Raw genomic sequence first — 56,646 nt, 5'->3', positions numbered from 1 at the left:
CCGTCACCGACGCCAGCCAGACGTTCTTGATCAGCGACGCTGCCGCGTCGAAGGTCAAGAGCCTCATCGCAACCGAAGACGAGAGCGACGGGCTCGTGCTGCGCGTCGCGGTGCGCCCCGGGGGCTGCTCCGGCTTCAGCTACGAGATGTTCTTCGACACGGAGATCGCGGCCGACGACCTCGAGGTCGAGCATGGAGAAGTGAAGGTCGTGGTCGACCCCGCCAGCCTCCAGATGCTGAAGGGCGCGATGCTCGACTACAAGGACGGGCTCCAGGACGCCGGGTTCGCGATCAGCAACCCGAACGCCCAGAAGAGCTGCGGCTGCGGCCAGTCGTTCTCCTGACCGCCCCGCATTCCCCGCGCCTTCCCGCGTCGGAGGAATGCCGCCAATCGCGGTGCATTCGGGTTACGCTGAGCGCGCTTTCGCGGCATCTCGCGAACGTCACGCGCCGCGCTGGTTGAAGGGAGCGATGCATGTCATCCACCTGGCCGCCCAACCCACCCCTCGGGGGTGGGCCGTCGAGCCCGCCGACGCCACCGTCGCCGCGGCCCTGGGAGCCTTCGACGCCGTCGACACCTCCACCGCCGCCCGCCCCGCCGTCACCGTCGCCCGCACCCGCGGCGTCGAAGCCGGCGAAGCGGAAGGCGACCAAGAAGCGCACGGCCAAGAAGGCCGCCAAGAAGAAGAAGGCGCCCGCGCGTCGCAAGGCCGTGAAGCGCAAGGCGACCAAGAGGAAGGCGCCCGCGCGTCGCAAGGCCGTGAAGCGCAAGGCGACCAAGAGGAAGGCGCCCGCGCGTCGCAAAGCTGTGAAGCGCAAGGCGACCAAGAAGCGCACGGCCAAGCGTCGGCCCGCGAAGAAGCGGACCGCCAAGAAGACGGCGAAGCGCAAGGCGACCAAGAAGCGCACGGCCAAGCGTCGGCCCGCGAAGAAGCGGACCGCCAAGAAGACGGCGAAGCGGAAGGCGACCAAGCGGCGGACCACCCGCAAGCGTCGCTGACGTTCCAAAGATTCAGGGAGAGGCTCGCCGGGAACGGCGGGCCTCTTCGCGTCAGACGAGCGCGTCGAGCAGCTGGACCATCTCGCCGCGCCCGAAGGCACCGTCGATCGCACCCACGATCGTGCCGGTCTCGTCGACCGTGAAGAGCCACGGCTCGCTCAACAGACCCCATGCCTGCAAGGTCGGAGCGAGCTCCACAGTCTTGTTGTTCAGATAGATCTCCACGTGCACGAACGTGACGTCCTCGTGGCCATCCCGTACCGAGAGCAACGTGTCGAGCACCGGCCCGCAGTACTGCGACTGGCATCGGGCTGGCGTCGCGAAGAGCACTGCGACCGGCGTTCCCGCGCCGATCGCTTCGGAGAGCGAAACGGTGTGCAGCGGGCACCGCGGCTGGCGGGTGCAGATCGGCTTCACGCCGAGGGTGTCGGCCACGGTGGGTGATGGCGCGCGCGACGCGGCGGTTCCGGGTTGTGGCGCGTCGGGTGCCTCCTTCACCTCGATCGCGAGGTCGATCTTGCGATCCTTCACGAGCGCGACCCCCGGCCACACGCCGGGTATGTCGAGCACCGGTTCGGCGACATAGACACCGCGGCCCTTGGGAAGCCCCGCCTTGTAGAGACGGGTCGGGTCGAGCGTGACGTCCACCTTTCCGGTGGTTTCCGGTGGCACGAACCCGATGCTGACCGGCGGACCCGACACGTACCCGCGCTTGGAACCGAGCCCGAACACGAACCGCTGCGGTTCTGGTGACGCGTACAGATCGCTCGAGAGCACGAGCGCACCGAGCCCTTTGCCGAGTTTGTGCTCTTCGTGTGCCCCCGCGATCTCGGGCCACACCGTGGCTGCGATCGCCAGCCCACCCGAAGCGGCAAGGAACGCGCGTCGGGAGATCGCCGGTTGCACCATGCCCCTATCCTGCCCGTTCGACATGTCGAAGTCGGATCGGGTCACGTTCACCTGCAACGGCACGACGGTCGACGCCGACGTCAGCCCTGGAGAGTCTCTGCTCTCGGTGCTGCGCGAGCACCTCGGCCTGGTTTCGGTGAAGGACGGATGCGCGCCGCAGGGTCAATGCGGATGCTGCACCGTGCTCGTCGACGGCGCGCCGCGGGTGGCATGCGTCACGGCCGCGTCCAGAGTCGCCGGTCGCAGCGTCACCACGATCGAAGGTCTCGACGCACAGGTGCGTGATCGCCTGGTGGACGCCTTCGTCGCGTCGGGCGGCTCGCAATGCGGGTTCTGCACGCCGGGGATCGTCGTGCGGGCCGCCGCGGCCGCCACGAAGGGCCGCACGGATCGGGTGAGCATCGACCGCGCGCTCGCGGCTCATCTCTGTCGGTGCACCGGGTGGTGCACCGTCCAGCAGGCCATCGAGGACGCGGCGGCCCCGCGCCCCGAAGCGGCGCCGGCGCGTGACCTCGACGCCGCCTCTCGACGGGCCCAGCTCGAGGGGGGAGTCGCGCAACGCGTCGGACTCGACGTACCCGTGGGTGCAGCCGGCTTCGCGGATGACACCGCGCCGCGTGACGCGCTCGTGGCAGTACCGCGAGCGCCGGGATCGGCGGCGGGCTCGGTGGAGGCCGCCGGCATCGAATGGGTGGTGGGGGAGTCGCTCGAAGCGGCGCGCGAGCAAGCCGGGAAGGTGCAGGGCCGGCGCACGACGCTCGACCAGCGCGCGCCCATCCCACTGCCTGCTGCACGCCCCGGCGGTGTCCGGCTCGCGACGGGATGGGTCGAACCGGCCTACCTCGAGCCGGACGCGTCCTGGTGCACCCCCGGCGGCGCCCCCGAGACGCCACTCGCGAACGGCGGCGCGTTCGGCGGCAAGGCGACATCGCCCGTCACCACGGCCGCGCGCGAGCTCGCCGACCGGTTCGGTCGGCCCGTCCGGGCGATCTGGTCGCGCGAGGACGTCGTTCGCTGCGGACCCAAGCGGCCGCCGATGGCGGCGAGCGCGGTGCTGGAGGGCACCACGATCCGGATGGAAGGCACCGTCGCCGGTGCCCTCGACTCCTTCGAGAATCCCGCGGCGTGGCCGTATCGAATCGACGAGATGGGCGCGTGGTCCGCGGTATCGGTGCCGGGTCCCCCGGTAGGCGCGGCGGCACGCGGCACGGGTGTCGCCGAGCGGGTGGTGTTGCTCGAAGGCGCGCTTTCGGAAGCTGGTGCGTCACGATCGGACCTCGTGGTCGACGAGCGGGTTGCCGACGCGCTCCTCGACACGTGTGCGTTGGCACCGAGCGGCGCGGTCGCGGGGGCACGGGTGCACATGGACCCGGCCACGGGCACGCTCGAACGAGTCGAAGTGCGCGTCGCGGTCGGAGACCCCCTCGACGAGGTGGTGCTGCGGTCCTATTGCATCGGCGCCGCGCACATGGGGCTGGGTTGGGTGCTCAGCGAAAGCATCGCGGTGGATCCCGAGACCGGGGAGGTGCTCGATCTCACCATCCGGTCCTTCGGCGTGATCCGGGCCAAGGACACGCCGCCGATCGACGTGACGGTGCTCGACGATGCCGGCGAGCCGTTGGCGCGCGGGTCAGACGCTGTGTTCGCGGCGGTAGCAGCCGCGGCGTGGAACGCGGTGGCAGCCGCCGAGAGCGTGCGCCCCGAGAGCTTCCCGGCTCGCGGGACGCGCGCCGCCCGACGCCTGCGCGCGTGAGTTCGACGGCTATGCGTCCTTGCGGTAGAGCTGCACGCTGAGGACTGCGAGCCAGATCGACCAGGCGATGAACGCGACGAACCCGACGATCGCGATCGTGTCGTTCTCGGTGGCGACGCTCGCGGCGCCGATCAAGAAGGCGACCGCGATCGCTTCGCCGGCGTAGCCGAACCATTTCGGCAGCAGACCACTGCTCCAGATGAGGACGGACACGGCCGCCACGAACACCGCAATTGCGAAGCCGGTGAAGCCGTAGAACTGGTTCGCGAGCCGCCACAACCCGAAGCTCGGACGAAGTGCCGCATGCGCGGCGAGAGCGTTGCCAGCGAGGGCGACCGAGAGCCCAACGACCCCGCTCATCATCGCGACGCGCGAGAGACGACCGTTCCCACCTTCGCTGGCGCGGAGCCGGCCGTACAGGCTCCCGAGGAACCAGAGGAACGTCAGGGCCGCGAGACCGCCGAGATACGACGAGATCTTGAGCGCGTCCTGGTTGTCGATGATGTACTTCTGGATCTCCTTGTCAGTGTCGCTGACCATCGGCGGGCTCCCCGCGATGAACCCGCTGACGATGAACAGCACCGCGGTGGCCACTCCTGCAAGCAGGCCGTAGCGGGCGAATTTTTCCTCGTCGAAAGCCATTCCATCCCCCTTTTCTCGGTCGACGCCGAGATGGGGACCCTGCCCGTCGCGGGTGCCGTCCCGCAAGTGCCCGGCGGTAGCCTCGAGGCGTGGTCGGTGGGATCGTGTTCGTGCTGGCGATGGTGATCGCCGTTCCCGTGGGTGTGATGTTCGCTGGCGCGGCGTGGAGCACCGTGTTCGGGGAGCTGGCGTCAGCGCCCGACGAGGCCGCCGACGTGCAGACCGACGCCGACTGACGCGTCAAGCCGTCGAGAGGCTGCGTGTCTGTCCGAACCGGTAGCCCACCGAGCGCACGGTCTGGATCAGGCTGGCGTGCTCCTCGCCGAGCTTGGCGCGAAGCCGCCGCACGTGGACGTCCACCGTGCGCGCACCGCCGTAGTACTCGTAGCCCCACACGCGTGACAGGAGCTGCTCGCGTGTGAACACCTTCTGCGGGTGTGTGGCGAAGAACTTCAGCAGCTCGTACTCCATGAACGTGAGGTCGAGCGGCTTGCCGGACAGCGCCGCCTGATACGTCTCGAGGTTCAAAGCCAAGTCGCCGTACTCGACGATCTCGGGGTGCGTGCCGCGGCCCGTGCGCCACAGCAGATGACGCAAGCGCGCTTCGAGCTCCTTCGGGTGGAAGGGCGACAGGCAGAAGTCATCGAAGAGGTCTTCGCGGAGCTCGAGCTCACCCAGCTGCGCGCCGGTCACGAGGAGCAGCACGGGCGCCAGCGCACCGTCACGCTTGCGCAACGCGCGGCACATCGCGAACGCACCTTCGGGATCGTCGTCGGCGGTCACGACCGCGCCCGTCCAGCCGTCGGCGGGCTCTTGGCTCGCGGCAACCGACGCGTTCGCGACGGCCTTCCACGTGTGTCCGGAGAGATCGAGCGTCTGCGCAAGCAACGGTGCCGGCGGATCGGGGTAGACGAGGATCGGCTGGGAGGTCACGTTCGGCGCGCCTTTGCACTCACAGTGACCCCAGGTATCGCTCGATCTCCCACGGCGTCACCTGCGCGCGGTACTCGGCCCACTCGTCACGCTTGTTGCGGATGAAGTAGCCGAAGAGGTGCTCACCGAGCGCCTCGGCCACGAGCTCGGACTCCTCCATCACGTCGATCGCCTCGCCGAGCGACTGGGGAAGCTCCGTGATCCCTTCGGCGGCGCGCTCTTCGGGTGTGAGCTCGAAGATGTTGTTGGTGGCCTCTGGCGCGAGGTCGTATCCCTCTTCGACCCCCTTCAGGCCGGCGGCGAGGATCACCGAGAACGCCAGATACGGGTTGCACGCGGGGTCGGGAGAGCGGAACTCGATGCGGGTGGAGCTCTCCTTGCCCTTCTTGTGGACAGGCACGCGCACCAGCGCCGAACGGTTGTTGCGCGCCCAGCACACGTACACCGGAGCCTCGTACCGGACACTGAGGCGCTTGTACGAGTTGACCCACTGGTTGGTGACCGCGGTGATCTCGCGGGCGTGGGTGAGCAGCCCGGCGATGAAGCACTTGCCCACCTTCGAGAGCCCGTACTCGTCGCCCGGGTCGTGGAACGCGTTCACGTCACCCTCGAAGAGCGAGAGGTGGGTGTGCATGCCCGAACCGAAGTCGCCCGCGATCGGCTTGGGCATGAACGTGGCGTGCACACCGAGATCCTGCGCAACCTTGCGCACGACGTGCCGGAACGTCATCACGTTGTCGGCCATGGCGAGAGCATCGGTGTACCGCAGGTCGATCTCGTGCTGACTGGGCCCGAGCTCGTGGTGGCTGTACTCGACGGGGATGCCCATTGCCTCGAGGGCGAGGATCGTGTTCTTGCGCAGGTTCGACACCGTGTCCATCTGGGTCAGGTCGAAGAACCCGGCGTGGTCGAGTGGATCCGGCTCACTCGAGCTGCGGAAGTAAAAGAACTCCATCTCGGGGCCCGCGTAGAACGTGAAGCCGCGCTCACGGGCGCGCTCGAGGTTGCGCTTGAGCACGAAGCGCGGGTCGCCGTCGAAGGGCTCGGTCGATACGTGGTGCACGTCGCAGAAGATCCGTGCCGTCGGGGCTTCCTCGTCGTGCCACGGCACGATCTCGAAGGTGCCGGCGTCCGGCATCAGGAGCATGTCGGACTCCTGAACCCGGCTGTAGCCCTCGATCGCCGAGCCGTCGAACGTCATCCCCTCTTCGAGGGCGACGTCGATCTCGGCCGGGGTGATCTCGAAGCTCTTCAAGAACCCCAGGACGTCGGTGAACCACAGCCGAACGAAGCGCACGCCGCGCTCCTCGACCGTCCTCAGCACGTAGTCGGTCTGCGCTTGCATCGGCTCCATTGCTCTCTCGTTGCGGCGTCGGGGTACCCGCCGCCGCGGCCACTCATTTGAACAAGTCTGACAGGTGAGGTTGTGACCGACCCAAGCCCAAACCCGTAGACGTGGCGTTCCCTCGGCCAGTTCACACGCCGTTCACAGTGGGGCAACGGGAGTGAAACGCCTGATGTGACAGGCTCGCCGTTGCCCAGTTCACCAGGAACGAAAGAGGACGACCAGTGGAGGACCGCAACGCCAAGGAAGTGCTGGCGCTGGCGAAGGACAGCGGCGCGGAGATCGTCGACGTTCGCTTCTGCGACCTGCCCGGCATCATGCAGCACTTCTCGCTGCCGATCCACGAGCTGACCGAGGACGCGTTCGGGGAGGGCTACGGCTTCGACGGATCGTCGATCCGTGGCTTCCAGGAGATCCAGGAGTCCGACATGCTCCTGATCCCCGACCCGAACACCGCGATCCTCGACCCGTTCCGCGAGCACACCACGCTCAACATCAACTGCTTCGTACAGGATCCGGTGACGGGCGAGGCGTACACGCGCGACCCGCGGTACATCGCGAAGAAGGCCGAGGACTACGTCAAGGGCACCGGCATCGCCGACACCTCGTACTTCGGTCCCGAGGCGGAGTTCTACATCTTCGACGAAGCCCGCTACGACCAGAACCAGCACTCCGGGTACTACTTCCTCGACTCGTCCGAGGGCGTGTGGAACTCCGGACGCGCCACCGAGCTCGACGGCTCACCCAATCTCGGGTACAAGCCGCGGTACAAGGAGGGGTACTTCCCCGTCCCGCCGATGGACTCGTACCAGGACCTCCGCTCCGAGATGATCCTCACGCTCGAGCGGCTCGGCATCGACTCCGAGGTCCAGCACCACGAGGTCGGCACCGCGGGTCAGGCCGAGATCGACATGCGCTTCGACACGCTGCTGCGCATGGCCGACAAGCTCATGCTCTACAAGTACGTGATCAAGAACGTCGCGTGGCACCGCGGCAAGTCGGTGACGTTCATGCCCAAGCCTCTCTTCCAGGACAATGGCTCGGGCATGCACGTGCACCAGTCGCTGTGGAAGGGCGGCGAGCCGCTCTTCTTCGACGAGAAGAACTACGGCGGCATCTCCGACCTGTGCCGTTGGTACATCGGAGGGCTGCTCAAGCATGCGCCGTCGCTGCTCGCGTTCTGCGCGCCGACGACGAACTCGTACAAGCGTCTGGTGCCGGGCTACGAGGCGCCGGTGAACCTCGTGTACTCGCAGCGCAACCGCTCCGCGGCAGTGCGCATCCCGCTGTACTCGAAGAGCCCGAAGGCCAAGCGGCTCGAGTTCCGGTGCCCGGACCCGTCGGCGAACCCGTACCTCGCGTTCGCGGCGCTGGTCATGGCCGGGCTCGACGGCATCCAGAACAAGACCGAGCCACCCGACCCGGTGGACCGTGACCTGTACGACCTCCCGCCGGAGGAGCTGGCGAAGGTGCCACAGGTGCCGGGCTCGCTCGACCAGTCACTCGCGGCGCTCGAGGCCGACCACGACTACCTGCTCGCGGGTGGGGTGTTCACACCCGACGTCATCGAGACGTGGGTCGAGTACAAGCGCATCAACGAGATCGACGCGGTGCGTCTACGCCCCCACCCCTGGGAGTTCTACATGTACTACGACATTTGATTCACGGGGAGGGCAGGCCTCTCCCCGTGTGCCCCTCCCGGCGTCCAGCTGGGTCGTGGCTCGGTGGTTGAGGGGCGGCAAAGCCACCCCTCGGCGAGCCCAATGGTCCGCGATCGGCGAAGAGAGCAAGCGCTTATTGGGGGGCGCGTTGGACGATTTGCCTTGCCAGCTTTTCTAAGCGCTTTTGGTCTGCTCTTGGTAGTGGCGTTTCCTCTTCGGGGGGGCGCCACTCGACACTGAACATGAACTGCTTGGTTGCCTGGACCACGAGTGAGCCGGTGTCGAGGTTCACGTAGGCCTGACGTCCCACCTTGAACACGTCGGCGAGCGCGAACTCGCTCACGACGTCGAACGCGTGCTGATCCTGGAATGCCGCCTTCGCGTTGGTGGTCGTCTGCGCGAAGTGCGGGAAGAGCTGGACGACCCGCACGGTGCCCAACGGCGCGGCCGGGTTGTCACCCACGACGAAGTCGCACAAGAGATAGGGCAGGTTCAGCTTGGGCTCGCTCACATCCGCCCCGTAGACCTTGGCGATCTTGCCGGTGGTCACGTACGTGCAGGGGTCGTCGAGTGTGCCCTTGGCGGCGCCGGCCGGAGTCGCGAAGGCTGGCAACGCGAGCACCAACGCGGTGAGCGCGGCCAAGGCACGCACTGAGGAACCACGAAGCACGGTGACCTCCATCGGAAGGCCGCCAGCGTACGGCTCGGGCTCAGCCCACCGCGGGCGCCCCCGTCGCAAACGACAACGGCAGGATCCGAAGGGTCCTCATGCCGCCGTTGCCGTAGCCAACCGTCGGAGCGGCCCAGGCATGGAACGCCAAGTACCAGTTCCCTGCGGCGTCGGCGAAGAGGCTCTGGCCGCCTGGTCCCCACATCTTCGAGCGCGACGCGAGGACCGGGGTGCGATAGACGCGTCGACACGGACCCACAACCGAGTCGCAGCGCGCGACGCCGACCTTGTAGCCGTTCGTCTCCCAGTGGTAGGCCGAATAGAAGAGGAAGAGGCCGGCTGGCGTCCGCGCCAGCGACGGGCCCTCCACGATCGGGTTCTCCCAGCTTCCGGCCGCCCGATCCACCTCGAGGAGCAGCCGCTCGCTGCCGGCCACCACGCTGCGACCGTCGGGCGCGAGCTTCGAGGTCCAGATGCGTGTCGGCACCACGGGTGCGGAGCCGCGACCTTCAGTCTTGTACTGGAGGTACGCCGTGCCGTCACTGTCGACGAAGAAGCTCGGGTCGATCGAACCACCTTGGTTCGTCTGGCAGTACGCCGGTGCCGTCGAGTCGTCGATGAACGGCCCGCCGGGAGAATCAGCGACCGCGACGCCGAGGCAGTGATAGCCGGCCGTTGGCGCGACGTTCGACACCGCCGAGTACCACATCACGAATCGACCGGTCGGGTTGCTCGGCCGCTCAAGGACAGACGGCGCCCAGTGCCCGATGAACTCGGCCCATGACGCGATTCCGCTGCGCGCCGCGCCGTTGGGCAGCGCGTCGGCGTCGTCCGGGCTGTCGTAGCCACCGAGCTGCCAATCGACGAGATCGGTCGATCGGTACACCGGCGTGAGGTTGAACTTGACCTGCGTCGAGTACGCGTAGAAGCACGCGGGCGGCGTTCCGGCGCCGGTGTCACACCATGCCGGGTCGACGCTGAACACGAACGGGTCAGGTGCATCGCGCTGTTGCAGGTTGGCGACAGCCGGATCCGGGTCGAGGTCGATCGAGATCGGGTTGGCCGCGACGCCGACCGGTGCCGTTGGCAGGGGTGGCGGTGCCGGTGCGAGACGGCGGCAGGCGCCCAGCACGAGCACGGCGATGACGAGGAGCGCGAAGGCGCGGCGAGTGTGCATCGTGTGAGGGGCTTCGGTCGAGGCGGGCCCTCACCTTAGGAGGGTGACCCCACCCGCCACAAGGGTCACAGCGGCCCACATGGACCCCAATATCAGCGGGGGTCACCGCCGTAGAAGATCCGTTCGACCACCCGGCGGGCTCGCCGGGTCACGCGCCGGTAGTCCTCTCGCAGCTCCGTCTCGGGGCGGTGTCCATAGCCGAGCAGCCGCGCGATCCGGCCCGCGGGCGGGCCGGTGGGGAGCGCGTCGCCGGGCTGGCCGGTCACGAGGTAGCGAGCGTTCCGAGCGCGCTCGCAGAACCGATACGCGTCGCCGAGAACCGTCGCGCTCTCGGCGTCGAGCACGCCGGCATCACGGAGACGGAGCAGCGCTTCCATGGTCGCGGGTTCGCGCACCTCGGGATGCCGTGCACCGTGCTCGAGCTGGAGCAGCTGGACGGTGAACTCGACATCGGTCAGCGCGCCGCGACCGAGCTTGAGATGGAACTCGGGGTCCTCGCCGGGGGGGATGCGCTCTCGCTCGATGCGCGCCTTGATGCGCCGAACCTCGCGCGCGGCGTCGCGCGGGAACGGATCGCGGTACACGAACGGCTCGACCAGCTCCAGGAACCGCGCCGCGACATCGCGGTCGCCCGCCACCGGGCGGGCGCGCAGCAAGGACTGGAGCTCCCAGGTGAGCGCCCACCGTTCGTAGTACTGGCGGTACCCGTCGAGTGACCGCGCCAGCGGTCCTTGCTTTCCCTCGGGACGCAGATTGGCGTCGATGCGAAACGTTTGGCCCTCGGCAGTGGTCGCGCCGATCTCGGTCATCAATGCGGTTGCGGTGGCCTCCGCGGCCGCGAAGTCAGCCGGGCTCGTTCCGTCGTACACGAACACCACATCGATGTCGGAGGCATATGACAGCTCGCGACCTCCGAGTCGACCCATCCCGATCACGGCGAACGGCACGGCGGGTTCGAGCGCTCGTACTGCCGCTTCGACGCACGCGTCGGCCAGGTCGGCCAGCTCTCGTGCGGTGGTCGCGATGGACGCGAGGCCCACGAGATCGCGGGCGGCAACCCGGAGCAGCTCCCTGCGCTTGAAGCGGCGCAGGCCGGCGCGGCGCGCGTCGGTGTCGGCGCGCCAGCGGAGTGTCTCGAGCGCGGCGTCGATCAGCTCCTGCGGTTCGTGCGATCGACCCAACCAGTCGTCGTCACCCAGCAGCTCTACGACTTCCGGCTGACGCAGGAGCGCGTCGCCGATCAGGCGGCTCGAGCCGAGGATTCGGCACACGCGGGCGGCGGCTCCAGGGTTCTCGCGAAACGTCGCTGCGAGCGCGGTCGCGCGGGTCGTGCCTTCGGCCAGGCGGCGCAGCTGGAGCAAGCCGAGATCCGGATCCGGGGTGTCGGAGAGCCAGTCGAGCACCACCGGCAAGAGCTGCTGCATCACCCGCGACCGGCGCGTGAGCCCGCGCGTGAGCTCGCTGAGGGCCGCGCGGGTATGGTCGGCATCGGCGAACCCGAACGCGGCCAGTCGTTCCTCCACTGCCTCCGGTGGAAGCGACCCCGCGCCGGCGAGTGCGTCGAGGATCGGCGCGAAGAACAGCCGCTCGTGGATCGAACGCACGGCGGTCTGCTGTTCCGTGTGCTCGATCTCGAACAGCTCGAGTGCGGTCGTACGCGGCGTGTCGCGATAGCCGAGCACTCGTGCGAGTCGCGCTCGGCTGGTCTGGTCGACGGGCAGGGTGTGCGTCTGCTGCTCGTCCCACAGTTGGAGCCGGTGCTCGACGGTCCGGAGGAATCGATACGCATCGCTCAGTCGTCGCGAGTCCGCACTCTCTACATATCCAGCGTTCGCGAGCTGCGCGAGCGCGTCGAGGGTGGTTGCCGACCGAATCGACGTGTCGTGTCGGCCATGAACGCGCTGGAGGAGCTGCACGGCGAACTCGATGTCGCGGATGCCGCCCGGGCCGCGCTTGAGCTCGCGTTCGCCCAGACCCTTTCGTCGGAGTTCGGCCTCGGCGCGCGCCTTCATCGATCGGGCTTCACGGATCGCGTCGGGATCGAGGATCTCCGGCCACACGAACGGCTGGACCATTTCGAGCATCCGGTCACCCAGGTCCGCGTCGCCCGCAACCGGGCGCGCCTTGATCAGTGCTTGGAACTCCCAAGGTCGCGCCCAACGCTCGTACCACGTCTTGTAGCCCTCGAGGTTTCGGGACAGCGCGCCCGCTCGACCTTCGGGCCTGAGGTCGGCGTCGGTGCGGAACACGATGCCGTCGGGCGTCGGCGTCGTCATCGCCGCGAGCATTGCGCGCGCCACACGGTCGGCTTCGGACGCATCCCCGTCGTGCACGAAGAGCACGTCCACGTCGCTGGCGTAGTTGAGCTCGCTGCCGCCGAGCTTGCCCATGCCGATCACGGCGAATGGCTGCGAGGGTGTGGCGATCTCGAGTGCAACGCCTAGGCACACCCCGGCCAAAGCCGCGAGCTCGCGACCGACCGCGGGCATGTCTGCCAGTCCGAGCAGGTCGCGCACCGCGATGCGCAGGTACTCGCGGCGCTTCCAGCGCCTGAGCCGGCGGTTGGGATCCGAGTCTTCGGGCACGCCGGTGACCGACGCCGCGAACGCGGCAACGTCGTGCTCCACCCGCATCGACTCGTCGTCGCGCAGCGGATCGAGCAGCGTCTCGTCGTTGACGATCGCGGCGGTCAACGAGCGCGATGCACATCCGATCGCGATCAGGCCGTCACGGAGGACCGTGCTCTCAACGAGCCCGTCGGCAATCGCTGGATGCGCTTCTATGATCCGTTCGAGCGCCGCCCTCGCTCTCAACGCGTCCGCCGACCGCTCGAACGCGCGACGAACCGCCGGAGTGTCGAGGACCGCGGCGATCTTCAAGGTGGTCCAGTGTCGCGCCCCGTATCCTTGGGGTGTGCCCCGACTGCGTGTTGCCGCCGCGCAGCTGAACCTCGTCGTCGGTGACCTCGAGGGGAACGTGGCGCGGGTGCTCGAGACGCACGAGCGGGCCGAGCAAGAGGGTTGCGACCTCGTCGCGTTCCCCGAGCTGGCCGTCAGCGGCTACCCGCCGGAGGATCTCCTGCTGCGCCCGGCATTCGTGGCGCAGTCGGTCGAAGCGCTCGAGAAGGTCGCTGCTCGCACCGGACGCGCTGCCGCCGTGGTTGGCTTCCCCGAACAAGACGGTGACCGGCTGTACAACGCGGCCGCGGTGTGCGCGGGCGGCAGCGTGCTCGGCGTGTATCGCAAGCACCTCCTTCCGAACTACGCGGTGTTCGACGAGGAGCGGTACTTCGAGCCGTGGGCGGCAGACGGGCCGCTGTTCGTCGTCGGCGGCGTGCGGGTGGCCGTGACGATCTGCGAGGACGCGTGGAGCCCGTCGGGGCCGATCCTCACGCAAGCCGCGGCCGGTGCAGAGGTCGTGGTGAACATCAATGCATCGCCGTACTACGCCGGGCGTGTGCGCGAGCGAGCATCGATGCTGGCGACGAGGGCGGCCGATGCATCGGTCCCGCTCGTGTACGTGAACCTCGTCGGCGGTCAGGACGAGCTGGTCTTCGACGGGGCGTCCATGGTGTTCGACGAGAGTGGTCAGCTCGTTGCGCGGGCGAAGCAGTTCGCCGAAGACCTGCTCGTGGTCGACCTGGACGTCCCGCCCTCGTCTCGTCGCCGCGCGCTCGGTTCCCGAAGTCGCTTGCGCACCGCCCGCCTCCCGGAGGTCGCGGTCAGCGATGCCGAGATCTCCGACCGTGCGACAGCGCCGCGCGTGGAAACTGTGCTCGAGCCGGTGCGCGAGGTCTACGAGGCCCTCGTGCTCGGCACGCGTGACTACGTGGCCAAGAACGGGTTCCATAACGTGCTCATCGGTCTGTCAGGTGGCATCGACTCGTCAATCGTCGCGGCAATCGCGGCCGATGCGCTCGAACCGGAGCACGTGACGGGCGTGCTCATGCCGTCGCGGTTCTCGAGTGAAGGCAGCGTGACCGACGCGCAAGCGCTGGCGTCCAACCTCGGGATCCCCACGCTCACGATCCCGATCGAGCCCGCGCACGAAGCGTTCCTCGACATGCTCGCCGAACCATTTGCGGGATCCGACCCCGGGTTGGCGGAGGAGAACCTCCAGGCGCGCATCCGCGGGACCATCCTCATGACGCTGTCCAACAAGCTCGGGTCGATGGTGCTCACGACCGGCAACAAGAGCGAGCTCGCTACCGGCTATTCCACGCTCTACGGCGACATGGCCGGCGGATTCTCGGTGATCAAGGACGTGCCCAAGACGCTCGTGTACGCGCTCGCTCGTGACCGCAATGAGCGCGCCAGCCGCGTGGTGATCCCCGAGGCCGTGCTCGACAAGCCGCCGAGCGCAGAGCTGCGGCCCGACCAGCGCGACTCCGACTCGCTTCCGCCGTATGACGTGCTCGACAAGATCATCGAGGGCTACGTGGAGAACGACAGGTCGGTGGGAGACCTGCTCGCCGACGGTCACGACCCCGAGACCGTGCGCCGAGTGGCGTGGCTCGTCGACCGTAACGAGTACAAGCGCCGCCAGGCCCCGCCCGGCGTGCGCGTCTCGCCCAAGGCGTTCGGCAAGGACCGCAGGCTCCCCATCACCAACCGCTGGTCGGGTTAGTGGCGCAGTCGCGCAGGCCGCACGGAAAGCGGCGAGCGAAGCGAGCTCGCCCAGGGAGCGCACGGCCGCGGGCCGGGTATCCCGGCCCGCAGTAAGCGACCGAGTGTGAAGAGATATGCGCCCGAGGGCGCGCTCGTCCTCGCGGCGTTCTTCTTCGGCGTCACGTTCCCGCTGGTGCACAACGCGCTCGCCGACATCGAGCCGTTCGCATACCTGCTGCTGCGGTTCACGATCGCCGTGATCGTGCTCGGTCCGTTTGCCGTTGTGACGGCGCGGCGAGGTACGCCGGAGGAACGACGACTCCTCACCCGCGCGGGCCTGCTCGCCGGTGTGCTGCTCGCCGGCGGATACGTGACCCAGACCGTCGGACTCCAGACCGCGTCACCCTCGACGTCGGCGTTCATCACCGGCTTGTACGTGGTGTTCACGCCGCTCGTGGAGGGCGCGCTGCACCGCAAGCTCCCGCCGGTCGGTGTGCTGGTCGGCATCGCGCTCGCGACCGTCGGTCTCTACCTCCTCACGGGCGCCGATCTCGCGCTTGGCGTCGGTGAGCTGTGGACGCTGCTGTGCGCGGTCATCTTCGCGGCCTGGATCGTCTTCCAAGGCGAGTACGCGCGGCGTGTGCACGCGATCCCGTTCACCACGGTGCAGATGATCGTGGTCTTGGTGCTGTGCGTGCCCGGCACGGCGGCACAGGGGGTCGGTGAGCTCACCGGAGTTGCCGTGTTCGCGGCTGCGTTCACCGGGATCGCCTGCTCGTCGGTGGCGCTGTCGCTTCAGGTGTGGGGACAACGGCACATCGCCGCGAGCCGCGCCGCGCTCATCCTGCTCATGGAGCCGGTCTTCGCCGCCGCCGCGGGGTACGTCGACGGCGAACGCCTCGGCGCCGTGGAGCTCGCGGGTGCGGGCGTGATCCTGGTGGGCATCACCATCGCCGAGCTCGGCCCGGGGCGCACGCAAGTCCCTCACCCCGAGCTCGTCGAGCCGCATCCGTTCTGACCCGTCGCGTACCCTCCATGGGTGTCCCCCGGCCTGACCATCGACGACTTGGCGCGGTTCCTCAGTCACGCGACGTGGTTGGAGCGACGGCTCTTCGAGGTGCTCGGGCGTTGGGTCACCACGACCCCGGAGCCGGGCATCAAGCTCGCGCTCGGGCGGCACTCCCGTCATCACGCGTGGCACGCCCAGCTCCTCGAGCCGCTGCGCCCTGACACACGCGACCACCACGTCGAGCAGCGAGCCCCGTTGGACAAGGAGTGGCGTACACGGGTCTCCCGGATGCTGGCGGCCGCAACGACGTCGACCCGGCTCGAACGTGCGCTCGACGTCCTCGTGGGCACGATCGCCTGCTACGAGCAGCACCTCGCTGCGATGCGGCCGGTGCGTGACGGTCCTGCCCGCCGGGCGGTCGGGCTCGTGCTCGAGCACGAGCGGGCCGAGCTCGCCGAGCTCGAGGCGCTGCGCAGAATCGATGCAGGAACAGGCTCGATCGGCCGATAACATGGCAGGCCCCCAAGGGGCGCACCGCCTCTTCAGGACCTGTGGAAAGCCTCGCTTGACGAGGTCGTTATGGTACGGAGGGCGGCCGCCCCCCGACCGCCGTGACCAGGGAACATCCACCGCCTCCCGGCGGTTTTCCACAAGCTCGAAGAGACCGCAAGCACCTCGAAAGGCATCCGTGGCCAAGGAGCGTGTCGAGCGGGACGAGGAGGATCTCGTCCGGCTCTATCTCACTGACATCGGGCAGTACCCATTGCTCACCAAGGACGACGAGGTTCGCCTCGCCCAGCAGATCGAACGGGGGAATGCCGGGCGCGACGAGTTCGAGCGCACACCGATCAAGAAGCTGACCCCGGCCAAGAAGCGTGAGCTGCGCAAGATCGCCCGAGAGGGCGAGCAGGCCCAGCGCACCTTCGTGCAGTCCAACCTCCGGCTCGTGGTCTCGATCGCCAAGAAGTACCAGGCCTCCGGCCTCCCCCTCCTCGACCTCATCCAGGAGGGCAACCTCGGCCTGATGCACGCGGTCGAGAAGTTCGACTGGCGCAAGGGCTTCAAGTTCTCCACGTATGCGACGTGGTGGATCCGCCAGGCCATCACCCGCGGCATCGCCAACACCGGCCGCACGATCCGCCTCCCGGTGCACGCCGGCGACACGTTGGCCCGGCTCCAGAAGGCGCGTTCGCGTCTCGAGCTCAAGCTCGGACGCCCGGCCACGCTCGCGGAGCTCGCGATCGAAGTGGAGATGCCCGAGGACAAGGTCACGGAGGCACTGCGCTTCGCGGCCGAGCCGCTCTCGCTGTCGGAGCCGTTGCGCGAAGACGGCGACGCCGAGCTCGGCGACATCGTCGAGGATCGCTCGGCCGAGTCGCCGTTCGAGGTTGCTGCCACCGCGCTGCTGCCCGACGAGATCGAGAAGCTCCTCGCACCGCTCGACGAGCGCGAGCGTCAGATCCTGGCGCTGCGCTTCGGGCTCGACCGCGGTGAGCCGCGCACGCTCGAAGAGGTTGGCGAGTACTTCAACCTCACGCGCGAGCGCATCCGCCAGATCGAGGCCCGAGCGATGAGCAAGCTGCGTCACCCGTCCGCGGACACCGGCGCCCGCGACCTGCTCGCCGTCTGACCGCACGTTCACGGTGGGCTCGCATGGCGAGGCCTCGTCTCGTGTTCCTCCATGTGCCCAAGACCGCGGGCACGACGCTGGTCGGGGTGATCGAGCGCGAGTACGGGGTCGAGCGGATCGCGCGCGTGTACGGCGGGGAGTTCGGTATCCCGGTCGAGGAGCTCCTCGGTTGGCCCGCTCGTCGGCGCCGCGCCGTTCGCGCGGTCGTCGGCCACCTGCCCTACGGCGTCGCTGAGCACCTGCCCGGGCGATCGGTGTACGCAACCTTGCTGCGGGATCCGGTCGATCGGATTGTGTCGCACTTCTCCTACGCGTTGACGCAGCCGTCACTCGTGTCCCTCCACGACATCGACCCGGCGCATCCCTCACTCGAGCAGCACGTGACCGGCTCGCCGCTTCGTCACCTCGTGAACGACGCCCAGACCGGCCTCATCGGTGGTGACGTGTCCCTCCGCGCGGTGGAGCCGGGTGAGCGAGAGCTCGAGCGGGCGATGGAACGCTTGGATCGTCACGTCGTGTTCGGCGTCCAGGAGCGGTTCGACGAGTCACTTCTTCATCTTGCGCGCACGTTCGGCTGGGATCTGCCCGTGTACACCACAGTCAACGTGACCAGCCCGCGGCCGGCGATCGAGGCCGTCGCCCCGGCAACCCGAGCCGTGATCGAAGAGCACAACGCGCTCGACCGGCGGCTCTACGACCACGCCAAGGCCCGCTTCGACGAGCTCCTGGAACGGCGGCCCATCCCGGTGCAACGCCTGGCCGACCTCCGTGCCGCATTGCCAAAGCCCGGCTGACCACGGGCTGGCGGTGGCAGCTCACCCCGTCGGTCAACGTTCGCGTCGCCGAGTGCGTCTGTACGGTCGGGATGACCGTCGTCGAGTGGTGGGGGGCCGAGGCGTTGGCGGACGACCGACGCGTCACCTCGGTCGATGCCGACGTGGTGCTCGCCCTGGTGTTCCGGGCTGACGGACCCGCACTCGCCACGTGACCACGGTCCCGTCCTTGGTCAACCAAAACGCTGCCCACGCGTCTGTACAGGCGTGATCATGGTCGAGGTGGGGACCGAGCATTCGGGGGGCGCGGGCGAGACCATGAGGCCCGGAAACGCCGACGCCGTGCTGGGCGGGCTGTTCCGGGCGCAGTACGAGCCGCTCGTGGGGCTGGCCCGGCTGCTCGTTGACGACCGGGGCCACGCAGAAGAGGTCGTGCAGGAAGCGTTCGCCCGGGCGTACGCGTCGTGGCCGCGCCTGCGCGACCAAGACGATCCGCTGCCGTACGTTCGCCGCGCGGTTGTGAACCTCGCTCGAGGCGGCCTTCGGCGCCGGCGCACCGTGCGAAGAACGCGCCTGACACCCGTGCCGGACATCGCGTCGGCGGAGAGCGCCGCCGTCGCGCGCGAGCGAGTGCGAACCGTCGCCAGTGCCGTCCGCGCGCTGCCGCGCCGTCAGCGTGAGTGCGTTGTGCTCCGTTACTACCTCGACTGCTCGACCATCGAGGCGGCAACCACGCTCGGTATCAGCGAGGGCTCCGTGAAGCAGCACCTCCATCGCGCGCTCGCCGCGCTCGGACTCGTACTCGAAAAAGAGGAACACGCATGAGCACCAACGACCACGACGACCTGCTGCGGGGCGCGCTCCGCGACGACGCCGGGGCTGGCGGTGCGCCGACCGATGCCTGGGGTCGCGTGCGCGCCCGCGCCAACAGCATTCGTCGCCGCCGACAGATGACGCAGCGAGTCGCCGCGGCGGTCACCGCAGTTGGGATGGTCGCCGTGATCGTCGTCGCGACGGGCGTGCTCAAGAGTGACGAGCACACGATTGCCACCCCCTCGGTGACGGGCGATCAAATCGTTGCGGTCCAAGGTCCGAACAACGGCGGCGACCGATTGGTTGTGCTCTCGGCCGACGACGGCCGCGTGATCCGCACACTCACCGAGGACGTCGGCATCACGTTCGGTGGCATCTCCGCGACACCCGACGGCGAGACGGTGTACTTCAGCCGTCGCCGCGCCGCGCTGCCGTGCGACCGCATCGAGGTCGCGAAGGTGCCGAGCGCGGGTGGTGACGTCGAGGTCGTCGCGACGGGCACGAATCCGCTCGTGAGTCCGGACGGGCGCACGCTCGAGTACGTGCGATCGCCGGCCGCGGACCCTTGTGGACGACGCACGGAAGTCATCTCCCGCAACCTGGAGACGGGCGAGGAGACGGTCTGGGTCGCGAGTGAGGCGTGCGAGGGCTGCGCCACGCTCTCGCCGGTCGCTTGGTCGCCAGACAGCGCGCGCTGGATTGTGGCCGGCTGCTGCGCGAACGAGTGGTGGTCGAGTGTGTCAGTCGTGCCCGTCGGATCCCCGGGGGACACGAGGTTCCTCAACCTGCCGACGCCTGCCGACGGCGCGACGTACCTTCCCGACGGGCGCGTGCTCGTGGCGCTCGAGGACAGCGCGCCACCGGACGGCGCGCAGCTCCACAAGCTCGTGGTGTTCGAAAGCGTCCCTGGGCCTGCCCAGAACGATCCACCGACCGGCGACGACCTTTTGCTCGAGCCCGTCGAGACCATCTTCGAAACTCGCCAAGGTGGTGTGCTGCACATCTCGGCGAATTCGTCAGGTGACGTGCTCATGCACTTCGGCGGCAGTCTGCTCCAGCGTTGGCACCCCGGCGACACGGAGCCAACGACGATCACCGACGACGTTCGCGAGGCCGCCTGGCTGCCACGATCGATCGAGCCGCCGCCCGATCCGGTCACGACGACGACCGCACCCCTGACCGTTACCGCGCCGGCGTCGCTGGTGGTCGCGCGCACGGACCGACGCCTCGAGGTGATCAACGCCGATGGATCGGTCGTACGCGTGATCGGCACCGCCTCGCTCGACTACCACCGCCTCGAGCTCGCGCCGGATGGCCGGACCCTGTATTACGAGCAGGGCGGCACCGATCGTTGTGGCACTTCCGGCGAGATCGGTCGCGTGCGCATCGACGAGGAGACGCTCGCCTTCGAGCACCTGGCGATGGGCTCGTTCATGTCGCTCAACTCCGATGGCACGAAGCTCGCGTACCGAAGTGGGGTGTGTGGACCGGGCCCGCTCATGGTGCGGGACCTCGAGACGGATGCGGAGCGGTCGTTCACGCTCGCGCAGCCGAACGATGGCGGCCCCGGCGCGGAACTCGTCGGAGCCGTCGGCTGGGACGCCGACAACCGGCACGTCATGGTGCGCGTCAACCGTGAGCCCACCACCGAGTTCTGGTACGTCGACACCGCGACGACCGGCGAATTGAGCGGCCCGACGTTCCGCGCACTGGGCGAGCAAGGTGCCGAACAGGGTCCGACCAACTTCGCACCGCTCGGCACGACGGGACGGTGGGCTGCGGTCTACGAAGCGGTAGGTGGTTCGAGCCTCGTCGAGTACGACCTCGCCGGGAACTCGATCGTGCGTCCGCTCGCCGAGCTGCCGACACGGGGCGTGACCATCGTCGGCTCCGATCCGACCGGGCAGCAGGTGTTGCTGCTCGTCCCGAGTGAGAGCGGCTTCGAGCTGTGGCGCCGGAGCGCGGGTGACGCAGTGGCGACGCTCGTCGCCGCGGGAGTGGTCGCCGCCGACTGGTAGCGCCCTCCATCCCCATTCCGAGCAAGTGACGCAGAGGTTCCGTATTTGACCCTGAGCGTCACTTGCTCGGGGAAACTTGGCGGAGGTGGCAGGAATCGAACCCACCAGGCAGGGATCACCCGCCCCACTCGTTTTGAAGACGAGGGAGGCCACCAGGCCCCATTCACCTCCGTGGCGAGTCTCGCACGGTCGTCGTTACGCGGGCGCGGGCGCGACCGGGAACGAGGGCGCCGCTTCACGCCGTCGGTCCTGCGCGCGCCACCACAGCCCGACGAGCGCGCCGAACGCGAACCCACCCACGTGCGCGGCCCATGCCACGCCCGAGTTACCGCCGACGAGGAGGAAGTTCTGGCCGAGCCACGCGACGAGCAGCCAGAGCGCCATGACCTTCCGGAGGAACACGGGCAGGATCACGATCACTGTCTTGATGCGCGCCGAAGGCCACAGCACGAAGTACGCGCCAACAACCGCAGCGATCGCGCCCGATGCCCCGATGATCGGAATCGTCGAGTTGGGGCTGACAGCGACGTGCGCCGCAGTGGCGACCGCGCCACCCACGAGATACAGCAGCAGGTACCGCCACCAACCGGCGCGTTCCTCCACGTTGTTGCCGAACACCCAGAGGAACAGCATGTTGCCGAACAGGTGCGCCACGCTCCCGTGCAGGAACATCGACGTCAGGATGGCGAGGAACACGGATTTGCCCGGTGCGTGCGAGCGACCACCCTCGTCACTGCACGTGCCACTGTGAAACTCCTGCTCTGTGAGCGGGCGGCCCTTCACCAGCTCGCACGGGATGGCCGCGTTGTCGACGACGAACCGGAGATCCTCCTCGTCGAGGCGCTCGACGACCTCGTTCCATTGGATCTTCGGGGCGCCCGTCGGCTGGACGGTGAAGTACAAGACCACGCAGGCCGCGATCAGCAGCAGCGTGACGACGGGGATGCGCCGGACCGGGTTCTGATCTGCGATCGGGATCATGGCTGTGCCGGCCCCGTGCCGGACGGTGGTCTGGCACCGGCGGCCGGCACGGTCCAACCGGTCCACTGCGCGCCGTCCCACCACCGGAGCTGCGTCGTCGGATCCCAAGGGTCGGGGTGCCAACCGGCCGGTGGCAGCCGCTGGACCGTCGGCGACCAGGTGCCTTGCTCTTCGGCGCGCGCACGCGCCGGCGGAATGGCCTGGTTCAGCACGTCCACGAGCTCGCCGCGGCGATTGGTGCCGACCGCAACCCAGTAGCGCTTGCCCGCGTCCATCCCGCGCATGCCGACCGAGTCGTTGGACCAGAAGGGGTTGGCGCCGAGATACCGACGGTTGAGTGCCCGCCACGGCCAGGTGTTTCCCGCCTGCCCGAGCGTAGACAGCTCGAGCGCGCAGAGCCGGACCACTCGACGTCCGACCCGCAAATCGTCGCGCTCTACGACGATCCGGGCATTCCGGAAGCGCACCACGTTCACCAACCATGCGAGCGCGGCGACGCCCCCGAGGATCGGGCTGGCGGCGAGGAAGGTGACCACGAAGACGATCGGCAGCCATCGCCAGTCGCGGCGCGTGGCACTGAGGCGCTCTTCGAAGAGCACCTCCCCTGGTGCGGCCACCTCAGCTGGCGTCGCCGTCATGGTCGCGCTCGCTCGGCGCTCGGCACCGAACGCCGCCCCTTGGGTCGCTCGGCCGCTCCACAAGCCGTACGGTACGCTCTCGCCAACATCTCGCCGACTCCAGGGAGTGTCATGAAGAAGCTGCTGTTCCTGCTCGTCCTGGTTGTGATCGGTGTCGCGGTGGCTCGAAAGTTCCGCGAAGCCTGACACTCCAGTGCGTACTACCGTCCGGGCCCGCCGAGTGCGGGCCCGTGGCGCGCCCTGGCTCTCACGCGCTGAACATGCCGGCGTAGCGGGTGGCGAACAACGCCGGCGCGCCACCCGTGTGCCAGAACACCACGGTGTCCTGTGACGTGACGCGTCCTTCGCGCACCGCCGCGATCAGTCCGGCCATCGCCTTGCCGGTGTAGACCGGATCGAGCACGAGTCCTTCGAGCCGGGCCGCGAGCCGGATCGCTTCGAGCGCGCCATCGGTGGGCTCGCCGTATCCCGCGCCGAAGCGGTCGTGATCGATGACCGCGTTCTCGGGCGGTACGCCGCGACCGGTTCGGCTCGCGGCTTTGGCGGCGAGCCGCGGAACGACCTCGTCGAGATCGGGACGTGTGCCGACATCGACCCCGAGCACCTGCACGTCGTGACCGAATCCCGCGAGCAGACCGGCGTGCGTACCGCCCGATCCGTCCGCCACCACTGCCCAGCTGACGGCAGTGCCGTCGAGCTGCACGCGCAGCTCGACGGTGGCGTCGGCGTATGCGGCGACTCCGGTCACCGACGCACCACCGACGGGCATCGCGAACGGTCGGTGACCGGCGCGCGTCAGCTCGGCCGCGAGCGCCTCGATCGCGCTTTCGAGTGCGTAGTAGTCGCACGGCCCGACGAAGTGCAGGTGCGCGCCGAGCACGTTGTCGAGCAGGAGGTTTCCACCGGGGCCCCGTTCGGGATCGGTGGGCGGGTCGGTCGACAACGCGACGTGGCACTCGAGGGCAAGGCGGTTCGCGGCGGCTGCCGTCATGCGAACGTGATTGCTCTGCGCGCCCCCGCCGGTGACGAGCATGTCGCAACCGGCGGCGAGCGCCTCGGCGCAGAGGTGCTGGAGCTTGCGGGCCTTGTTGCCGCCGAGCGCGAGCCCGGTGCAGTCGTCGCGCTTCACGAGGAGCCGTGGCCCACCGAGTGCGTCGCTGAGCCGATCCATCGGCTCGAGTGGGGTGGGCAGATGCGCGAGCAGGACCGTCACGCGGCGGTCCGCTCCTTCCGGCGCAGGAGCCACCACACCACGACGCCGGCGCCGGCCGCGGCAACGGCGCCCGTGACGGCGAGCGCGGGAGCCGGGGGTACTGGCATGCGGTCGCGCAACCGCACGGGACGTGTGAAGTTGAGGATCGGCCACTCCTCATCTCGTGCGATGCGCGCGAGCTCGCGGTCGGGGTTCACCACCACGGGGTTCCCGACCGCGCGCAACATCGGCTCGTCGGTCACCGAGTCGCTGTATGCGTACGAGGCGGCCAGGTCGATCCCCTCGCGTGCCGCGAGCGCATGGATCGCTTCGGCCTTGTGCGGTCCGTAGCCGTAGTACGACAGCTCACCCGTGTATAAGCCGTCGACACCGACCTCGGCCCGGGTGGCGATCACCTCGTCGACACCGAGGTACTCGCCCAGCGGCGCGACTACCTCTTCGGGTGCTGACGACACGATCACGACCTTGCGTCCTTCGGCTTGGTGCTCGGCGATCAGGTCAAGCGCCTCGGCGAAGATGATCGGGGTCACGACCTCTTCGAGCGTCTCGCGCACGATGTTGGCGACGTGGTCGCGGTTCCAACCCTGGATCATGTCGAGCATGGCGACGCGCAGCTTCTCCATCTTCCCCTCGTCGGCACCGACGAGCATGAAGATCACCTGCGCATACGCGCTGCGCACGATGGCCCGCTTCGACAGCAGGCCCTCTCGATAGAACGGTCGGCCGAACGCGAGCACCGAGCTCTTGGCGATGATCGTCTTGTCGAGGTCGAAGAACGCGGCCGTCGCCATGCGCGCCAGGCTACGCGCACCTCTTGACACCTCCGATCGCCGGCCGTACGGTCGCCCCGCTCTTCCCGCGCCTTCCTCGTGCATCCCGGTCGCGTCTGCGGCTGGTCGATCCGAGGAGGGTGAGGCCCCGTGCTCTTCGCGCTCTGGTCCCCCAAGGGCGGCTCCGGCACGTCGGTGATCGCCGCTGCCTGTGCCCTGGTGCTTGCTCGCGACGCAGAAGGAGCTCGGCTCGCCGACGTCGCCGGCGACCAGCCCGCCATCTTCGGCTTGGCCTCCGACCCCGAGACTGGGATCGTCGACTGGCTCGCCACGGGTCCCGAGGCACCGGCCGACGCGCTCGAGCGCCTCGCCGTCACCGTCGCGCCCGGAGTCTCACTCATCCCGCGTGGCAGCACCGATCGTTCGCTCGCGCCGCTCCCCGCGGCCGAGTCTGGAGCTGCGTTGGCGGTCGCGCTTCGTGATGGCCCGGTGCCGACCATCGTCGACGCGGGCGCCGCGAGCGCACCGGCCGCTCGTGCGCTGGTGGAAGTGGCCGACGTGTCCGTGGTCGTGCTTCGCGGCTGCTATCTCGCGCTGCGCCGAGCGGTGCACTCTCCTCTCCTCGAGCGCGCCGCTGGCATCGTGCTCGTGGAGGAAGCCGGAAGATCCCTCGGTCCCTCCGAGGTGCGCGATGTCGTCGACCGCCCGGTGCTCGCCCGTGTGCCGGTCCGATCGCCGATCGCTCGCGCGGTCGACGCCGGCGTGCTCGCCGCGCGCCTACCGGATGCGCTCGCCCGGCCGACGGCCCGCCTGTTGGCACGCGTCGGGCTGTGCACGGAGCAACGGGGCGAAGCCGCGTGAGCGCCGACCTGAAGCAGCGGGTCCACGAGCGCCTGCTCCGCGCCCCAGGCCTCGGCGAGCTGGCGCAGCCCGACGCCCAGCGCGTCGTTCGCGAGCGGCTGGCTGAGCTGTTGCGCGACGAGGATCCGCTTCTTCCCTTGCCGCGATTCGAGCGACTCCTGTCGGAGCTCACCGACGAAGTCGCGGGGCTCGGGCCGCTCGAGCCGCTGCTGGCTGCACCCGACGTCACCGAGGTCATGGTGAATGGTCCGGGGCGCGCCTACGTCGAACGGGCGGGTCGTCTCGAGCGGATCGACCTCGACCTCGACGCGGCGGGGATCGTGCGCCTCGTCGAGCGCGTGGTCGCGCCATTGGGGCTCCGACTCGACCGGTCGTCGCCGATGGTCGACGCGCGCCTTCCCGACGGCTCGCGCCTCCACGCCGTGCTTCCCCCGCTTGCGATCGACGGGCCCTGCGTGACGATTCGCCGCTTCGGCACGCGGTCGGTCCCGCTGGACGCATTCGGGCTCGATCGGCACGCCAGCGCGTTCTTGCGCTGGAGCGTCGAGGTCGGGTGGAACCTCGTCGTCGCCGGCGGCACGAGCGCCGGGAAGACGACGCTGCTGAACGCGCTCTCGAGTGCCGTTCCTCACGACGAGCGCGTCGTGACGATCGAGGAGACCGCGGAGCTGCGGCTCCTGCAGCCGCATGTCGTTCGCCTCGAGGCCCGCCCGGCGAACGCCGAGGGGGTGGGTGCCATCCCGGTGCGCGCCCTCGTGCGCGCGGCCTTGCGCATGCGGCCCGATCGGGTGGTGGTCGGAGAGGTGCGCGGCGGCGAGGCATTCGACATGCTCCAAGCCCTCAACACCGGACACGACGGCTCGCTCTCAACGGTGCACGCCAACAGCGCGGCCGACGCGCTGACCCGCCTCGAGACGCTCGTCCTGCTCGCAGAAACGGGCTTGCCTCTCTTCGCGGTCCGAGCCCAGCTCGGGGCCGCGCTCGACGGTATTGTCTTCGTTGCTCGTCGCCCCGGCGGGACCCGGCGGGTGGAACAGATCGCCGAGCTCGTCACCGCGGTCGATGGCCCGGGCGTTCGCTCGCTGTTCTCGTGGCGGGAGGGTCGGCTTCGGCCGGTCTCCGCGCCGACTCGCGCGCCTCGCCGTCCCGACGCCCGCACCCCCGACGTGGAATGGTTCGCGTGCTGACCCTGGTGGCGGCGACCACCGGGGCGCTCTCGGCGACGTTCCTCATGCGCGCGGCCCGTCGCGCCGATGCCGGTGAGCAGGCGCGTCGCCTGGGTGAAGCGCGCCGGTGGCGACTTCAACGCCGAGCTCGAGCGTGGCTCGCACGCGCGCTCGAAGACGCCGCGATCGGGCTCGAGCCGGAGGCGGCGTTCGAGCTGTGGATCGCAACGGTCGTCGCGGTCGCGATCCCCTCAGCTGTGCTCGCGCCGACCCTCGGTCTCCTGAGTGCGCTCGCCGCGCTGATCGGAGGCCCGACCGCGTTGCACTTCGCTCGTGATCGTGCCCGGCGGCGGCTCATCGCAGGGTTGCCAGGAGCGCTCGAGCAGATCGCAGCCGGACTCCGCGGCGGTGCAACCGTCGGTGAGGCAATGGGCGCGGTCGCCGACGGCGGCGGACCGCTGGCGTCTGACCTCGCGCGGGTCCGCGCGCGCTCGACCCTCGGTCCCGGACTGGTCGGCGCGCTCTCGGCGTGGTCCGCAGAGCGCCGCATCGCTGCAGTGCGTGCTACGTGCGGCGCGCTCGCAGTCGCGTCGTCCGTCGGTGGTCCTTCGGCAGGAGCCATCGAAGGTCTCGCGGGCTCGTTGCGCGACCGCTTGAGTGCTGTGGCCGAGGCGCGTGCGCTGTCGGCACAAGCGCGGGTTTCGGCCATCGTCGTGGGCGCCGCGCCGATCGCGTACCTCGGGTTCTCGGCCATCGCTGATCCTGCGTCGCTCGGCGTGCTCGTCAACACCGGAGCCGGACGCTTCTGCCTCGCCCTCGGCGTGACGTTCGAGATCCTGGGCGTGCTCGTCATGCGGCGCATCGTGCGTGCGGAAGATTCCGGATGACCGGCGTCCTCCCGATCATCCTCGGTCTCGGCTGGGGCGCACTGGTCGCGATGCCGCTCTTGCGCGGTGCAGAGCGCGTCGCAGTGGTTTCGCGTCTCGAAGTCGTGGAGTCGGCGCCGCGCCCCGTCCGCTTCGCAGGCCCATTGCGTGGTGATCTCGTGCAGCGGTGGATGGGCCCCGCGGGACGCGTCCTCAGCGGCATGACCGAGCGACGCGCCTGTCGGCGCCGCGAAGCCGAGATGGCTCGTGAGCTGCCGGTGGTGATCGACCTGCTCGCCGTGGGCGTGGGTGCGGGTTGCACTCCGTACCTCTCGGTCGAGGTGGCGTCGCAGTGGGCACCGGCACCGCTCGCAGCCCGACTCGAGGAGGTGCGGCGCGACTGTTCCCTGGGAGTCGGCTTCGCGGACGCGCTCGAGCGCATGGGCTCCGAGCACGCACCACTGCGCACGCTCGTCGACGCGTTGCTGGCGTCCGAGCGCTACGGCGCGCCAGTGGGCGACGCGCTCAGTCGACTCGCCGTCGAGGAGCGCTCGTCGCTCCGCCGGCGAGCCGAGGCGCGTGCGCGAACTGTTCCCGTGCGGCTGCTCTTCCCTCTCGTCTTCCTCGTCCTGCCGGCGTTCGCTCTGTTGTCCGTCGTGCCCGTGCTGCTCGCCGGCCTGAAGGGCACATGAACACGAGGAGATCCCATGAAGCTGATCAAGTGCATTCGTCGCGCATTGCACCCGTTCGCAGAGGCGGGGCAGACGACTGCCGAGTACGCCCTCGTGATCCTGGGGGTCGCCGTCGTCGCCGGTGGCCTTGCGATCTGGGCCAAGGGCGGTGCGATCAAGGACCTGTTCGACGACATCATCGGCAAGATCCTCTAGTGGGCGTTCCGCGGGGTCGTGAACGCGGCCAGGCCACGGTCGAGTTCGCCCTCGTCCTGCCGATCCTGGTGCTCGCGCTCCTCGCGGTGCTCCAGGTCGCACTGGTGGTGCGCGATCACATCGCGGTCGTTCACGCAGCCCGCGAGGCCGCGCGGGCCGCCAGCGTCGATCCGGATCCGAGTCGAGCAGTGCGGGCCGCGCGACGCACGCTTCCTGGCGCCCGGGTGCATGTGGGGCGTCGGGGTCGAGTCGGCGAGCCCATCACCGTGGTCGTGACGTACCGCTCGAGCACGGAGCTACCGCTCGTCGGACCGCTCTTCCCCGACCCCACGCTGCGATCACGGGTCGTGATGCGGGTGGAGAAGTGAGACGCGAACGGGGGAGCACGTCGATCGTCATGGTCGGTGTGCTCGCCGTCGCGGTTGCTGCCGCCGTCGCGGCCGGACGAATGGGCGTTGCGGCGATCGCGAGTGCCCGTGCCGACGCCGCCGCGGATGCGGCCGCCCTCGCGGCGGCCGATATGCTCGCCCTCGGCCGCGGCCCGGGTGCCGCGGCGGCCGCCGCGCGCGCGACCGCTCGTTCCAACGACGCCCACCTCGAACGGTGCTCGTGCGCGGGCCGGATCGTGACCGTTCGCGTGTGGATCAGCATCGTCGGCCTCGCCGATGCTCATGCCACCGCGCGGGCGGAGATCGGCGGCCGTGCTGCGCGATCAGCCCTGGACGATCCCGTCGCCCGCGAAGTCGGCGAACAGCGCCTGCGCGCCGCCGCTGACCGTGAGGTTCGAGCCTGAGCCGCTGCCGACGGGGATCGTGATGTTCTTGATCGTCGTCGGGTCGATCGAGAGTGCAAGGCGGCCGAGGCGCCAGAGGCCGGCCACGCTGATGTTCATCATCTGCACGTGGCGCCCCAGGACGGCAACGAGGCGCAACGCCCCGGCGTCACCGGGGTTCTGCGCGCGCAATGTGGCGAGCGCGGAGATGATGATGTGCGCCTGGTTGGCGGTGCGCGTGATGTCGCCGTCCACCCAGTCTTTGCGGTCACGCGAGTAGCGCAGCACTTCATCACCGGTCAGATGCCGCACGCCGGGCTCGAAGAAGGCGCCCGAGTCGTCGTCGGCGAACTGATACGGCACGTTCACGTCGATGCCGCCGATCTCGTCCACCATCGCGTGGAGATTGAAGAAGTTCGTGCTGATCGCGTACTTGATCTCGATGCCCATCATTTGGTTGAGCTGATCCACGATTCCTTCGAGTCCCTGGAGCGAGTGGTACGCGTTGATCTTGTCGCCGCTCGGTGCGGTGGTGTCACGCGGGACGTTCAGGATCGTGGCCTGGTGCGCGGCCGGGTTCACGCCGATCACATGGATCGCATCACCGAGCCCACGGTCGGAGCTCGAGCGGGCGTCGGTGCCGAGCGCGAGGAAGAAGAAGGGTTCGCTCGGCGCGGCGCTGTACTCCGTGTCGCCGAACTGCGTGAGCTCGAACCAGACCGCGCCCTTGGCCGGCGTCGGACTTCCGACCACCAACCAAGCGGCAGAGAGCAGCCCGGCGACGAGCACGCCGCACAGCGGGATCACGATGAGGAGACGGGTGAGGGGTCGCAGCATCAGGGCACCGTGGTTGCGGTCGGGGGGGCAGCGGTGGGGGACGCGGCGACGCCCGGGCCGCCCCGCTCGACGTGCAGTGTCCAGCCGGTGATCTTCCACGAGCCGTCGGACTGTGGGGTGAGCACCAGGGTTCCGGTGCGCTGCACGGTGATCACACCGCGCTGCGCCCGCGCCTTGACCGCGAAGTCCACTTCTGCGCTCACCAGGAGCACCTCGCCGTTCGCATCGGACAATGCGATCAGCGCGACCGGTGGCGAGGTCACCGTCACCTTGCCAACCACCTTCGGCAACCCCTCATCCAGCAGGAGCGACCGGTCGGTTCCGGCGAGCCGTACTACTGCCGCCTGGTCGAAGATCTCGGCGAGCTTGGTTTCATCGGCCTTGCGCTTGCGCAAGGGCACGGCGGTTCCCTCGTCGACGTACTGGCCGATCGTCGCGAGCACCGCCTGGCGCGCTTCCGGCGGGAAGTCGGTTTCCTTCAAGGTCGCGACGCTCTCCACGCCGATCTCACCGAGCTCGAGCTCGACCGTGGTCGACGTGTCGAGCTCCTTGCCTCCGCCTCCGAGGGCAACGACGAGACCGCCAACGATCATCGCCACGACGGCAACGCTCGCGACGATCCACAACGCGGTGCGACGACGGCTCGATCCGCCCTCCTCGGCCCGGCGCGCGGCACGCGCGTCGGGATCAACCGGCGGAGGGGCGGGAACGGAAGTCGGCGAAGTGGCGCCGGGCGCGTTTCGCCGCGGCGGCGGAGGGGGGAACGACATCGCGCAGCCAGCCTATGACACGTCATCGTCGTACCCGATACGTTGCCGGGCGCCTACGGTGGTGGACATGGAGCTCAAGCGCGCCGTTCGGCGGCTGAGAACACCGGTGCAGGAGCTCGATCGCGAGCAGTTGACCGGGTTCTGCGACGGCTGCGGCCTCACGCCGATGACCGACATCGTGGTCAGGACCCAGGTGCGGGTGGGCGGAGAGGTCCGGTCGGTGCGCGTGGTTCCGCGAGCCGGCGCGCCGGCACTCGAGGTGGCGATCACCGACGGTCGCGGCACGACCACTGCGGTCTTCCTCGGCCGACGCAAGATCCCCGGCATCGCCCCCGGTCGCAAAGTGGCAATCGAAGGCGTCGTCGGTCAGAACGGCAAGCGCTACCTGATCTTCAATCCCCTCTACACGCTGTTCCCGTAGGGAGAGCTAGCCGCCCTCGAGGATTCGGCGGACTTCCTCTTCGGAGGTGGGCGTCACCATCGCGAGCACCTCGTCGCCGGCCTGGAACACGGTGTCGCCGCGGGGCATCACCACGTGCTCGTCGCGCACCACCGCTACGAAGGTTGCATCGCGGGGAACGTCGATCTCGGAGATGGCCTTGCCGACGACGGGCGAATCCTCGGCCAGGGTCGCCTCGACGAGCCGGGCCTGGCCGCCCTCGAACTGGAGGATCCGGACCAGTCGACCGACGGTCACCGCCTCCTCCACGAGCGCGGTGATGAGGTGGGGGGTCGACACCGACATGTCCACGCCCCAGTTCTCGTTGAACAACCACTCGTTCTTGGGATGGTTGACCCGTGCGATGACGCGCGGCACCGCGAACTCGGTCTTGGCGAGCAGCGAGACGACGAGGTTGTCCTCGTCGTCGCCGGTCGCCGCGACCACGACGTCACATCGCTCGAGCCCCGCGTCGCGGAGAGAGGACACCTCGCAGGCGTCGGCGATCACCCACTCGACGCCCTCGGCCGTGACCGAGCGTTCTCGCACGGCGGGCTGCTGCTCGATGATCAGGACCTCGTGCCCGTTCGAAAGGAGATCATCAGCGATGTAGAGGCCGACGGCGCCGGCTCCTGCGATCGCGACCCGCATGGCTACGCCCCCGGACCTTCATCGAAACGAGCACGCAACGCCACGAGCTCGGTCACCGCGATCACGAAATGAAGCACGTCGCCTTCCTGGCCGACCAAGTTCGTATCGACCACCTCGGCATTGCCGAAGCGCGTGACGGCCGTCAACCAGAACCGGCCCGGTTCGTTGAGCCCGGCGAGCTTCTTGCCGCACCACTTCGTCGGGATCTCGAAGTCAGCCAGGCACACCTTGCCGCTCGGGTCCATCCACTCGTGGGTCTGCTCGTCTTCCGGGAGCAGGCGCCGCATCACCTGGTCGGTCGTCCAGCGGACGGTTGCAACGGTGGGGATCCCGAGCCGTTGGTAGATGAGCGCACGCCGTGGGTCGTAGATGCGGGCGACCACGTGGTCGATCCCGAAGTTCTCGCGCGCGATGCGAGCCGAGAGGATGTTGGAGTTGTCTCCGCTCGTCACCGCGGCGACGGCGTCAGCGCGCTCAATGCCTGCCTCGAGCAGGTGGTCGCGGTCGAACCCGAAGCCGACGATCTTCTGCCCGGCAAAGGTGGAGGGGAGACGCCGGAACGCGGTGGCGTTCTTGTCGATGATGGCGACGGAGTGACCGGCCTTCTCGAGGTTGCCAGCCAGCTCACTGCCAACCCGACCGCAGCCGACCACCACGACGTGCACGTTCGCCTCCTGCTCGGACCTGTCTGCGATGCTATCGACGCTCGGCGAGCGAAGCGGATTGAGCGGACTCGATCAGCGCGCGTCCTGGAGGGCGGATTCCTTGGCATTGGTGAAGAGGCTGCTGGTCGGACGGCCGATCTCGACCGCGCAGCAAGAGGAACAGCGCATTCCCAAGATCATTGCGCTCGCGGTCTTCTCCTCCGACGCCATCTCGTCCACCGCGTACGCGACGGAGGAGATCCTGTTCGTCGTCGCCATCGCCGGGTCGAGCCTGCTCCTCGGCCTCAACACGCTGATCCCGATCGCGATCGCCGTCGCGCTGCTCCTTGCCATCGTCGCGTTCTCGTACCGCCAGACGATCTTCGCCTACCCGAGTGGTGGCGGGAGCTATGTCGTCAGCCGCGAGAACCTGGGCGAGAACCCGTCACTCCTCGCGGGCGCGTCGCTCTTGGTGGACTACATCCTCACGGTCGCCGTCTCCATCTCGGCCGGAGTCGCGGCCATCATCTCGATCCCCGAGTTCCACGACCTCGCGGACAAGCGCGTCGAGCTCGGACTCGGGCTGATCCTCTTCATCACCCTGATGAACCTGCGCGGGATCAAGGAGTCGGGCCGGCTCTTCGCCGCTCCGACGTACCTCTACATCCTGACGCTCGCCGGGCTCATCGTGTACGGGCTGTATCGCGTCTTCGTCGAGAACGACATCGGACATGTGCCGTTCGACCGGCACGCGTTCGAGGCGGTCGACGGCACGGCGCGTGCGGGTGGGACGCTCGGGATCTTCCTGATCCTCAAGGGCTTCTCGTCGGGCGCGGTCGCGCTTTCTGGTGTCGAAGCCATCTCGAACGGCGTCCCCGCGTTCCGGAGGCCCGAGTCGAAGAATGCGGCAGCCACGCTCACCTGGATGGCGATCATCCTCGGCACCCTCTTCATGGGGGTGTCGGTGCTCGCGCACGAGCTGCGCCCATACCCGAGCCACGAGAAGACCGTCCTTGCGCAGTTGGGCCTCCAGGTGTTCGGCAACGGCGCGATCTTCTTCGTGCTCCAGATCGCAACGGCGGTGATCCTCGTCCTCGCCGCGAACACCGCCTACGCCGACTTCCCTCGGTTGTCGTCGATCATCGCCCGCGACGGCTACCTGCCCCGCCAGCTCGCCAATCGGGGCGACCGTCTCGTGTTCTCCAACGGCGTCATCGTGCTCGCCGGCGCCGCGGCCGTGCTCCTCGTCGCGTTCGGGGGAACGACCAACGCATTGATCCCTCTCTATGCCGTCGGCGTGTTCACGTCGTTCACGCTCTCCCAAGCCGGGATGGTCCGGCACCACCAGAAGGAACGAGAAGAAGGCTGGAAGCGCCACATCGTCATCAACGGCGTGGGTTCCGTCGCGACCGGCGTCGTGACGCTGATCATCGGTATCACCAAGTTCGCGAGCGGCGCTTGGGTCTCGATCCTCGTGATGGCGCTCATCATCCTCCTCTTCAAGGGGATCAAGGGTCACTACCGGAAGGTCGGCGCCGCCTTGAAGGTCGAGCCCGGGTATCGACCTCGCCCGTGGAACAACACGGTGGTGGTGCTCGTCGGTCGCGTGCACAAGGGCGTGCTCAACGCGATCTCTTACGCCAAGGCCTTGAACCCGAGCCACCTCATCGCGGTCAGCGTGGTCAGCGATGAAGAAGAGGATGAAGCGATCCGGGAGCAGTGGGCGGAGTTCGGCATCGATGTCCCGCTCGAGACCGTCTACAACCCTTATCGGGAGATGAGCCGCCCGATCCTGGACTTCATCGACGAGCTCGACGCTCAGTGGAGCAACGACGTGATCACCATCGTGATCCCGGAGTTCGTCGTCCGCCGCTGGTGGGAGCATCTCCTCCACAACCAGAGCGCGCTCTTCCTCAAGGGGCGCCTGCTCTTCCGGAAGGGCACGGTCGTGACCTCCGTCCCATACCACGTGGAGTAGGTCGCGGCGCCTGAAGCGAAGCGGAAGGGCGCTCGCCCAGGGAGGGACCGGCCATGGGCCGGGTACCCCGGCCCATAGGGAGCGACCGAAGCAGGTTGGACTAGTTTCCAGCGGCCGAAAAGTTCGCCGGAGAGGGAGTCCCCGCCGAAATGCAGATCGTCGTCCTCGCGAGCGAAGGCGGTTACCAGCAGTTCCATCTGGGCGACACCGAGTGGGCGTTCCTCGTCTTCTCCGCGGTCACCGCCTTGCTCGCGATCGTGGTGGGTCTCGTGCTCGTGCGAGGAGTCCTCGCCGCCGATCAGGGCACGCCGAAGATGATCGAGATCGCCAAGGCCATCCAGGAAGGCGCGATGGCCTACTTGCGCCGCCAGTTCCGCACGATCGCGCTCATCCTCATCCCGGTCGCGGGGCTGGTCTTCCTCTCCTCGACCGAGGTGCTGCGCCCGAACGGCGTGGAGGAGCTCTCCTTCGGGCAATCGGGGCTGTTCCGCACGCTCGCGTTCGTTGCCGGTGCGTTCCTGTCCGGTCTCACGGGCTTCATCGGGATGAGCCTCGCGGTGCGCGGCAACGTGCGCACCGCAGCCGCGGCTCGTACCGGTTCGTTGCCCGCGGCATTGAAGGTCGCATTCCGCACCGGCGGCGTGGCCGGTATGTACACCGTGGGCCTCGGCTTGCTCGGCGCGACCGCGATCATCATGGCGTTCCAGAACACGTCGACCGCGATTCTCATCGGCTTCGGCTTCGGTGGCTCGCTCATCGCGCTGTTCATGCGCGTCGGCGGCGGCATCTTCACGAAGGCAGCCGACGTCGGTGCCGACCTCGTCGGCAAGGTGGAGCAGGGCATCCCTGAAGACGACCCGCGCAACCCAGCGACGATCGCCGACAACGTCGGTGACAACGTGGGCGACTGCGCCGGGATGGCCGCTGACCTCTTCGAGTCCTACGAAGTCACATTGGTCGCGGCGATCATCCTCGGCGTCCCCGCCTTCGCCGCAGTAGGCGCCAACCCCGCACTCGGTCTCGTCTTCCCGCTCATCGCCCGTGCCGTCGGAGTGCTCGCGTCGATCGTCGGTGTGTTCATGGTGCGCGCAACGGACCGTGACAAGAGCGCGATGGCGCCCATCAACCGCGGGTTCCTCACGGCCGGCATCCTCACGATCATCGGTACCGGCGCCGTCGCCGCGTTCTACGTCGGCCAGGACAACAACGTTGGCTGGGGCGACTTCGGTCCGGGCTGGCGCGCCTTCCTTGCGGTTGTCACTGGGCTCGTGCTCGCGCAGGTGATCAGCCGGCTCACCGAGTACTTCACGTCCACCGAGACGCAGCCCGTGCGCGAGATCGCGGAAGCCACCAAGACCGGCCCCGCCACCACGATCCTGTCGGGCATCGCGAGCGGCCTCGAGTCCACGGTGTGGTCGATCATCTCGATCGCCATGGCCATCGGCGTCGGCATCCTGCTCGGCGGTGGCGAGCTCCAGTTCTCGCTGTACCTCGTTGCACTCACGGGCATGGGCATGCTCGCCACCACCGGTGTCGTCGTCTCCGAGGACACGTTCGGACCGGTGGCCGACAACGCGGCCGGCATCGCCGAGATGTCGGGCGAGTTCGACGGCGAGCCGGAGCGGATCATGGTGAGCCTCGACGCGGTGGGCAACACCACGAAGGCCGTCACGAAGGGCTTCGCCATCGGCTCAGCGGTGATCGCTGCGGTCGCATTGTTCGCGTCGTACATCGAGACCATCGGAGGCGAGCTCCCGCGCTTGAAGAACGTCACCGGCGACGCGCTGTTCCGGAACCCGCTCACACAAATCAACGTCGCCGACCCCAAGACGTTTATCGGCCTCCTCGTCGGTGGCTCTATCGCCTTCCTCTTCTCGGCGCTCGCCATCCGTGCGGTCTCACGCACAGCCGGCACTGTCGTGGAGGAGGTCCGGCGCCAGTTTCGCGAGCTCAAGATCATGGAGGGCATCGACAAGCCCGAGCACGGCAAGGTCATCGACATCTGCACCAGTGCCGCGCTGCGCGAGCTCACCACGCCCGCGCTGCTGGCCGTGCTCACCCCGGTGATCATCGGCTTCGGTATCGGCTACCTCGCACTCGGTGCCTTCCTCGCGGCGGTGATCCTGACCGGGCAGCTCATGGCGGTGTTCCTCAGCAACTCCGGTGGCGCATGGGACAACGCCAAGAAGTACATCGAGGACGGGCATCTCGGCGGCAAGGGCTCGGAATCGCACCAAGCGGCTGTGATCGGCGACACCGTCGGCGATCCGTTCAAGGACACCGCCGGCCCCGCGCTCAACCCGCTCATCAAGGTGATGAACCTGGTCGCGCTGCTGATCCTGCCGGCTGTGATCTCGCTGCGGAACGACACCGCACCCCGGCTCGGCATCGCACTCGGCGCGCTGGTCGTGCTGCTCGCCGCGATTGCATTCTCGAAGCGCAAGGCCGACACGTTCGGCGAGCGCGCCGACGCGCCGGTTCCGAGCTCGACCAGCAGCTGAACCGCAGCGAGCGACCGAGATCAGTCGTCGGGGTCCAGGATCTCCGACAGCTCTTCGACTTCGGCCTCCGCCGCCGCGGCGCCCAAGGGGTGGGCCTTTGTACGCCGCGACCTCCGCCACTCATGCGCGAGAGGTAACACCGAGACCACCACGACGACGGCGACCAGCGGAAGCAGATAGGTGTCGATGTCGTCACCGATCACATCGCCGAGCGCGTAGCCGAGCATCGTGATGCCGACCGCCCATAACAACGCGCCGACGAGGTTGTACTTGAGGAACACGCGGCGCGGCATCTCACCGACGCCGGCCAGCGTGGGCGCGAACGTGCGCACGATGGGCATGAAGCGAGCCAGCACGACCGTCTTGGGCCCGTGCCTCTCGAAGAAGACTTTGGTGCGCTCTACGTACTCCTGCTTGAAGATCCTCGACTCCGGCTTGCTGAACAGCCTCGGACCCAGTCGTTGCCCGATCGTGTAGCCCGTCTGGTCGCCCGCGACAGCCGCGACGAAGCAACCGATGACGAGCATGACGACGTCGAGCTTGCCTTGACCGGCGAGGATCCCCGCGGTGAACAACAGAGAGTCGCCGGGGAGGAAGAACCCGATGAGCAGCCCGGTCTCGGCGAACACGATGACCCACAAGGCCACCTCGCCGTAGGGGCTCAGCGAGTCGATCAACTGCTCGACATCGAGGCCAAAGATGCCGAGAACACCGGGGAACACGTGGCGCACTGTAGACGCCGCGCCATGTTGCGAAACGGAGCGCGTTTGACTCGCGCTACCGCCGTCTGCACACAGTCTCCACCCGGATACGCGGTATTGCCGGTCTCAGCGGCCACACTTGACCGCCGTGCGCGCTCGCGCGGACGCAACAGGAGGAACGAGAGCACAACGTGCCGAAGCCACTCGTGATCGTCGAGTCGCCAGCGAAGGCGAAGACCATCGAGGGTTTCCTTGGTCGCGACGCAGTACGCGTCATCGCGAGCTACGGCCATGTGCGCGATCTCCCGAGCAGTGCCAAAGAAGTCCCGAAGAGCGTCACTGACAAGGACGTGCGGCGACTCGGCATCGACGTCGAGGATCACTTCCGCCCCGTGTACGTCGTCCCCGATCAGAAGAAGGAGCGGGTGAAGGCGCTGAAGGCCGCACTCGCCGACGCGAGCGAGGTGTACCTCGCCACCGACGAGGACCGCGAGGGCGAGGCGATCTCATGGCACGTCCTCGAGGTCCTCAAGCCATCTGTCCCGGTCAAGCGCATGGTGTTCCACGAGATCACTGCGCCGGCGATCGAGGCCGCGCTGGCCGACTGGCGCGAGCTCGACATGAAGCTCGTCGAGGCCCAGGAAGGCCGCCGGATCCTCGACCGCCTCTTTGGCTACGAGATGTCCCTCGTCGCTCGGCGGCGGGCGGGCGGCGCCGTTTCCGCCGGGCGGGTGCAGAGCGTCGCGTCCTGCCTCGTGGTGGATCGCGAGCGCGCCCGCATGGCGTTCCGGGTCGCGACCTACTGGGACCTGGCGGGAACCTTCCGCGCGGCCGGAACCGACGGCGCTGACTTCCCGGCCACCCTCGCGAGCGTCGACGGCAACCGCCTCGCGAGTGGCAAGGACTTCGATCCGGCCACCGGACAGCTCGCCGAAGGATCCGGTGTCACCCTGCTCGACGAGGCCCAGGCGACCGCTCTGGCGGAGCAGCTTCATGGTGCTGCGTTCCGGGTTGGGTCGGTCGAGACGAAGGCAGTCACGGAGCGACCGAAGCCGCCGTTCACCACGTCGACGCTCCAGCAAGAGGCGGCGCGCAAGCTCGGCTTCAGCGCGGCTCGGGCCATGTCGGTGGCCCAGGCGCTGTACGAGAACGGTTACATCACCTATATGCGCACCGACTCGACGAACCTTTCGGGGGAGGCAATCACGGCGGCGCGCTCGCGCATCGACTCGCTGTACGGCAAGGAGTACCTGCCGGCCGAAGCCCGTACCTACCGGGGCAAGGTGAAGAACGCGCAGGAGGCCCACGAAGCCATCCGCCCGGCCGGCGATGCCATGAAGCCCCTCGATGACGTGGGTGCGAACATCGATCGCGACCCGGAGATCAAGGTCTCGAAGACCGACGCCAAGCGCTTGTACGACCTGGTGTGGAAGCGGACGGTCGCGTCCCAGATGCAGGACGCGCGCGTGCAGCGGGTCACGGCGCGTCTCGAGGCCGAAGCTGGGCCCACCAACGGAACCGGAGGGTCGCACGCAATCGTGTTCAACGCCACGGGTCGCACCATCGAGTTCCCCGGCTACCTACGTGCGTACGTGGAGGGTGCCGACGATCCTGACGCCGAGCTCGAAGACCGCGAGTCAATTCTCCCGCCACTCACCGAGGGCGACGCGATCGAGTGTCAGGAGCTGAACGCGGCCGGTCACACCACGCAGCCGCCGGCTCGCTACACCGAGGCGAGCCTCGTGAAGGAGCTCGAGGAGCGTGGCATCGGCCGACCGTCCACGTACGCGGCGGTCATCGACACGCTGCTGCGACGCGACTATGTCTGGAAGAAGGGCACCGCACTCGTTCCGTCATGGACTGCGTTCGCGAAGCAGCAGCTGTTCGAACGCCACTTCCCGCACCTCATCGACTACGAGTTCACCGCCACGATGGAGGAAGCGCTCGACGCGATCGCTCGCGGCGAGGCCGAGGCCGAGAAGTGGTTGCACACGTTCTGGTTCGGGAACGGGCAGGCCGGGCTTCGGGAGCTGGTAGACGACGAGCACCTCGCCACGATCGACCCGGCGGAAGTGAACGCCATCCCCATCGGTCACGACGCGCAGGGGCGCGAGATCATCGTCCGCGTCTGGAACAACGGCGCGAGCATCGTGCGCGGCGACGACAAGGCACCAGTCCCTGTCGATCTGCCTCCGGACGAACTGACGATCGCCTGTGCCGAAGAGCTCATCGAACGGGGCTCGGGTGGGCCCAGGGTCCTCGGCAACGACCCCGACACCGGGCTCCCCGTGCTTGCGCTCACCGGTCGATATGGCCCGTTCGTGCAGCTGGGCGAGATGGAGGACGGCTCCAAGGACAAGCCGAAGCGGGCATCACTGTTCGCCAGCATGCAGCCCGACTCCGTCACGCTCGACGAGGCGGTGGCGCTGCTCGCGCTGCCGCGCGTCGTTGGTGTCTCCTCTGGCGAGGAGGTCAGCGCGTTGAACGGGCGCTACGGCCCATACCTCAAGAAGGGCGACGACAGTCGGAGCCTCGACGCCGAGGAGCAGCTCTTCACGGTCACGCTCGAGCAAGCGGAGGTGCTCTTCGCCCAGCCGAAGCGGCGGCGCGGCCGCGCGGCCAAGCCTCCCATCGCCGACCTCGGGCCGCATCCGGAGAGCGGCGCGTCGGTGCGCGTGCTCGACGGCCGCTTCGGCCCCTACGTCACGGACGGGTCGATCAACGCCACCGTCCCTCGCGGGGTCGAGCCGGCATCGATCGATCTCGACCAGGCCGTCGAGCTGCTGCGTGAGCGCGAAGCCCGCGGACCAGCCACCAAGCGTCCGGCGAAGCGCTCAGGTCCGCCGAAGACGACCAAGAGAGTGGTGAAGAAGGGCACGTCGAAGGCCGCCAAGAAGCGCGCCAAGAAGAAGTCACCGGCGAAGAAGGCCGCGGTGCCGGTCCTCGCAGATCCGCCGGTTCCACTGGCGCCACCTCCCACCGACGAAGATCAGCCAGAGAGCACCCTCTAGCCTGACCCGCGCGTGAGCGAAGACCCGCCGGCGCCGTTCGTTCCGGCACACACCAAGGACGAACCGCCTCTCTCGAACTTCCTGCGGATCTTCGGGACGCGCGAGTACTTCCGCTTGTGGTTGGCGCAAGTGGCGTCCAGCACCGGCGACTGGCTCGGGCTGTTCGCCGTCCTCGCGATCGCAACTCGCATCTCCGACAACTCGGGCGCGGCGGTCAGCCTCGTCATGGTGGCGCGGGTCGTGCCGGGGTTCTTCCTCGCCACGGTCGGCGGCGTGATCATCGACCGCCTCGACCGGCGCAAGGTGATGGTCTTCTGCGACATCGGTCGCGCGTCGCTGCTCGCCGCGCTCCCCTTCGTCGAGAACCTGCTCGGACTGGTGCTGATCTCCTTCGGGCTGGAGATCCTCACCTTGTTGTGGGGTCCCGCGAAGGACGCCTCTGTGCCCAACCTCGTCGACCGCGAGCACCTGACGTCGGTCAACACCGTCACGCTCGTGGCGTCGTTCGGGACGTTCCCGTTCGCCTCGATCATCTTCGTGCTCCTCGCTTCCCTGGCCGGATGGCTCGCCGACTTCGACGCGCTCTCCGGCCTGCGGCTCGATCAGGAGGTGCTCGCGCTGATCTTCGACGCGTTCACCTTCCTCGTGTCGGCGGCGATCGTGTGGAGGCTTCCCATCCCGCACGAACGCGAGAAGCGCGAGCGGCGCCCCGATTGGATGCAGACGGTTCGTGACATCCGAGAGGGTCTTGCCTACATCGCCACGCATCCGAGAGTGCGCGGTGTGATCATCGGGTTGGGGACCGGGCTGATCGGGGCGGGAGCGATGATCCCCCTCGGTCCGGTGTTCGCGCGTCAAGGCTTGGGTGGCGACAGTGCGACCTTCGGCGTGTTGCAGACCGCGCTCGGCTTCGGCGCGGCTGTCGGCGTGGTCTCGCTGCTGGCGTTCCAACGTCGGGTCAAGCGCGAGCTCGTGTTCGAGCTCTCGGTCATGGCAACGGGTGTATTCCTCGTTGTGGGTGCGACGTTCTCGTGGCTGTTCCTCTCCGCTCTGGCCATAGCGCTGGTCGGCGCGTGCGCCGGCATGTCGTATGTCACCGGCTTCACGACGCTCCAAGAGAGTGTCGAAGACGAGCTACGGGGCCGCACCTTTGCAACGCTCTACACGGTGATCCGGCTCTGCCTCTTGCTGACGCTGGTGGTCTCCCCACTCTGGGCAGACTTCTGGGAGTGGTTCGTCGGACTGTTCGCCGACAGCCACACCATCTCGATCGGTGGAGCCAGCTATGCACTTCCGGGTGTGCGTGTCGCGCTGTGGGTTGGAGGACTGATGACGATCGCCGCGGGACTGTGGGCACGGCACTCCGTCCTGCGCGCCGAGCGGGCCGACCGGCAAGCGAGCGAGAGTGATGACGGGCCGGAGCCCGCGCCGGACGCGGAGACATCGTGAGTGCCGACCCGCGCTTCGTCGTGCTCGAAGGCCTTGACGGCACCGGGAAGAGTACGCAGGCCGACCTTCTTGCAGCTCGACTTCGTGAGCGCGGGCTCGAGGTGGTCGTCACGTTCGAGCCTGGCGCGACCGCACTCGGAGCGAAGGTGCGCGCACTTCTCCTCGATGGCACTGATCCTGTCGATCCGACGGCCGAGGCGCTGATGATGGCAGCAGACCGCGCGCAACACGTGACCGAGGTCGTGCAGCCGGCGCTGGCGCGCGGAGAATGGGTCGTCAGCGAGCGCTACGTGCCGTCCTCCCTCGCGTACCAGGGCGTCGGGCGTGGGTTGGGCGTCGCCGAGATCGAGCGGGTCAACGCACTCGCGACCGCTGGCGTCGAGCCCGATCTCGTGGTCGTTCTCGACCTCGAGTCTCCTGTCGCTGGCCGTCGCCTCGGAATTCGTCGCGACCGACTTGAACGCGAAGACGACGCCTTCGTGGTTGCTGTCCACGAGGCATACCGCGACCTCGCGCAGAGCCATGGCTGGGTGCTGGTCAATGCCGACGACACCGCCGACGAAGTCGCCGAAGCGATCTGGTCAATCGTGTGCGATCGTTGCGCACTGTGATCGACACCGGTGCGAACCCCTGGAGCCGTCTGATCGGTCAAGAGCGAGCGGTCGCCCTCATGCAGCGCGCGTCCGAGCGTCCGGTGCACTCGTACCTGCTCGTTGGTTCCAAAGGCGCCGACCTCCTCACCGCGGCACGCTGCTTCGCTGGCGCGCTGGTGTCGCCAGACCGTGACCCGCGAACGTTCGAGCTGGTGCTCAAGGGCGCGCACCCGGATGTGGTCGAGGTCGAACCAGAGTCGACGGTGATCTCGGTGGCACAAGCGCGCGAGGAGATCGTGCCCGAAGCGTGGGCGAGTCCGATCGAGAAATCGTCGGCGCGCAAGGTGCTGCTCGTGCTCGAAGCCGAGCGCCTCCAGCTCGAGGCCGAGAACGCGCTGCTCAAGACGTTCGAGGAACCTCCGGCGAGCACGGTCATCGTGCTCGTCACCTCGGCGCCCGACGACCTGGTCGACACAACCAGGTCCCGATGTCAGCGCATCGATCTCGCGCCGCTCGACGAGACGGCAATCGCCGGCGCGCTCACGGCCGAGGGGCATGACGCCGACGCCGCGGCGTTGGCGGCCCGACTCGCCGGCGGTCAGCTCAGTCGGGCGCGCGCGTTGATCGGCGACCGTCGAGCACTGCGCGACTCGTTCGTCGCCGCATCGGAACAGGTGGATGGCACCGGCGGCACCGCCTCCCGGCTCGCCGAGGAGCTCGGAGCGGCTGTGCGCGACGCGATCGCGGCGAGGAAGGCCCGCAACGAAGAAGAGGTTGCAGTCTTCGACGCGGCGACCTCCGAAGCCGGATACCTGCCCCGTGAGGTCACCCGGCAACGCCGGCGCATGGTGATCCGACACCAGCGCCATGAGCGAATGGCGCGCCGGGAGGCGATCGTCGAGGGCATCACCTCGCTCGAGACGATCTACCGGGACGCGCTGGCCGGGCCCGGCGCGCCGCTGCGGAACGTGGATCGCGCGCCCATGCGCGTGGAGCCACGCGCCTGCGACCGCGCGCTGGAGGCGTGTCGGGAGTCGCGAGCGGCGCTCGAGCGCAACCCGAACGAGGGGCTGCTCCTCGAACGGCTCGTGCTGCAGCTTCCCCCGGGTGTGAGCACAGACCCTTTGTAGACTCCCTGGTCCCGCCGGGGTAGCTCAGTCGGTAGAGCAGCTCACTCGTAATGAGCAGGCCAGGGGTTCGAGTCCCCTCCCCGGCTCGACGGGTCGGCGGCGCTGGCGTCGAGGGTCACGCGCGGATTGCGGCGAAGTGACCGGCGGAGTTAGCGTCCTTGGCTCGACGGGGAGGTCGGTCATGCGCTACCTGCGGGTTGGTTTCGTGCTCGTGGTCACCCTTGGCTGCTTGTCGTTCGTCCTGCCGGGTCCGGCGTCGGGGCACGCTGCCACGGTTACCGGCACGGTCGACTGCGCGCCGTCAGGCGCCTTCCTCATCACTTGGACCATCACCAACGACTTCCCCCTGACGATGACCGCCGACGTGTCATCGCCTTCGCTCGGGCTCTCCACCTCGTCGGTGAGTGTCGCGGCGGCGACGCCGCCGCCGCTGACCAGCAGTACCGTCACACAGACGGTGCCGGTCGGCGCCGCCGGTCAGACGGTGACGCTCAACGTGACAGCGAGGTGGCCCGACCCGTTCGTGCAGCAGCTCTCGGCGAGCGCGCTACTCGATCCCCCGTGCCAGCAACCGTCCACCGAGGTTGGTGGCATCAGCGTGACTCAGCCGGTGATCGCCGGACCCCAACTCACCGGCTGAGCGCCGACAACCCCCGCGGTGAACATCAACCGATAGCGGTGCGCGTGAATGGTGGGAACATTGGCGCGGCAGGTTCCCCCACGGCCCGCAATGCCACGATGGCTGCCGCGACGTCTGGGAGCGAGACGGCCCCGACGCCCGAGGGCTAGCATCCCGGGACCAGCGATACTGCGGAGGGGTCACGTGCAGGTACCACGTCAGCGCCGCCATCACTTCACAAGCGCTCTTGCCACTGCGGTCGCGTCGGCTGTCGTCTTCGCGTTTTCTCTCGGGAGCGCGGCGTCGGCCGCGCTCCCGGACGCACCTGGCTCCGCCGCCGCCCAGTCGGCGAAGAGGGCCGTCGCCACGCTGGTCATCATCGAGCCTGGCGTGTCGGTGAAGCGCAAGAACAAGGACGAGTTCAAGCCGGCCACGGACGGTCAGAATCTTCGGGTCGGTGACGCGGTCCAGACCGACGCAACCGGCTTCGCGCAGATCGATTACGCGGAGGACTCGTTCACGCGCCTCGACGTGAACACGACGTTCACGATCGTGAGCCTGACCGACGATGAGGGCAACCGGAAGATCAACGGGAGCCTGGAGTCGGGTCAGACGTGGAACCGCACGAGCGCGCTGACCGAGAGCGAGTCGTTCGAGCAAGAGGGCGCGGGCGCCACGGCCGCGGTGGTCGGCACGGCCTTCATGGTGTCGTGCACGACGCCGGGGAACTGCACGTTCACGTCGGTGGTGGACGGGGTCCAACTCACGACGGTGGACGGTGAACTCCAGCAGCTCGACCCGCTCGAGGAGTGCGACTCCACCGAGATCGACGAGACCGACGCCGAGCTGTGCGGCGCGCCGTCGCAGGTGACGCTCGACGCGATCATCGCCAACCAGTGGATCGTCGAGAACCTGTTCTTCGACGGGCTCGCCGGGTTCGAGGGGATCGTCCTGGTCGAGGACGGCGAGGTCGTCTCGGTCACTCCTATCCTGCCGGCCGACGAACCGGCCGAGGAGCCAGCTCCGGAGGGTCCGACGGCCGACCCGCCGGTCGTCGACGCCAACCCGGTGCTCGTTCCTGACCCCGGAAGTAGCGATCCGACCCAGCCGACCCCCGGCCCGTACCCGGGCGTAGCGTCGCAGGACGAACGCCGCGACGTCACGTTTGTGCTCCAGGTCACAAACCCGGGCCACACCTTCTACATCGTGTTCACCGCGCTCCCCGACGCGAACTTCGGCCGGCTGCTGGACGGCGACAACGTCGCCGTGAACACCGTCATGCAGTACCAGGTCACCGAGGTGTTCACCTTCGATCCGGTGCAGATCGAGCCGGTGTGCACGTCGGAGCCGGAGGAGTTGGCCGACTGCTTCACCAATGGCATTGCCGAGACGCAGTCGAGCCCCGACGACCCGACCCAGACCGGAGGCCCCACCACGTATCCGACCGGGGCGAACCAGCCCGTCGACAACCTCGACGGCACCGTGTCGTGGTTCGGCTCCTTCACCTTCAAGGCCGTGAACGAGCAGGGCGATGAGTCGGCCGAGGTAACCGTGCAGCTCGAGGCGGTCGATGACATCTGCAACCCCGGCGACGAGGGGCCACGCGAAGCCGACGCCGTCGTGACGGGTTGCGGCGGCAGCGAGTAGGCGCGAACGTCGGGGAGGCGTACGACGCCTCGAACGTCACGTTCCGGGTGCTGCGGTCGTACAGCTGGGGCCCGATGCTCAACCTCGGGTGGTTCCCGTTTCGCCGTCCGTTCACGTTCCTGAACCTCGTCGCGACGCCGCTGGTGTTCGCGCCGCGCTTCCGGCTCCCGGCGGCGCAGCTCAAGCTCGTCCGCCGCACCATACGGCTGTTGGGTGCGGAACCCGAGCACTCGGTCCTCGACCTCGCCTGCGGTCGGGGGGCGAGCTCGTTCGTGCTCGCTGGCGAGCACCCGAGCACACACGTGACCGGTGTCGACGTGCTGCCAGGCAACATTGAGGTCGCGCGCACGTTCTACGCCAACGTGGCCAACCTCGACTTCGTCGAGGGCGACGCGCAACGGCTCGATCTGCCAGATGCGTCGTTCGACCGCGTGCTGTGCCTCGAGGCGGCCTTCCACTTCCCTGACCGTGGTCGCTTCCTCAGCGAAGCGCGGCGGGTCGTGCGTTCCGATGGGCGGGTGGTGGTCATGGACTTCATGGCGAAGGACGACGCCGACCCAGGTCTGTGGGACACCGACGAGGTCGGCGTCGTCCGGCGCACGTGGCAGTTCGAGCGCTTCGACACGGTTGCCGATTACCGCGCCAACGCCCACGCCCAGGGATTCGACGTGATCGCGCTCCAGGATTGGTCGGCGCACGTGACCAACCCGATCCAGTCGATCTTCGACATGGTGGCCTGGCTCGGGAAGCGAGGATGGGGTCGCCGACTCCTCGTGCAGCACAACCGGATGCTGGGTTCCCTCAGTGGCGAGGACTGGGAGGCATTCGATGCATCGGCGCGCGCACATCGGCTCGTGCGCAAGAGCTCGCGCTACATGGCGCTCGTGCTCTCACCTGCCGCATCGTGACGACGCTCCTCACTGGGGCGACGGGCTTCCTCGGACGCCACGTCCTGTGGGATCTCCTCCGCCGCGACGCAACGGAGACCGTGCACTGCCTCATGCGGCCCAGCCGCCGCGCCACCCCTGAGCGGCGTCTCGACCAGCTCCTCGGTCCCGCCGGCGGGAATCTTTCGCCTGAGGCGCGGGCTCGGTGTCACGCAGTCACGGGCGACATCACCGACGACGCTCTGATCGCCGACTCCGCCGACCGGGCGCGCCTGATCGGCGAGATCGACCGGGTCATCCACTGCGCGGCCACGGTGATGCTCGATACGCCGCTGACCGACGCGCGCCGGATCAACGTCGGCGGCACTCAGAACGTCCTGCGGTTCGCGACCGATGCGCAGACGCACGGGGACCTCCGCCGGGTCGATCACTTCAGCACCGCGTTCGTGGCTGGCAAGGCTGCCGGTGTCGCGCGGGAGGACGAGCTCGTCCCCGGTGGCTTCAACAACACCTACGAGCGCACGAAGTGGGAATCCGAGCAGATCGTGCGCGAGCTCCAGCAGGACCTGCCGATCAGCATCTTCCGGCCGAGCATCATCGTCGGCGACTCGCGCACCGGGTACACGTCGAACTTCCGCGTGCTCTATTGGCCGCTCAAGGTCCTCTCGACGGGGCTCGCCGTGGTCGTGCCGCTCGACGCCGATGGGATCGTCGATCTCGTCCCGATCGACCACGTCGTCGACACCTTCGGCGCGCTCACGGGAACCGACGCGTCGTTGGGGCGCTGTTACCACCTCGCGGCCGGGCCGAAGGGGCAGAGCACGTGCGGGGAGCTTTTGGACACGGCGACGAAGTTCTTCGACGTTCGGCGCCCGTTCCTCATCTCGCCGCGGATCTCGTACCGAATCGTGCGCCCGCTCCTGTACGCGACGATCTGGGGCCGGCGTCGCCCACTGCTCCGACAGAGCGAGCAGTTCTTTCCCTACTTCGCATCCAAGGTCTCGTTCGACACCGCCAACCTCGAGGCGGACCTGGCCGGCCACGACATCGTCCGTCCCGCGGTCGACGAGTACTTCCACACGATCCTGCAGTACTGCGTCGATACGAACTGGGGGACGAAGCGCAACCCCCGTTCGCCGAGCCCCGACGACGTCTAGGCCTACCGCTTGGCCTCGAACGCGCGGTCGAGCAGCTTGATCGGCTCGTTCTCCCAGATCCCGAAGCGCAGGTGCCAGCGCCGCAGGAAGCGCGGCGCCCACCAGTTCACCCGCCCGGCCAAACGCATGAATGCCGGTACGAGCGTGGCCCGGATCAGGAACGCGTCCACGAGCACCGCAAGCAGCAGCCCGATCCCGAACAGCTTGACCTGGAGAACCTCTGACGTCGCGAGCCCGAGGAACACGATCGTGAGCAGCAGCGCGGCGGCCGTGACGATGCGACCGGTCTTGGCGAGACCGACCGCGACCGCCCGCTCGTTGTCGTGGTCGTAGTCGTACTCCTCCTTGATGCGACTGAGGAGGAACACCTCGTAGTCCATCGAGAGCCCGAACGCGATGCAGAACATCAGCAGCGGCGTGAAGGTGTCGATGCGGCCAGTGGGGGTGTAGCCGAGGAGGTCGGCGAAACGTCCGTCTTGGAAGATGAAGACCATCGCACCGAACGTGGCCGTGAGGCTGAGCACGTTCAGCACGAGCGCTTTGAGTGGCACGAGCACGCTGCCCGTCATCAGGAACAGCAGGAGAAATGTCACGAGCGCGATGAAACCGATGGCGAGCGGGAGCTGGCTCTGGATGGCGTCCTTCGAGTCGACCAGGCGCGCCGTCGGCCCCGCGATCGAGAACTCGAACGGTGCCTCGGTGGCGCGCACCCGATCGAGGAGGCGCTCGCCCGGAGTCGAGAGCGGCTCGATGTCCGGCACGACGTTCAGCCATGTGGCGTCAGGGAACCGATCGCTCGAGAACCGCTCCGAGAGCTTGGTTGCCGCCGCGGCCGGGACCACCTCGCCGGGCCCGAAGGGTGGGATCGCCTGATCGAGCGCAGGGTAGAACCCGGTTGCCGCGTCGACGCGTGCGACGCCGGGGATGCGGCGTAGGCGACGCGCGAACGCGTCGATCGTCTCGGCATCGTCGGCCGGGCTCACACCAGGAGCGAACAACCGCATGGCAGAGCTCTCCCGTGTGGGGAAGCTCTCGCGGATGTCGTCGGTCACGCGCCGCGCGCTCGAGACCTCCGGTTGCACCACTCGGTCGTCGATCTGCCCGAGCTCGAGACTGAGGAAGGGAATGGCGAGCACCACAAGCACCGCGCTCACGCCCAGCGCGTACGGCCACGGGCGCCGCATGACCCGCTCGGCCTGGCGCTGCCAGAAGCCGCCGGCCTCGTCGGTGCGCGGCTTGAAGATGCGCCCGATCTCCACCTTGGAGCCGAGCACGGCGAGCAGCGCAGGGAGCAGCACGACGGCGCTGATCCCGGCGATGGCGACCACAGCCACTCCCGCGTAGGCGAATGACCGCACGTATGCCTGCGGGAACAAGAGCAGCGCGGTGAGCGAGATCATGACGGTGAGCGCGCTGAAGGCGATCGTTCGACCGGCGGTCTGCATTGTCCGCCCGACCGCGACGCTCGTGGAAGCGCCCTTGCCGAGCTCCTCCCGGTACCGCGACACGACGAACAGCCCGTAGTCGACCGAGAGGCCCAAGCCGAGCCCGGAAGTCAGGTTGAGCGAGAACACCGACACCTCGCTCACCGACGCGATCGCCAGGAGGGCGAGCAGCGTGCCGATCACCGCAACGATGCCGATCGCCAGAGGGAGTGCGGCCGCGACGACGCCTCCGAACACCAGCACGAGCGCGATGCCGGTCAGCGGCGCGGCGATGAGCTCCGAACGCTCGAGGTCCTGCTCCGAGCGCTCACTCACCTGGCGCGCGACCTCAGTGAGGCCGGTGACGCCGAGGACGAGCGGCCCGCGCCGGCCGGTGTACTTCGGCGACAGCTCCTCTGCGGTCTCGACCCGCTCGCCAAGCTCGCCGTGCAGCTCGACGATGACCAGTGCCTGCGTCCCGTCTGTGCTCTTCAACGGGGGCGGCCGGTCGAGGCTCCAATACGAGCTCGCAGCGTCGACTCCCTGCTCTCGGGCGAGGTCCTTGGTGAGCGCGAGTCCGGCTTCGGCGACGGCGTCGTCATCCACTGACCCGCTGCGCGCCGTGACCAGCACGACGAACTCTGGCTCGCCGGCGCCCTCGAAACGGCGGTTCAACGCTTCGGTCGTGCGGGCGGACTCCGAACCGGGATCGTCGAAGCCGCCAGCGGAGAGGTCGTCAGCCACACCAATCCCGAAGAACCCCGCGAGTGGGACGAACACGATGGCCGCGGCGATGACGACCCACCTTCGCCGCAGCACCCAGACCGCGAGCCCTCGCATCAGGCTCCGGCCATCACGGCGTCACTCGGTGCGATCACGCGTGGCGTCGAGCTCGTCGCGGGCCCGGCGAACGTCGCCCGCCAAGCCGGCCATGAGCTCGAGCGCCATCTCAGGAAACTCACGCAGCAGCGTTCGGAACATCCGGACGCCGAGCACCGCGACGCTCGAATCTTCGGTCGCGATCACGCTCGCGCTTCGGGGTTCGCCGTCGAGCAGCGCGAGCTCACCGAAGGACGCACCCGGCCCCACGGTCGCGAGCACGCGGTCCCCCTTGCGAACGGACGCAGCGCCATTGAGGATCACGAAGAAGGCGTCGCCTTCCTCACCTTCCTCGACCAACGTGGTCCCGGCTGGCAGGGAGGCCGTCTCCATGTGGCGCGCCAGCGTGGCGCGCTCACGACGCGAGCAACGCGAGAACAGGCTGACGTCGGCTAACAGCTCAGTGAGTTCGCGGCGTGACGGAATGCGATAGCCCCCCGGACATGGCGCGTCTATGCCGACGCGGCCTGCTTGATGCGCTCGTAGACCTCGCGGACCGTCGCGGTCTCGAGGATCTCCGGCTCGTACAGCGATTCGTCGACCGTGATGTCAGCGGCGCCCTCGATCTCGAACACCCACTCCAACACGTCGAGCGAATCGACGCCGAGGTCGGCGATCTTGGAGTCTGCGCCCACGCTGTCGTCTTCGACGATCGCGCGCAGCTGATCGAGGACATGGTCGAGCGAAGGGAACGCCATGCCGCTCGGCCTCCCAGCCCAGAGACGGAAGTGGACCGCGCGAAATCTAATACGGTCCTGCCGATGGCGGGACACAGTGGGCACGCAATCGCGGTGACCGGCCTCGGCGTGGTCACACCCGCCGGTTGCTCGTTGGACGAATTCTGGGCCGCACTGGTCGCCGGTCGTTCCGTTGCGCGCAACGTGCAGCACGTCGACGTTTCGGAGTCACCGATCCGCTTCGGATGCGAATGCGACTTCGACCCCAAGCCCACGCTGTCCGAGAAAGACGTTCGACGAAGCGACCGAAACACGCAGCTTGCGATCGTTGCCGCGGAGGACGCGTTGCGAGATGCGGGCTCGCCATCGGTGGACGCCGATCGCGTCGCGACCGTCGTGGGTACCGGGTTCGGAGGACTGGAGACGGCCGACAGCGGCGCCCGAGCATTCCTCGGGGTCGAACCGGGGAGTGCGAAGGGCCGGATGAACCCGTTGTTCGTGCCGATGGCGATGCCCAACGCCGGCTCGGCGCTGATCGCGATGCGGCGCGACTTCCGGGGACCTTGCCTCACGATCTCCACCGCGTGCGCGGCCGGCGCGAACGCCGTCGGTGAGGGCATGAGGCTCCTGCGGGAAGGCAGCGCCGACGCGGTGATCGCTGTCGGCGCCGAGGCACCCCTCACCCCTTGGGTGATGGCCGCGTTTGCTGCAGCCCACGCCCTCTCGGAACGCAGCGACGACCCGACGGCGGCGTCGCGCCCGTTCGATCAAGCCAGGGACGGATTCGTGATCGCCGAGGGCGCGGCTGCCTTGGTTCTCGAGCGCCGGTCGGATGCGCAGGCGCGGGGGGCGCGGGTCCGTGCCGAGCTGCTCGGGTACGCGCGCAACACCGACGCCTTCCACCTGGTGGCGCCCCCGCCCGACGGCCGCGGCGCGCGCGACTGCATCCGTCTGGCACTTACCGACGCCGGCCTCACCGCCGCCGACGTTGCGCACGTGAACGCGCACGGCACGTCGACCGTCCACAACGATGTCGCGGAGGCTGCGGCCATCCGGGCTGTGTTCGGGAACGACGGGCCGCCCGTCACGTCGGTCAAGGGCGTGCTTGGGCACTCGATCGGCGCCGCAGGTGCCGTCGAGGCGGTTGCCAGCGTGCTGACGCTCGAGCACGGCACGATCCCGCCGACGGCCAACTACGAGACGCCGGACCCGGCGATCGATCTGGACGTGGTGGCCGAGCCCCGAGCGCTGGGTGAGGGTGTTGTGGTGTCGAACTCGTTCGCCTTCGGCGGCCACAACGCTGTGCTGGTGCTCGGGCGCACCTGAGAGCGGCCACACCTTTCTTTGCCAGTGCTGTCGTAAGGGTCCGGTACGCTCGGCCTCATGGCCGACCAGGCGCGCTTCGCCGAGCTCGCGATGCCCTACATGGATGCGCTCTACTCGGCCGCGCTCCGGATGACGCGCAATCCTTCCGACGCCGAAGACGTCGTCCAGGAGACGTACCTGCGCGCGTACCGGGGGTTTGGTGGCTTCAAGGAAGGCACCAATCTCAAGGCGTGGCTCTACAAGATCCTCACCAACACGTTCATCAACACGTACCGCGCCAAGAAGCGCCGGCCCGAAGAGACCGAGTTCGACGACGTCGAGGAGTACTCGATCTACGGACGGATGGGCGGGATCGAGGCCGCCAACGCGGAGCGCACGCCCGAGACCGAAGTGCTCGAGTCGATGCCCGATGAGATCGTGAAGGAGGCGCTCGAGTCGCTGCCGGAGCAGTTCCGCATCGCGGTCCTGCTCGCCGATGTCGAGGGCTTCTCGTACAAGGAGATCGCCGACATCATGGACGTGCCGATCGGCACGGTCATGAGCCGTCTCCATCGCGGAAGAAAGCAGCTCCAGCAGCGGTTGTGGGATTTCGCCCGCGATCGAGGGCTGCTCCCGAAGACCGAGCCCGTCAACACCAGCGCGTGACGGAGAAGCGGTGATGGACTGCGACAAGGCCTCGTACCGCATGCACCATTACCTCGACGGTGAGCTGGCCATCTGGCGACGTTGGACGATCCGACGCCACATTCAGCGATGTCCACCGTGCGCGGATGGCTTCGTGTACGAGGTCGAGTTCCGCCAGGTCATCGCGACGCGATGTCGCGACGCGATGCCCGATGATCTCCGGCGCCGAATCGCGGGCGCCCTAGGCTGCGAGCAGGGGGAGACGCAGCGCAGCGCTGGCCGGACGGCCGGGAGCGCGCAGCGGAGTCGACCAGAACAGGAGGAAGCGCAGTGATCTTCGCCGACGACCAGTTCAAGTGGTTCTACTGGCTCTCCTTCTTTCTCGCAGGCGGCTTCCTCCTCATGGTCCTCTCGTTGTGCGTCGGCTACGTCCGCAAGATCATGCTGCCGAAGTACCGGGGCCGGCGGGTCGAGTGACCGCGCCGGCACTCGCCGCCCCACCGTCGACCACCGACGCGGTCGACTGGGCGCTGGCGGCACGCGTCGCCCGTCGCGTCGCTGGGCGCGATCCGCTCGGCGACTCGTACCTCGCCGCATCGCTCACCGACGACTTCACGGCCGTTACCGCGCGTGCCGAGGCGCTCGTCGCCGATCACACGGGTCTGCGCGCCAGCGGCGTCGCGCGCGCGGAGGTCGTCGACCGCCAAGGCTGGGTGGACGCCAACGTCTCCTCGATGCGGCGCCTCCTCGGGCCACTCACCGCGCGCGTCGGTGAGCGCATGCTGAGCTCACCGGTCGGCGGTGTCGGACGTCGTGTGGCCGCCACCGAGCTTGGCGTGCTGCTCGGTTGGTTCGCGCAGCGGGTGCTCGGCCAGTACGACCTGCTCGTGCCCGACGACGACGGCGCGCCCACCGACGATGCGGTCTACTACGTCGGTTCGAACGTGCTCGCGCTGGAGAAGCGCTTCGCCTTCCGGCCTCGCGAGTTCCGACTCTGGATCGCAATCCACGAGGTGACGCACCGGGCGCAGTTCACCGCGGTTCCGTGGATGCGCGACTACTTCCTCGACCTGGTCAACCAAGCACTCGGAAGCGTGGACGCCGATCCGAAGCATCTCGTGCGGGCCTTGCTCCGAGCGGTCGACGAGCTCCGCCACGGTCGGAACCCCTTCGACGAGGGGGGCATCGTCGGGCTCCTGGCAACCGACGAGCACCGCGGCGTGTTGGGGCGCGTGCAGGCGCTCATGTCCGTGCTCGAAGGGCACGGCAACCGCGTCATGAACGAGCTAGGGCGGGCCCACGTCGACGGCCAGGAGCGCATGGCATACGTGCTGCAGTCTCGTCGGCGCACGCAAGGACTCACCGGCGTCGTCTACAAGGCGCTCGGACTCGAGACGAAGATGCGTCAGTACGAGGTGGGTGAGGCGTTCGTTGAGGCTGTCGAGCTCGAGGGCGGGCCGCGCGCGCTGGACGCGGCCTGGCGCGGGCCGGAGTGTCTGCCGACCCTCGACGAGCTCACGACGCCGTCCGCCTGGTTGACGCGCGTCGCCTGAGCTTCCCGATGCACACCGTTGGCACCGCCGAAGTCGACGCGTTGGTCGAGCGACTGCTGGGGCTGCGCCACGTAAGCGCGCCCGTCGTCGTCGGATGCTCGGGCGGGCCCGACTCGCTGGCCCTCCTCGTGCTGGCGAACGCAGCCGCGTTGAACCCCGTTGCAGTCCACGTCGACCACGGCTCACGACCCGGCAGCGATGCTGACGCAACGGCGGTCGAAGCTCACGCGGCGCGCCTCGGCGTGGCGTTTCGAGTCGAGCAGGTCGATGTGCAACGGGGGCCGAACTACGAGGCCCGCGCGCGCGCCGCCCGGTACGAAGCCCTCGAACGCGCGCGTGATGAACTCGATGCGTCGGCAATCCTCGTCGGGCACACGGCCGATGATCAGGCCGAGACCGTCTTGCTCAACGTGCTGCGCGGGAGTGCGTCGGCCGGCCTTGGCGCGATGCCGGTGCAGCGCGATCGGATCGTGCGGCCGTTGCTCGAGATCCGCCGCTCGGAGACCGAGGGGCTGTGCGGGGTGCTCGGCTTGGAGCCCGTGCGCGACCCGTCGAACGACGATGTCTCGCTGCGCCGGAACTGGATCCGCCACGAGATCCTCCCGGCGCTGTCCGCCGGCGCAGCCCGTGATCTCGTGCCAGTGCTGGCTCGGCAAGCCGCGATCCTCCGCGACGAGTCCGACTACCTCGACACGCTCGCCCGAGCGGCCTGGCCGGCCGATGGCGCGCGTCCGGCGCGTCCCCTCGCCGAGATGCCCGCGGTTCTGGCGCGCCGGGCGGTTCGGCTGTGGCTCGGCCCGCCGCCGCCCTCGCTCGACGAGGTGGAGCGCGTGCTCGACGTCGCGCGCGGGGAGGCACGCGCGACCGAAGTCGCCGGCGGGCGTCGCGTCTGGCGAACCGGGGGATGCCTCTACGCCGAAGACCGGCGATAGGTTCTGACCGTGGACGGACCGGATCCGAACCTCGGGAAGATCGTCGTCCCCGAGGATGTGCTCCAAGAGCGTGTGAGGGAGCTCGGCAAGGAGATCACCGCCGACTACGCCGATCGTGCACCGTTGCTCATCGGAGTCCTCAAGGGTGCGTTCATGTTCATGAGCGACCTGTCGCGCGCCATCGAGCGCCCGGTGGAGTTCGACTTCATGGCGGTCTCGTCATACGGGTCAGCCACGCGCACCAGCGGCGTGGTCCGGATCCTGAAGGACCTGGACCTCGACCTCACCGAGCGCGACGTGCTCGTCGTCGAGGACATCGTCGACTCCGGTCTCACGCTCGCGTATCTGCGCCGGAATCTCGCGGCGCGCGGCCCGCGCTCGCTCGAGGTGTGTGCGCTGCTCGTAAAGGAAGGTCTCCAGAAGGCCGACCTCGATCTTCGCTACGTCGGGTTCAACATCCCGCCCGACTTCGTCGTTGGTTACGGGTTGGACGTCGGCGAGCGCTACCGCAACCTGCCCGCGGTGTACGAGTACACCGGGCGCGTACCCCAATGAGCCTGGTGTTGAACCGCGCGGCGAACCTGATTCGCTCGTGACCAAGCGCCGCCGCAACATCCTGGTCGGGATCGTCGTTACCGTCACCGCCGCCTGCGTGGTCTTGCTGTCGGCCACCAAGGACCCCGGCCCGACTCCGATCTCGCTGGGCGAGCTCGGCGCGCGCCTCGACGAGGGAGCGATCGCCGACGCGACGTTGTTCGACGGTGACCACGCCATCCAGGGCCACCTGCGCAACGGCAACGAGTTCGAGGTTCGGTTCCCTGGTGGATACACGTCCCGGATCACCCAGCAGCTGATCGACGCTGACATCGGGGAGTTCCAGGTCGAGGGTCAACAGGAGAGCGCGTTGCTCGGGATCCTCCTGGATGTGCTCCCGGTCGTGTTGTTCATCGCGATCCTCCTGTACTTCCTGAACCGGTCCCACGGCGGCGGACGCGTGATGAGCTTCGGCAAGTCACGCGCCAAGGCATTCGCCAAGGACCAACCCGAGGTGACGTTCGCAGACGTAGCCGGCTTGAACGAGGCGGTCGAAGAGCTCCGGGAGATCGAGGAGTTCCTCGAGTCA

Annotated in this window: 58 protein-coding genes and 2 tRNA genes (2 of these 60 only partly in view); 40 read left to right on the top strand and 20 right to left on the bottom strand. The window is 68.4% G+C overall.

The genetic code is table 11. The features are described 5' to 3' along the window. Together erpA and WEE69_00975 are read left to right on the top strand one after the other, a co-directional pair. Positions 1–344, top strand: partial view of an iron-sulfur cluster insertion protein ErpA gene (gene erpA / locus WEE69_00980; protein ID MEX1143869.1) — the 3' portion only. Its footprint begins 13 nt before the window's first position; only the last 344 of its 357 coding nucleotides appear in the window; its start codon lies off the left edge, out of view; its stop codon occupies positions 342–344. Positions 345–475: 131 nt separating this feature from the next. Then, positions 476–1,000, top strand: a complete 525-nt coding sequence (locus WEE69_00975) for a hypothetical protein (GenBank protein MEX1143868.1) — start codon at positions 476–478, stop codon at positions 998–1,000. A 51-nt stretch (positions 1,001–1,051) separates the two neighbouring features. Here the strand turns inward: WEE69_00975 and WEE69_00970 are convergent, their stop codons facing one another. Then, entirely contained in the window at positions 1,052–1,909 is an 858-nt protein-coding gene (locus tag WEE69_00970) for a hypothetical protein (protein MEX1143867.1), read from the bottom strand. A 22-nt stretch (positions 1,910–1,931) separates the two neighbouring features. Here WEE69_00970 and WEE69_00965 point away from each other — a divergent pair, with 22 nt between their 5' ends. After that, positions 1,932–3,662 (top strand): 2Fe-2S iron-sulfur cluster-binding protein, encoded by a 1,731-nt coding sequence (locus WEE69_00965; protein MEX1143866.1) that lies wholly within the window; start codon positions 1,932–1,934, stop codon positions 3,660–3,662. A gap of 9 nt (positions 3,663–3,671) precedes the next feature. Here WEE69_00965 and WEE69_00960 read toward each other — a convergent pair whose 3' ends face one another. Further along, positions 3,672–4,304 (bottom strand): hypothetical protein, encoded by a 633-nt coding sequence (locus WEE69_00960; GenBank protein MEX1143865.1) that lies wholly within the window; start codon positions 4,302–4,304, stop codon positions 3,672–3,674. Positions 4,305–4,393: 89 nt separating this feature from the next. On the opposite strand from WEE69_00960, the gene WEE69_00955 reads away from it, so the two are divergent. Next, on the top strand, positions 4,394–4,540 hold the full coding sequence (locus WEE69_00955; GenBank protein MEX1143864.1) for a hypothetical protein: 147 nt from the start codon (positions 4,394–4,396) through the stop codon (positions 4,538–4,540). Positions 4,541–4,544: 4 nt separating this feature from the next. Here WEE69_00955 and WEE69_00950 read toward each other — a convergent pair whose 3' ends face one another. Both WEE69_00950 and WEE69_00945 read right to left on the bottom strand, forming a co-directional pair. Then, positions 4,545–5,237: a response regulator transcription factor gene (locus WEE69_00950; GenBank protein ID MEX1143863.1), complete on the bottom strand. Its 693-nt coding sequence runs from the start codon at positions 5,235–5,237 to the stop codon at positions 4,545–4,547. 19 nt (positions 5,238–5,256) lie between these two features. Further along, on the bottom strand, positions 5,257–6,582 hold the full coding sequence (locus WEE69_00945; GenBank protein ID MEX1143862.1) for a glutamine synthetase family protein: 1,326 nt from the start codon (positions 6,580–6,582) through the stop codon (positions 5,257–5,259). A gap of 224 nt (positions 6,583–6,806) precedes the next feature. Here WEE69_00945 and glnA point away from each other — a divergent pair, with 224 nt between their 5' ends. After that, positions 6,807–8,243, top strand: a complete 1,437-nt coding sequence (gene glnA, locus WEE69_00940; GenBank protein MEX1143861.1) for a type I glutamate--ammonia ligase — start codon at positions 6,807–6,809, stop codon at positions 8,241–8,243. Between the two features lie 133 nt (positions 8,244–8,376). Here the strand turns inward: glnA and WEE69_00935 are convergent, their stop codons facing one another. The 3 genes from WEE69_00935 to WEE69_00925 all read right to left on the bottom strand — a co-directional run bounded on the left by WEE69_00935 (position 8,377) and on the right by WEE69_00925 (position 12,969). Next, positions 8,377–8,925, bottom strand: coding sequence for a hypothetical protein (locus tag WEE69_00935; GenBank protein MEX1143860.1), 549 nt, complete (start codon positions 8,923–8,925; stop codon positions 8,377–8,379). Between the two features lie 28 nt (positions 8,926–8,953). Further along, complete coding sequence (locus tag WEE69_00930; protein MEX1143859.1) at positions 8,954–10,090, bottom strand: glycoside hydrolase family 43 protein; 1,137 nt, start codon at positions 10,088–10,090, stop codon at positions 8,954–8,956. 92 nt (positions 10,091–10,182) lie between these two features. Then, positions 10,183–12,969 carry a bifunctional [glutamine synthetase] adenylyltransferase/[glutamine synthetase]-adenylyl-L-tyrosine phosphorylase gene (locus tag WEE69_00925; GenBank protein MEX1143858.1) on the bottom strand — a complete coding sequence of 929 codons (2,787 nt, stop codon included), beginning with the start codon at positions 12,967–12,969 and terminating at the stop codon, positions 10,183–10,185. A 34-nt stretch (positions 12,970–13,003) separates the two neighbouring features. Here WEE69_00925 and WEE69_00920 point away from each other — a divergent pair, with 34 nt between their 5' ends. From WEE69_00920 to WEE69_00885, 8 genes are all read left to right on the top strand, one after another. Beyond that, positions 13,004–14,716 (top strand): NAD+ synthase, encoded by a 1,713-nt coding sequence (locus tag WEE69_00920; GenBank protein ID MEX1143857.1) that lies wholly within the window; start codon positions 13,004–13,006, stop codon positions 14,714–14,716. 105 nt (positions 14,717–14,821) lie between these two features. After that, positions 14,822–15,715 carry a DMT family transporter gene (locus WEE69_00915; GenBank protein MEX1143856.1) on the top strand — a complete coding sequence of 298 codons (894 nt, stop codon included), beginning with the start codon at positions 14,822–14,824 and terminating at the stop codon, positions 15,713–15,715. Positions 15,716–15,736: 21 nt separating this feature from the next. Then, complete coding sequence (locus WEE69_00910) at positions 15,737–16,216, top strand: hypothetical protein (protein ID MEX1143855.1); 480 nt, start codon at positions 15,737–15,739, stop codon at positions 16,214–16,216. A gap of 178 nt (positions 16,217–16,394) precedes the next feature. Next, positions 16,395–17,336, top strand: coding sequence for a sigma-70 family RNA polymerase sigma factor (locus tag WEE69_00905; GenBank protein ID MEX1143854.1), 942 nt, complete (start codon positions 16,395–16,397; stop codon positions 17,334–17,336). Positions 17,337–17,359: 23 nt separating this feature from the next. Continuing rightward, positions 17,360–18,130, top strand: a complete 771-nt coding sequence (locus WEE69_00900; protein MEX1143853.1) for a sulfotransferase family 2 domain-containing protein — start codon at positions 17,360–17,362, stop codon at positions 18,128–18,130. A gap of 71 nt (positions 18,131–18,201) precedes the next feature. Then, positions 18,202–18,324 (top strand): hypothetical protein, encoded by a 123-nt coding sequence (locus tag WEE69_00895; protein ID MEX1143852.1) that lies wholly within the window; start codon positions 18,202–18,204, stop codon positions 18,322–18,324. A 103-nt stretch (positions 18,325–18,427) separates the two neighbouring features. Further along, on the top strand, positions 18,428–18,934 hold the full coding sequence (locus WEE69_00890) for a SigE family RNA polymerase sigma factor (GenBank protein ID MEX1143851.1): 507 nt from the start codon (positions 18,428–18,430) through the stop codon (positions 18,932–18,934). Then, entirely contained in the window at positions 18,931–20,940 is a 2,010-nt protein-coding gene (locus WEE69_00885) for a hypothetical protein (GenBank protein MEX1143850.1), read from the top strand. The genes WEE69_00890 and WEE69_00885 overlap by 4 nt, the downstream gene beginning before the upstream one ends. A gap of 77 nt (positions 20,941–21,017) precedes the next feature. Here WEE69_00885 and WEE69_00880 read toward each other — a convergent pair. The 5 genes from WEE69_00880 to WEE69_00860 all read right to left on the bottom strand — a co-directional run bounded on the left by WEE69_00880 (position 21,018) and on the right by WEE69_00860 (position 24,563). Beyond that, positions 21,018–21,111 (bottom strand) — tRNA-Sec (locus tag WEE69_00880). Positions 21,112–21,135: 24 nt separating this feature from the next. Beyond that, a complete protein-coding gene (locus tag WEE69_00875; protein MEX1143849.1) occupies positions 21,136–21,921 on the bottom strand; it encodes a rhomboid family intramembrane serine protease in 786 nt (261 codons plus the stop codon). Beyond that, on the bottom strand, positions 21,918–22,559 hold the full coding sequence (locus tag WEE69_00870; GenBank protein MEX1143848.1) for a DUF2510 domain-containing protein: 642 nt from the start codon (positions 22,557–22,559) through the stop codon (positions 21,918–21,920). The genes WEE69_00875 and WEE69_00870 overlap by 4 nt, the downstream gene beginning before the upstream one ends. A gap of 247 nt (positions 22,560–22,806) precedes the next feature. Further along, a complete protein-coding gene (locus WEE69_00865) occupies positions 22,807–23,772 on the bottom strand; it encodes a D-cysteine desulfhydrase family protein (GenBank protein ID MEX1143847.1) in 966 nt (321 codons plus the stop codon). Then, positions 23,769–24,563, bottom strand: coding sequence for an HAD family hydrolase (locus tag WEE69_00860; GenBank protein ID MEX1143846.1), 795 nt, complete (start codon positions 24,561–24,563; stop codon positions 23,769–23,771). Before WEE69_00860 ends, WEE69_00865 begins: the two co-directional genes overlap by 4 nt. A gap of 129 nt (positions 24,564–24,692) precedes the next feature. Here WEE69_00860 and WEE69_00855 point away from each other — a divergent pair, with 129 nt between their 5' ends. From WEE69_00855 to WEE69_00825, 7 genes are read left to right on the top strand one after another with little or no spacing between them, the layout of a single operon-like run. Further along, a complete protein-coding gene (locus tag WEE69_00855; protein ID MEX1143845.1) occupies positions 24,693–25,403 on the top strand; it encodes a hypothetical protein in 711 nt (236 codons plus the stop codon). Then, the gene (locus WEE69_00850; protein MEX1143844.1) at positions 25,400–26,590 is read left to right on the top strand and encodes a CpaF family protein; all 1,191 of its coding nucleotides are present in this window, start codon (positions 25,400–25,402) and stop codon (positions 26,588–26,590) included. Before WEE69_00855 ends, WEE69_00850 begins: the two co-directional genes overlap by 4 nt. Then, complete coding sequence (locus WEE69_00845) at positions 26,584–27,456, top strand: type II secretion system F family protein (GenBank protein MEX1143843.1); 873 nt, start codon at positions 26,584–26,586, stop codon at positions 27,454–27,456. Before WEE69_00850 ends, WEE69_00845 begins: the two co-directional genes overlap by 7 nt. After that, on the top strand, positions 27,453–28,127 hold the full coding sequence (locus WEE69_00840) for a type II secretion system F family protein (protein MEX1143842.1): 675 nt from the start codon (positions 27,453–27,455) through the stop codon (positions 28,125–28,127). Before WEE69_00845 ends, WEE69_00840 begins: the two co-directional genes overlap by 4 nt. Positions 28,128–28,142: 15 nt before the next feature. Then, positions 28,143–28,322 carry a DUF4244 domain-containing protein gene (locus WEE69_00835; protein MEX1143841.1) on the top strand — a complete coding sequence of 60 codons (180 nt, stop codon included), beginning with the start codon at positions 28,143–28,145 and terminating at the stop codon, positions 28,320–28,322. Further along, positions 28,322–28,690, top strand: a complete 369-nt coding sequence (locus WEE69_00830) for a TadE family type IV pilus minor pilin (GenBank protein MEX1143840.1) — start codon at positions 28,322–28,324, stop codon at positions 28,688–28,690. The genes WEE69_00835 and WEE69_00830 overlap by 1 nt, the downstream gene beginning before the upstream one ends. Next, positions 28,687–29,115, top strand: coding sequence for an Rv3654c family TadE-like protein (locus WEE69_00825; GenBank protein ID MEX1143839.1), 429 nt, complete (start codon positions 28,687–28,689; stop codon positions 29,113–29,115). The genes WEE69_00830 and WEE69_00825 overlap by 4 nt, the downstream gene beginning before the upstream one ends. Here the strand turns inward: WEE69_00825 and WEE69_00820 are convergent. After that, positions 29,035–29,931 (bottom strand): LCP family protein, encoded by an 897-nt coding sequence (locus WEE69_00820; protein MEX1143838.1) that lies wholly within the window; start codon positions 29,929–29,931, stop codon positions 29,035–29,037. The two genes, WEE69_00825 and WEE69_00820, sit on opposite strands and share 81 nt — an antisense overlap. Then, positions 29,931–30,701 carry a hypothetical protein gene (locus WEE69_00815; protein MEX1143837.1) on the bottom strand — a complete coding sequence of 257 codons (771 nt, stop codon included), beginning with the start codon at positions 30,699–30,701 and terminating at the stop codon, positions 29,931–29,933. Before WEE69_00815 ends, WEE69_00820 begins: the two co-directional genes overlap by 1 nt. A gap of 67 nt (positions 30,702–30,768) precedes the next feature. On the opposite strand from WEE69_00815, the gene WEE69_00810 reads away from it, so the two are divergent. Further along, on the top strand, positions 30,769–31,122 hold the full coding sequence (locus WEE69_00810; protein ID MEX1143836.1) for a DNA-binding protein: 354 nt from the start codon (positions 30,769–30,771) through the stop codon (positions 31,120–31,122). Between the two features lie 6 nt (positions 31,123–31,128). Here the strand turns inward: WEE69_00810 and WEE69_00805 are convergent, their stop codons facing one another. Beyond that, complete coding sequence (locus WEE69_00805; protein MEX1143835.1) at positions 31,129–31,791, bottom strand: TrkA family potassium uptake protein; 663 nt, start codon at positions 31,789–31,791, stop codon at positions 31,129–31,131. 2 nt (positions 31,792–31,793) lie between these two features. Further along, on the bottom strand, positions 31,794–32,456 hold the full coding sequence (locus WEE69_00800; GenBank protein MEX1143834.1) for a TrkA family potassium uptake protein: 663 nt from the start codon (positions 32,454–32,456) through the stop codon (positions 31,794–31,796). Between the two features lie 109 nt (positions 32,457–32,565). On the opposite strand from WEE69_00800, the gene WEE69_00795 reads away from it, so the two are divergent. Then, positions 32,566–34,413, top strand: coding sequence for an APC family permease (locus tag WEE69_00795; GenBank protein ID MEX1143833.1), 1,848 nt, complete (start codon positions 32,566–32,568; stop codon positions 34,411–34,413). Between the two features lie 149 nt (positions 34,414–34,562). Further along, positions 34,563–36,914: a sodium-translocating pyrophosphatase gene (locus tag WEE69_00790; GenBank protein MEX1143832.1), complete on the top strand. Its 2,352-nt coding sequence runs from the start codon at positions 34,563–34,565 to the stop codon at positions 36,912–36,914. A 20-nt stretch (positions 36,915–36,934) separates the two neighbouring features. On the opposite strand, the gene WEE69_00785 is transcribed toward WEE69_00790, so the two are convergent. After that, the gene (locus tag WEE69_00785; protein ID MEX1143831.1) at positions 36,935–37,636 is read right to left on the bottom strand and encodes a VTT domain-containing protein; all 702 of its coding nucleotides are present in this window, start codon (positions 37,634–37,636) and stop codon (positions 36,935–36,937) included. Positions 37,637–37,806: 170 nt separating this feature from the next. On the opposite strand from WEE69_00785, the gene topA reads away from it, so the two are divergent. From topA to WEE69_00740, 9 genes are all read left to right on the top strand, one after another. Next, positions 37,807–40,626: a type I DNA topoisomerase gene (gene topA / locus WEE69_00780; protein MEX1143830.1), complete on the top strand. Its 2,820-nt coding sequence runs from the start codon at positions 37,807–37,809 to the stop codon at positions 40,624–40,626. A gap of 12 nt (positions 40,627–40,638) precedes the next feature. After that, positions 40,639–42,075, top strand: coding sequence for an MFS transporter (locus WEE69_00775; GenBank protein MEX1143829.1), 1,437 nt, complete (start codon positions 40,639–40,641; stop codon positions 42,073–42,075). After that, on the top strand, positions 42,072–42,686 hold the full coding sequence (gene tmk, locus WEE69_00770) for a dTMP kinase (protein MEX1143828.1): 615 nt from the start codon (positions 42,072–42,074) through the stop codon (positions 42,684–42,686). The genes WEE69_00775 and tmk overlap by 4 nt, the downstream gene beginning before the upstream one ends. Continuing rightward, entirely contained in the window at positions 42,683–43,798 is a 1,116-nt protein-coding gene (locus WEE69_00765; GenBank protein ID MEX1143827.1) for a hypothetical protein, read from the top strand. The genes tmk and WEE69_00765 overlap by 4 nt, the downstream gene beginning before the upstream one ends. A 13-nt stretch (positions 43,799–43,811) precedes the next feature. After that, positions 43,812–43,884, top strand: a tRNA-Thr gene (locus WEE69_00760). 95 nt (positions 43,885–43,979) lie between these two features. Beyond that, the gene (locus tag WEE69_00755) at positions 43,980–44,438 is read left to right on the top strand and encodes a hypothetical protein (GenBank protein MEX1143826.1); all 459 of its coding nucleotides are present in this window, start codon (positions 43,980–43,982) and stop codon (positions 44,436–44,438) included. Between the two features lie 183 nt (positions 44,439–44,621). Beyond that, positions 44,622–46,064 (top strand): hypothetical protein, encoded by a 1,443-nt coding sequence (locus WEE69_00750; protein MEX1143825.1) that lies wholly within the window; start codon positions 44,622–44,624, stop codon positions 46,062–46,064. Beyond that, the gene (locus WEE69_00745; protein ID MEX1143824.1) at positions 46,046–46,972 is read left to right on the top strand and encodes a methyltransferase domain-containing protein; all 927 of its coding nucleotides are present in this window, start codon (positions 46,046–46,048) and stop codon (positions 46,970–46,972) included. Before WEE69_00750 ends, WEE69_00745 begins: the two co-directional genes overlap by 19 nt. Then, positions 46,969–48,108 (top strand): SDR family oxidoreductase, encoded by a 1,140-nt coding sequence (locus WEE69_00740; GenBank protein MEX1143823.1) that lies wholly within the window; start codon positions 46,969–46,971, stop codon positions 48,106–48,108. Before WEE69_00745 ends, WEE69_00740 begins: the two co-directional genes overlap by 4 nt. 2 nt (positions 48,109–48,110) lie before the next feature. Here the strand turns inward: WEE69_00740 and WEE69_00735 are convergent, their stop codons facing one another. The 3 genes from WEE69_00735 to WEE69_00725 all read right to left on the bottom strand — a co-directional run bounded on the left by WEE69_00735 (position 48,111) and on the right by WEE69_00725 (position 51,109). After that, positions 48,111–50,372, bottom strand: a complete 2,262-nt coding sequence (locus tag WEE69_00735; GenBank protein MEX1143822.1) for an MMPL family transporter — start codon at positions 50,370–50,372, stop codon at positions 48,111–48,113. Positions 50,373–50,393: 21 nt separating this feature from the next. Beyond that, positions 50,394–50,744 carry a cyclic nucleotide-binding domain-containing protein gene (locus tag WEE69_00730; protein MEX1143821.1) on the bottom strand — a complete coding sequence of 117 codons (351 nt, stop codon included), beginning with the start codon at positions 50,742–50,744 and terminating at the stop codon, positions 50,394–50,396. 119 nt (positions 50,745–50,863) lie between these two features. After that, positions 50,864–51,109: a phosphopantetheine-binding protein gene (locus tag WEE69_00725; protein ID MEX1143820.1), complete on the bottom strand. Its 246-nt coding sequence runs from the start codon at positions 51,107–51,109 to the stop codon at positions 50,864–50,866. Positions 51,110–51,172: 63 nt separating this feature from the next. Here WEE69_00725 and WEE69_00720 point away from each other — a divergent pair, with 63 nt between their 5' ends. The 8 genes in view from WEE69_00720 to ftsH are tightly spaced (at most 57 nt apart) and all read left to right on the top strand, a layout consistent with a single transcriptional unit that may run on beyond the window. After that, on the top strand, positions 51,173–52,414 hold the full coding sequence (locus tag WEE69_00720; protein MEX1143819.1) for a beta-ketoacyl-[acyl-carrier-protein] synthase family protein: 1,242 nt from the start codon (positions 51,173–51,175) through the stop codon (positions 52,412–52,414). 57 nt (positions 52,415–52,471) lie between these two features. Beyond that, positions 52,472–53,059 carry a sigma-70 family RNA polymerase sigma factor gene (locus WEE69_00715; protein ID MEX1143818.1) on the top strand — a complete coding sequence of 196 codons (588 nt, stop codon included), beginning with the start codon at positions 52,472–52,474 and terminating at the stop codon, positions 53,057–53,059. Positions 53,060–53,072: 13 nt separating this feature from the next. Then, positions 53,073–53,372 carry a zf-HC2 domain-containing protein gene (locus WEE69_00710; GenBank protein ID MEX1143817.1) on the top strand — a complete coding sequence of 100 codons (300 nt, stop codon included), beginning with the start codon at positions 53,073–53,075 and terminating at the stop codon, positions 53,370–53,372. Further along, the gene (locus tag WEE69_00705) at positions 53,369–53,515 is read left to right on the top strand and encodes a hypothetical protein (protein MEX1143816.1); all 147 of its coding nucleotides are present in this window, start codon (positions 53,369–53,371) and stop codon (positions 53,513–53,515) included. Before WEE69_00710 ends, WEE69_00705 begins: the two co-directional genes overlap by 4 nt. Then, positions 53,512–54,591 carry a zinc-dependent metalloprotease gene (locus WEE69_00700; protein MEX1143815.1) on the top strand — a complete coding sequence of 360 codons (1,080 nt, stop codon included), beginning with the start codon at positions 53,512–53,514 and terminating at the stop codon, positions 54,589–54,591. Before WEE69_00705 ends, WEE69_00700 begins: the two co-directional genes overlap by 4 nt. Positions 54,592–54,599: 8 nt before the next feature. Next, positions 54,600–55,523 carry a tRNA lysidine(34) synthetase TilS gene (tilS, locus tag WEE69_00695; GenBank protein ID MEX1143814.1) on the top strand — a complete coding sequence of 308 codons (924 nt, stop codon included), beginning with the start codon at positions 54,600–54,602 and terminating at the stop codon, positions 55,521–55,523. Between the two features lie 3 nt (positions 55,524–55,526). Beyond that, the gene (gene hpt, locus WEE69_00690; GenBank protein ID MEX1143813.1) at positions 55,527–56,078 is read left to right on the top strand and encodes a hypoxanthine phosphoribosyltransferase; all 552 of its coding nucleotides are present in this window, start codon (positions 55,527–55,529) and stop codon (positions 56,076–56,078) included. A gap of 37 nt (positions 56,079–56,115) precedes the next feature. Continuing rightward, positions 56,116–56,646: the start of an ATP-dependent zinc metalloprotease FtsH gene (gene ftsH, locus WEE69_00685; GenBank protein ID MEX1143812.1), read on the top strand. It continues 1,350 nt past the right edge of the window; only the first 531 of its 1,881 coding nucleotides appear in the window; the start codon lies at positions 56,116–56,118; the stop codon falls past the right edge of the window.

Source organism: Acidimicrobiia bacterium (assembly GCA_040881685.1).
Lineage (GTDB): Bacteria > Actinomycetota > Acidimicrobiia > IMCC26256 > PALSA-555 > SHVJ01.
Note: the sequence above shows the minus strand (reverse complement) of the source record. Positions and strands in the feature narration are given on the sequence as shown.

Coding starts and splice junctions, on each gene's coding strand:
- WEE69_00975 (MEX1143868.1), top strand. CDS start 476: ATGTCATCCACCTGGCCGCCCAACCCACCCCTCGGGGGTGGGCCGTCG.
- WEE69_00970 (MEX1143867.1), bottom strand. CDS start 1,909: ATGGTGCAACCGGCGATCTCCCGACGCGCGTTCCTTGCCGCTTCGGGT.
- WEE69_00965 (MEX1143866.1), top strand. CDS start 1,932: ATGTCGAAGTCGGATCGGGTCACGTTCACCTGCAACGGCACGACGGTC.
- WEE69_00960 (MEX1143865.1), bottom strand. CDS start 4,304: ATGGCTTTCGACGAGGAAAAATTCGCCCGCTACGGCCTGCTTGCAGGA.
- WEE69_00945 (MEX1143862.1), bottom strand. CDS start 6,582: ATGCAAGCGCAGACCGACTACGTGCTGAGGACGGTCGAGGAGCGCGGC.
- WEE69_00935 (MEX1143860.1), bottom strand. CDS start 8,925: ATGGAGGTCACCGTGCTTCGTGGTTCCTCAGTGCGTGCCTTGGCCGCG.
- WEE69_00930 (MEX1143859.1), bottom strand. CDS start 10,090: ATGCACACTCGCCGCGCCTTCGCGCTCCTCGTCATCGCCGTGCTCGTG.
- WEE69_00900 (MEX1143853.1), top strand. CDS start 17,360: ATGGCGAGGCCTCGTCTCGTGTTCCTCCATGTGCCCAAGACCGCGGGC.
- WEE69_00895 (MEX1143852.1), top strand. CDS start 18,202: ATGACCGTCGTCGAGTGGTGGGGGGCCGAGGCGTTGGCGGACGACCGA.
- WEE69_00890 (MEX1143851.1), top strand. CDS start 18,428: ATGAGGCCCGGAAACGCCGACGCCGTGCTGGGCGGGCTGTTCCGGGCG.
- WEE69_00885 (MEX1143850.1), top strand. CDS start 18,931: ATGAGCACCAACGACCACGACGACCTGCTGCGGGGCGCGCTCCGCGAC.
- WEE69_00875 (MEX1143849.1), bottom strand. CDS start 21,921: ATGATCCCGATCGCAGATCAGAACCCGGTCCGGCGCATCCCCGTCGTC.
- WEE69_00870 (MEX1143848.1), bottom strand. CDS start 22,559: ATGACGGCGACGCCAGCTGAGGTGGCCGCACCAGGGGAGGTGCTCTTC.
- WEE69_00860 (MEX1143846.1), bottom strand. CDS start 24,563: ATGGCGACGGCCGCGTTCTTCGACCTCGACAAGACGATCATCGCCAAG.
- WEE69_00840 (MEX1143842.1), top strand. CDS start 27,453: ATGACCGGCGTCCTCCCGATCATCCTCGGTCTCGGCTGGGGCGCACTG.
- WEE69_00835 (MEX1143841.1), top strand. CDS start 28,143: ATGAAGCTGATCAAGTGCATTCGTCGCGCATTGCACCCGTTCGCAGAG.
- WEE69_00820 (MEX1143838.1), bottom strand. CDS start 29,931: ATGCTGCGACCCCTCACCCGTCTCCTCATCGTGATCCCGCTGTGCGGC.
- WEE69_00815 (MEX1143837.1), bottom strand. CDS start 30,701: ATGTCGTTCCCCCCTCCGCCGCCGCGGCGAAACGCGCCCGGCGCCACT.
- WEE69_00810 (MEX1143836.1), top strand. CDS start 30,769: ATGGAGCTCAAGCGCGCCGTTCGGCGGCTGAGAACACCGGTGCAGGAG.
- WEE69_00805 (MEX1143835.1), bottom strand. CDS start 31,791: ATGCGGGTCGCGATCGCAGGAGCCGGCGCCGTCGGCCTCTACATCGCT.
- WEE69_00790 (MEX1143832.1), top strand. CDS start 34,563: ATGCAGATCGTCGTCCTCGCGAGCGAAGGCGGTTACCAGCAGTTCCAT.
- WEE69_00755 (MEX1143826.1), top strand. CDS start 43,980: ATGCGCTACCTGCGGGTTGGTTTCGTGCTCGTGGTCACCCTTGGCTGC.
- WEE69_00735 (MEX1143822.1), bottom strand. CDS start 50,372: ATGCGAGGGCTCGCGGTCTGGGTGCTGCGGCGAAGGTGGGTCGTCATC.
- WEE69_00730 (MEX1143821.1), bottom strand. CDS start 50,744: ATGGAGACGGCCTCCCTGCCAGCCGGGACCACGTTGGTCGAGGAAGGT.
- WEE69_00725 (MEX1143820.1), bottom strand. CDS start 51,109: ATGGCGTTCCCTTCGCTCGACCATGTCCTCGATCAGCTGCGCGCGATC.
- WEE69_00720 (MEX1143819.1), top strand. CDS start 51,173: ATGGCGGGACACAGTGGGCACGCAATCGCGGTGACCGGCCTCGGCGTG.
- WEE69_00715 (MEX1143818.1), top strand. CDS start 52,472: ATGGCCGACCAGGCGCGCTTCGCCGAGCTCGCGATGCCCTACATGGAT.
- WEE69_00710 (MEX1143817.1), top strand. CDS start 53,073: ATGGACTGCGACAAGGCCTCGTACCGCATGCACCATTACCTCGACGGT.
- tilS (MEX1143814.1), top strand. CDS start 54,600: ATGCACACCGTTGGCACCGCCGAAGTCGACGCGTTGGTCGAGCGACTG.